Source organism: Acinetobacter sp. ACZLY 512, from assembly GCF_023614015.1.
Taxonomy (GTDB): domain Bacteria; phylum Pseudomonadota; class Gammaproteobacteria; order Pseudomonadales; family Moraxellaceae; genus Acinetobacter; species Acinetobacter soli.
This window is the reverse complement of sequence record NZ_JAKIVI010000002.1, coordinates 230,687-288,357: the sequence shown is the minus strand read 5'-3', so window position 1 is coordinate 288,357 and position 57,671 is coordinate 230,687. Positions and strand designations below refer to the sequence as shown.

Here is a 57,671-nt window from a genome sequence, read left to right as displayed (position 1 = left end):
CAAAAAGGTGGCGTCATACACCCCTAAATCGACAAACAAGGCCGCCGTTTCGAGGCTGTTGAATCGATCCAGAAAGATATCGTCGCCATACATTAAAAAGATATGATCATCTTCGGCACGCATGTCGACATTCAAGCGCTGGGCCAGCTTTTTAGGTGCTGTCTTGATAAAAAGTAGATCCGATAGTTCATCAAACTGCGACATATCCAGTGCCTCATGACCGTGTTTGACTCGTCCAAGCCATGCTTTAAACACCAAGACCGCACCGCCACGAAGTAACATGCTCCACATTTGATGGCGGATTTTTTCATCTAGCATGTTGCCTTCCGATTCAAGCTGTTGCAGCAGATCTTCTTCTTTTTGGGCAAGTTTTTCAAATAATCCGAGTCCTTGTGGGCGATACATGGCCGGTTCAAACACGTCGAGCTGTAACTCATCAAACACTTGCAAGGCCAGTGGCACAACACTGCGGTATATGGTATCGAGGGCCTGTTTGTGTTCTGCTTTGAGTTTACTGTGTGGAAACAAAACGTCCCAATCGATATCGGGTAACAGGGCATTGGCACTGTATTCACGATAAAATTGCTGTGAACTGTGTAGATCGAATGAAGCTGCATCATCTGAGGTAATCATGACGAATGTCCTTTCTTATATCTGCAAGAGATCAACCGATCGGGTTGATGTGGGCTGCTTTTCACTGTTATGAGTTTTTTGGAATGCAATAGATATTAGACTAAAGTTTTATAATGGCTATTTTCATGATAAAAGTTATATTTTTCAAATCATTATTGAATTGTAACTAACTATGGCAGTGTTCATTTACAAAAAGGTCAGACTTTGCCATAGTCACTCGTACTTTGCTGGATTTGATCAATCAATCGCCAAAAAAAAGCGCGCTATCTGAACACTTTTGCCAACGATTCGTCTATGTGGCATGGCTTCAGGCTATTTCTTGCAAAAAATGGCCTGAAGCGGGTAGGTAGAGCCAAGCGTTTTAGCGAGTTGGAGATGAAATTTTCAAGCCAGATAACCATGCCCGTAATCCGGCCGGTTTAAGTGGCTTTTTGAGTAACATCACATTGAGCTCTTTGAGTCGCTGTGGCAACTCCGGATCGGAGTCTGCGGTAATCAGTGCAACCGGAACTTGATCTTGTCGATGCTGTAAAATAAAGTCGAGGCCGAGTTGCTGATTATTCAGATGCTGATCGATCAACCAGACCTGAATATTATGCTGTTGAATCAAGGCGTAGGCCTGTTCGGGTTCTGTGGCTTTAAAGACTTCATACCCCCATTTCGACAACAGCGTACTCATCCCCTCCAAAATGGTTTCGTCATTGTCTAAACATAAAATCCGGTAAGCTTTGGTTTTTAGGGGAATCGCCTGTGCTTGCGGTGCCATCACTTTAGGTGCATCTACGGTAGGTACCTCAATGATAAAGCATGAGCCTTGACCAATTTGGGAGTACACCTCAACCGGATGATCGAGCAAACTGGTCATACGCTGTACAATCGCCAGACCCAATCCTAGGCCTTGTTCACCCCAAGGCGAAGTATGGCCGCAGCGTTCAAACTCTTGAAAAAGTTTGATGCGCTGTTCTTCTGCAATGCCAGGGCCTGTATCCCATACCCCTATACGGATATGCTGTGGTCGGGTGCTATGGCGTAAGACGCCCACCACCACACGGCCCTTGGCGGTGTAGCGTAAAGCATTACTGACAAAGTTTTGAATAATCCGACGAATCCACTGTGGATCGGTGTCGATCCAGAATTTGGCATCGTGGACATTCAGGCGAATATTACGCTGTGCTGCAATCGACTTAAATTGTAGTTCGAGATCGCTCAATAAATCATGCAGTGGGTAAGACTGTCGTTTGGGCTGCAATGAGCCGCCTTCAAGACGTGCAATATCGAGCAATGCCGACAACATGCTTTCGGCACCATGTAGCGCTCGATCAAGCTGTTGGAGCGTTTTACGATCGTCCTCACGAGACACACTTTGCTCTAATGCAGTACTAAACAAACGCGCCGCATGCATAGGCTGAAGCAGATCATGACTGGCTGCAGCAATAAAGCGGCTTTTCGACATATTGGCCTTGTCGGCCTGTTCACGTGCAAGCTGTTGCTCGGCCAAAGCGGTTTCAAGCTGTTGGGTACGATCACTGACCCGTGCTTCCAAAATCGCTTCATTTTCACGAAACGCCGTGATGTCGGCAAACGTTGTAACAAAGCCACCGCCTTCGATAGGATTACCGCGCATTTGAATGACACGGCCATCTTTACGAATCCGTTCAAATTCATGCGCGCTGCCCACTTTCATCCAGTGAATTCGCTTACGTACATGTTCTTCAATTGAGCCAGGTCCGCATTCACCGCGTTCGGCGTTATAACGAATCAGATCGGCAATTGGACAGCCGACGTACACCAGATCTTTCGGGTAATCAAACAGCTTTAAATATTGATTGTTCCATGCCACCAGACACATGTTTTCATCGACCACACTCACGCCTTGGGTCATATGATCGATCATGGTCATGAGCAAATTCTGGTTAAAGCGCTGCCACTGCGAGGCTTGGTCCAAAATATTGGCCACCTGACCCAAGGCCAGTCCATTATTGACCATGGCGGTGGTGAGTAATGTCCGTGCAGATGCCGCTCCAATCGTGCCCGCCAAATACTGCTCGGTGAAGCGCCACCACATGCCGTTGGCGACGCTGTTGGGATTAAGCAGCACATCATTTTGCTCACAAAACTGTTTGAAGGCCTGTTGTGTCGGCCCTTCACCGGTAATGCGTTTGGCCAGCGTAATCAAATCACCCACTTTAAGCCGAGCCGCATCGTGATGCAGATAGCTCATATCTGTTGAGGTGTGATGCGATGGTAAAGGCTTGGTTTCGTAGTAAAAGAAACTTTCCGCCTGAATCTGCTCTGCCACACTGGGGCGATAAATCTTGGAAATCCAGACATACAAAATGGTGTTGAGGCCCAATGACCAGATCACCCCGTGAGTCAATGGCGCAAAAGATTCGAAGCCAAGCAAAGCCTCAGGGCGCAAGAGGTTTAAGTGAAAAGGACCAAATACCAGCACCTGATGCGCGAAGGCTTGATAGGCGTCTGGAAGGCTTCTTAAAATTGTCGGGAACAGCAGGGTATAGGTCCACATAAAAAAACCGACAATGAGTCCGGCATATACGCCTTGACGGCTTCCACCGCGCCAGTACAAACCTCCAATAAGTGAGGGCGCAAATTGTGCTACTGCACTAAAGGCCAGTAAACCAAAGACTGAAAGCTGATCGATATCATTAAAAAAGTGGAAAAATAAAAAACCGAGTAGCATCACAGCCAAAATACAAATACGTCGGGTGAGCTTTAAAAATTGTGGTAAGCGTTTATCGTGTCTGGATAATAAATTTAGGCGCCAGAGTGCTGGCATGATCAGATCGTTACTGAGCATGATCGACAAAGCCACTGACGATACCAGAAGCATGCCGGTTGATGCCGAAAAACCTCCCAAAAATGCCAGTAAGCTGAGCCAATCCTGATTAAAACTTAATGGCAGTGATAGTACTGCCACATCTGGAATAGTTAAAAAATTAGGTGATGCATGCAGTGCCCAACTGGCAATCGGAATAATTGCCACGGTGGTTAAAATTAAATACACCGCAAACCAGCGGCGCGCACCGCGAATATGTTTTTCGTCACGTAACTCGACCACCGCCACATGAAACTGCCGCGGTAAACAAATAATGGCCAGTCCGGCAAGTAGCGTTTGAATCCAGAAGGTTTCCGGTACACCAAACATCTGTACATTGTGAAAGGTTTTGGCGACATCTTCACTGACTTGTCGCATATTGGCGGGTGATTCAATCAGAAAAAAAACCGCCACGCACAGCAGGGCAAACAGCTTGACAAATGACTCAAAGGCGACTGCCAGCATGAGACCGCCATGTTGTTCGGTATTGGCAATTTGCCGTGTACCAAACATCATGGCCAGCAAGGCCAATATGCCGGTCAGGAGCAATACGCTATTGGTGGCCGTAGTCAAATGATCGGTGGCCTGATCTAAAATCACCGCAGTACTCAATGCCACGGCACGCAATTGCAACGCTAGATACGGAATAATCGCAATCACCGCCAAAATGGTCACCAGTGAAGCCAAGGTTCCGCTTTTACCGTAACGTGCGGCAATAAAGTCGGCAATCGATGAGACAGCATGGTGCTGACGAACACGGCCTAAGCGTCGCCAAATATCGTAGCCAAACCAGATAAAAATCAGGGGACCCAGATAAATGGGCAGGAAAATAATACCGTCTCGCACAGCGGCACCCGTGGCGCCGTAAAAGGTCCAAGATGAACAATATACGCCCAGTGTCAGGCTAAACAGCAGCATTCGTCCGCGAGGCCCTAAACGGCTGGCATGCCGCTCACCAAAAAAAGCGCAGAGAAATAAGACTAAAATATAGAGGGCGAGTCCGCCGATAATAAGCCAGCTGTTCATGCGATCGAATCTATGAAAACACAGGCCTATCATACCTTAAGCCACTTTAAAGCCCTGCATGTTGATTAAAATTTAGCGACCAAAGTCTAAGTTACGAACCTCATACAACATTGCTAACGTTATAGCGTGAAAAAAAAGGATTACAAAAAGCGTCCGACGATGGCCGCGGTAAAAGGAGCAGATTATGGATGACGTTCAGGTAGAAAGAATTCTACAGAATCCAAAATTTAAAAAAATGGTCAGCAAAAAAGCCACACTCAGTTGGACTCTTACCATCATTATGCTGGTGGTCTATGTGGGCTTTATGTTGTTGGTTGGATACAACAAAGAGTTTCTAATGAGCTCTTTTAGTGGCGGTGTCACCACCTGGGGTATCCCGCTTGGTCTTGGCATTATTGTTCTGTCATTTGTTTTGTGCGGTGTGTATTCGTATATCGCCAACAACAGCCTTGACCATCTCAATGAAGCTGCATTGAGAGAAGTTGAGAACATCACTCATGAGAAAGGACTGCACTAAGATGAAATGGACTTCATTTAAAGCGCCAGCACTGATGGCAATCAGCTTGCTGATGTCAACCCTCGCAGTTGCGGGGCCTGATTTGGGCGAAGCACAGCAACAGGCCACCAACTGGCACGCAATTATCATGTTTGTGATATTTGTCGGTGCAACTTTGTTCATTACCAAATGGGCAGCCAAACAAACCACCAATACCAAGGATTTCTATACGGCAGGTGGCGGAATCTCAGGTTTTCAAAACGGTTTGGCGATTGCCGGTGACTACATGTCTGCGGCATCGTTCTTGGGAATTTCCGCTTTAGTCTTTAGCTCAGGCTTCGATGGCTTGCTTTATTCACTGGGTTTCATGGTGGGTTGGCCAATCGTATTGTTCTTGATCGCAGAGCGTTTGCGTAATTTGGGTAAATACAATTTATCTGATGTGGTGTCATTTCGTTTGGAAGAAAAACCAGTACGTACCTTGGCAGCTTTTAGCTCGCTTGTGGTAGTGGCGTTTTATCTGATTGCGCAAATGGTGGGTGCAGGACAGCTCATTAAACTACTTTTCGGTTTGAACTATAACATTGCGGTTGTAATTGTGGGTTTACTCATGATGGCCTACGTGATGTTTGGCGGCATGTTGGCGACCACATGGGTACAAATCATCAAAGCGGTACTGTTGCTGTCTGGTGCAACCTTCATGGCGTTTATGGTGATGAAAGCGGTTGGATTTAGCTTCAGTAACATGTTTACCCAAGCCATCGATGTTTATGCCAATGTGCGTAATATCAGCATGGAAGACGCAGCAAAAATTATGGGACCAGGGAAACTGGCCGCCAACCCAATTGATGCGATTTCTCTTGGCTTAGCGCTCATGTTTGGTACAGCGGGTCTGCCACATATTTTGATGCGATTTTTTACGGTAAAAGATGCTAAAGAAGCGCGTAAATCTGTAGTGGTGGCGACTGGCTTTATTGGCTACTTCTACTTGCTAACGTTTATTATTGGTTTCGGTGCGATTCTGTTTGTTTCGAACAATCCGCAATTCCTTGATGTTGCCAAAGCAGCAGTAACAGGTAAGCTTGAATTGGTCGGCGGAAACAACATGGCAGCGGTTCACTTGAGTGATGCACTCGGTGGCGATCTGTTCATGGGCTTTATCTCTGCTGTTGCCTTTGCAACCATTTTGGCTGTAGTGGCAGGTTTGACCTTGTCGGGTGCATCTGCAATTTCACATGACTTGTATGCCAACGTATTCAAAAAAGGTCAAACCACACCAGAATCTGAATTGCGTATGTCAAAAATCGCAACATTAGGCTTGGCAATCTTCGCCATGATTCTGGGTATCTTGTTTGAAAAACAAAACGTTGCGTTCATGGTTGGCTTGGCCTTCTCTGTGGCGTGCTGTGCGAACTTCCCGGTGCTTGTATTGTCAATGTTCTGGAAAGGTTTAACCACACGTGGCGCCGTGATTGGTGGCGTGGTTGGTTTGACGACGGCGGTAGTCCTGATTATTCTGTCTAAAGCCGTGTGGGTAGACACACTTAAAATCTCAGATACACCGATCAATCCATTTAATGGCCCAGCAATTTTTGCAATGCCGTTGTCGTTCATTTGCTGCTGGTTGTTCTCGGTGACTGATAATTCGGCCCGTGCCAAAGCAGAACGTAAAGCATTTGATGCGCAGTATGTGCGTTCAATGACCGGTATTGGAATTTCGGGTGCTTCAGATCACTAAGGTGCATCTGTCAGACACATGAAAAAAGCGCCGGTGGCGCTTTTTTTATTGCTTGGTGTATACATCGCCGTTGAGCTGCATGTGCCATTTTTGATTCATCTGATACGGCGCGCGATCAATTTTGAACACCTGACTAAATTCGCCTTGACCGATCTGAAACTGCTGTGCATTAAAGTCGCTGATACTGGCTTTTAAGTCTGACTTGGCAGCATATTTCAAATCGTGATCTGGCGTTTTTTGTTCTTGAGTCACGTTCTGCCGATAATCCACTTGCCCGGTTTTTTCAATCACCAAACTACTGTGACTACTTTTCCACTGACCGATATATTCTGGATGCTGCTCCAGCATCGGATTGGTTTTGCTGCATCCGACAAACAGCAGCGAGGCCATGCAGCAGCCCATGAGTGTTGTTTTGATATGCATATAAAGCCCTCTTCGCTTCATTGATACTTTTGAGTATGCACCGATTATTTCGGGTCAAATAGTGCAGTTTGATAATGTTATGTCATAAAACGTGATCTATTTCCGCTTTCATCTATAAAATCACTTGACGACTTGCTTAAGCACACGACAAGATTCAGACATTCGCTCAAATGAAAACAACAAGAACGGAACGCCTCTTTTTATGTCGATTGCTCAAGATTTCAAACAACATTTCCGTTTACTGCCTTCGGCTTGGCTACTGGTGGTGCAACTGTTCATTTTGATTTTGTCTTTTTTTACTTATGATCATGGTGCCTATCGTGTACTGACTTGGATTTTGGGGGTACTGGCACTTTTATTGATTGGTCGAGTCATTCGTGAAACCAGTGTATTTACTCTCACGGGCTTATTTTTTGTGTTGGGCGCTCTCTTTTTTTCAGTCTTGATTTTACTGGGATTTAATCAGGTTTCAATTCAGATTCTGACGCATGGATTTGAGGCATGTGCTTATTTCTATGCCGCCTATGGCTTATTGCGCTATATGTTTGCAGACCGATATCTGACCAAAGATGAGCTATTTGCAGCAGGGGCAGTGTTTACACTCATTGCATGGGGGTTTGCCTTTTTATACAACATTTGCCAGTTGTTGGTGCCGATGAGTTTTAGTAAACCCGATCATCAGGGCTTACAAAGCTGGTTAGACCTATTATTTTTGAGTTTTAGTTTACAATCGGCTACCGGACTTTCCGATATTTTTCCGATCAGCCCTGCGGCACGGGTAATTTCAATTCTTCAAATGTTTATGGGCGTGATGTTCTTGGCCGTGGTGGTGTCACGTCTGGTGGCATTGCAATATATTTCGCATTTGCCAGAAAAAAATCATCACGACGATACATAGCTTGTTACAGCTCTGTAACTTCTTTATTTTTCAGCAGGCTATACAATAATAACGCGTTTAATGCGCCTTTTTGCTTTTCACGACAGTGAATTTTTCTGACACATCGTTGTCGTTGGTTTTTATCAAAAAAAATATGGGGGATGTATGCCTTCCAAAACCTCATCTAGGTTTGCAAATATTAATCCAAATGTATTTGTCAGTACGATCATCATTATTGCGATCTTTCTGGCGATTGTCTTATTAATGCCAGATTCATTTGAGTTTCTGACCCAGCAGCTCAAAAACTGGATCACAGAATCCTTTAGTTGGTTCTATGTGTTGTCCGTGGCTTTATTTCTGATCATCTTGGCGTTTATTGCCTGCTCATCGAGCGGTAAGATCAAACTCGGGCCCGATCATAGCCAACCCGACTACAGTAATCGTTCATGGTTTGCCATGCTGTTTACAGCGGGGATGGGGATTGGCCTGATGTTTTTCGGTATTGCCGAGCCGATCATGCATTATGTGAGCCCGCCTTCGGGACAGCCTGAAACGGTACTAGCAGCACAGCAGGCCATGCGGGTGACCTTTTTCCACTGGGGGCTACATGCATGGGGTATTTATGCCATCGTCGCTCTTTCGCTGGCTTACTTTGCCTATCGGCATGATTTACCCTTAAAAATACGCTCGTCTTTATATCCGATGATTGGTAAAAAAATTTATGGCCCCATTGGTGATGCCGTGGATACCTTTGCCACAATCGGAACGATTTTTGGTGTGGCCACCACATTGGGCTTTGGTGTCACCCAAATTGGTTCAGGCTTAAATTATCTATTTGGCTTTGAATCAACAGCGTGGTCCAAAGTTATTTTGATTATTGTGGTCAGTGCCATGGCGGGTCTTTCTGTCGGATTTGGTCTCGATAAGGGCATCAAGCGTCTGGCCGAGCTGAATCTGATACTGGCTCTGGTTTTACTGGCATTTGTATTCTTTGCCAGCCAAAGTATTTATCTATTACAAACCACGGTTCAAAACACCGGACAATACATCTCTAATTTATTTGAAATGACCTTCAATCTGTATGCCTATCAACCCAATGGCTGGATTGGTGGGTGGACCATCATGTACTGGGCATGGTGGATTTCATGGTCACCTTTTGTCGGCATGTTTATTGCGCGGGTGTCTCGTGGACGAACCATTCGCGAATTTATTGTCGGTGTCATGCTGATTCCAACAGGTTTTACTCTGATTTGGATGGGCTTTATGGGCAACGCAGGACTCTACAGTATTTTGCATGAAGGCAATCAGATGCTGTTGGCGGCGGTGCAACGTGATTCATCCGTGGCTTTATTTGAGTTTCTAAATTCATTGCCATTTGCTGGACCGATGAGCTTATTGGCCACAGTGTTAATCATTTTATTTTTTGTGACCTCTGCCGATTCTGGGGCTTTGGTGGTGGATTATCTTACCGCCAAGACGGATGATTCACCGATGTGGCAACGTCTTTTCTGGATTGTGGTAATGGCGGGGCTGTCAATTGTGCTGCTACTCGCTGGCGGACTCAATGCCTTACAGTCTGCGATTATCATGAGCGCCTTACCATTTACGGTCATCATGCTATTTATTTGCTGGGGACTGATCAAGGCATTACGGATTGACTCCACCAAAATGCAGGCGATTCAGGAAGCAAGAACCACACCGCGGGCCATTCAGAATCCACGAAGCTGGCAGCAACGTCTTGGGCTGATCATGCATTATCCACACGCTAAAGCAGACGTGGATGCATTTATTCAAGGCCGCGTAAAAGATGCTTTTCATAACTTGCAGCGCGAATTTAAGCGCCGTCAGTTAATGGTACAGATTCATGAAACCGACGAAGGCTTGATGCTCAAAGTGGATCATCACAATGAAATTAATTTTATCTATCATGTGGTTTCACGTGAAACAGTTCCACCAAGTTTCATGCTGCAATCCGAGCAGGAAACTACCGATAAATATTTTCAGGCTGAAGTGTTTTTACGTGAGGGCGGCCAAAACTATGATGTGATGGACTGGACTGAAGAAGATTTGATTCAGGATATTATCGATCAGTATGAACGCCACCTGTATTTCTTAAATGTGATGCGCAGCCAAACCATCAACTAATTGAAGCAATAAAAAAAGGACTCAAATGAGTCCTTTTTTTATGCGTAGTTCAGTTTCGATTAGAAACGAGCTTTTGCATTTAAACCGATTGTTTGCGTATCAAATGCAGAACCTTTAGCATCTGCTTTGATGTACGATGCACCAACAGAGATTGCTGGAGTAACGAAGTAGTTTACGTTACCACCCCATGCTTGACGGAATTCACCAAGGTCTTGACCTTTGATGTTTGCTTCGCCATCGTTACCGATGAAGGTTGCACCAACGCTCAACTTAGGTGTGAGGTAAAGGTCAGTTTTTAAACCGTATTGGTTTTCTTGACCAAATGCACCAGCAGCTTCAAAGCCGATTGCCATGTTAGTACCATCGATTGGACCAACATATTTTGCACGAGCTGTTACTGCGTCTTGATCGTTTTGGATCGCAGCAGTTTGGTTCACAGCAGAATAAATACCGTTGTTTACGATACCAAAGTTATCTAATGCAAACTGGTTTGCAACGCTGGTGTAACCTACGCTCATCAAGAAATTAGGAAGCAACATTGCACCCACTTCTAATGCATAACGGTCACCGTTGTCATCACGAGAAATCGCATTTTTACCATCAACGTCAGTATGGTTATAAGTTGCGCTTGCGTATACTGGTAGGTATGGCGTAGGGATGTATGTTTCGCCCTTCACGCCGTAAGTACCTACGTGGTAGTTAAGACCGTTGTTTTGGTCATATTGCTGGTAGCTATAACCAAGCGATACGCTAGATGCTTGGTTCAAGAACGCGGCTTCGGCTAAAGGCCCTTTAGACGCATCAACATCTTTCAAATAGAAAGTACCAGCAACGTCACCAGTGAAGTTTTTGTCGTTTGCAGTCGTATCTACATATTCAGATTGACCTTGAACTTCAACTTGATACGCTTGAGCGCCGGTCATGGCGAGTAATAAAGCAGTGGCTAAACCGAGTTTTTTCATAAGAGTTTCCAGCATTAACAAGAGATTAAGCTGTGGTCATTCTATTGTAACAATTTATTTAGTCAATGTGTCTTCAGCCCAGCATCTGTTGCTCAAAAAAACACTTAAAAATATTGAACAAAAAAAATACAGTTAAATTGAATCGTGTCAACCTGAAAAATAGTCTGTATAACAATCGACTAGATGGAAAATGAAACAATAAATATTACATTTTGGTTAAATATACATCGTTTTTTCGATTGTAAAAATAGATGGTTATTATTTAAATTATCGGTAAAAACTTATTTTAAAACTGATTTTAATGTGATTTGTGTCACATATTTCTACCAAAGTGAAGCTTATTTAAAGTTAAATCTTAATTTTACCTATTTTTACATTGTTACATATTGGTAACTGAATATGAATATCTGACTGAAATTAAATAGATTTTAATGTGATTTAAATCTCAATCTATTTTAAATATGTTGATTGTTTATCATTATGATGGTAGCTTGATTGGGTAGTACTTGTTTTTGCTGATAATACACGTCGAATGCAATGGATGATCCCTCTATCGTTCTGTAACGCTGTCGATTGTATTATTCAACTCACCCGGTTTTCCCTAAAACTGGGTATTTTTTTGCTTTTGAATGTGTCAATTGTGTGGAACGTGACAATTATTCGGACAAAAAAAAGCCTAGTGCTCAAGAGGGGTCACTAGGCGAAAAGGATGTTATTTGATTGGGAGAACATCCTTAGAGGAAGCTAAAAACATCATGATTTAATCCTTAAGTGTATGATGCGGAATTTTTCATCATTTGCAAAATTGTTTATTTTTATAATTATGATTGAGAAACACGATGATTTCAAAGCTTCAGTGCTCGTATCGTTTCACTATGACAAGTTCTTGACAAATTTTAAGCAACTTCAGTTAAACTATGGTGACATAATCAGCAAAAAATAAATGTAGTGAAGTCAAAAAAAATAGATCCTCAGCGTCAAATTGTTTTTACTTCTACTAAAGCCAAAGGAAAGAATCGGGTGGAAGCAGCGCTTTCATAATGATCATTTAGCTATAAAAAAAGGGTGAATAAGTCGACCTTATTCACTCTTTATAGAAACGAAATGGTGGCTTAACTTAACTCAACATCGGCTTTAAGAAACGCCCCGTATGCGAAATCTCCACTTCGGCCACTTGTTCTGGTGTACCTTCGGCAATAATCTGACCGCCACCCGCACCACCTTCTGGCCCAAGATCAATCACCCAGTCTGCGGTTTTAATCACATCCAGATTATGCTCAATCACCACAATGGTATTTCCTTTGTTGCGAAGCTCATGCAAGATGTCGAGCAGCTTGGCAATATCATGAAAATGTAGGCCAGTCGTCGGTTCATCTAGCACATACAGGGTTTTGCCCGTATCGCGTTTGGCCAGCTCACGTGCCAGTTTCACACGCTGCGCTTCACCACCAGAGAGTGTGGTGGCTGCTTGGCCTAAACGGATATAGCCCAGCCCCACTTGGGTGAGGGTTTCCAAACGACGGTGAATCACCGGAATGGCACTAAAGAATTCGGCACCATCTTCTACCGTCATCTCCAGTACGTCAGAAATGTTTTTACCTTTGTAGGTCACTTCCAGTGTTTCACGGTTATAACGTTTGCCATGACAGGCATCGCACGGTACATACATATCGGGTAAAAAGTGCATTGCCACTTTGATCATGCCGTCACCTTCACAGACCTCACAGCGACCGCCTTTAACATTAAATGAAAAGCGACCAGCCGCGTAGCCACGTGCCTTGGCTTCTGGCGTCTGTGCAAATAACTCACGAATAGGGGTGAACAGTCCGGTATAGGTGGCCGGGTTTGAACGTGGGGTACGGCCAATCGGACTCTGATCGATATCCACCACCTTGTCCAAATGCTGTAAGCCATTAATCGAATCAAATTTTTCTGCGGTAAGCGTGGTGGCCCCATTTAACTGAGTGGCAGCCAATGGCAGCAAGGTCCGGTTAATGAGGGTCGACTTGCCCGAACCCGATACACCCGTCACACAGGTCATGATGCCTAGTGGAATTGTTAAATCCACATTTTTAAGGTTATGTCCGGCTGCACCGCACAGTTTAATGGTCTGATCTGGTGTAGGCGAACTCAAACGCTGCGCCGGCACGGCGATTTTAAGCGCGCCTGAGAGGTATTGCCCAGTGAGAGAGTCCTGATGCTTTTTCAGTTCATCGGCTGTCCCTTCGGCAATAATTTCACCGCCATGCACCCCAGCACCCGGCCCGATATCAATAATATGATCGGCCGCACGGATTGCGTCTTCGTCGTGCTCGACCACCAGCACGGTATTGCCCAAATCACGTAAACGAATCAGGGTTTGTAGCAGACGGTCATTGTCACGCTGATGCAAACCAATTGAAGGTTCATCCAGCACATACATGACACCCATCAGGCCAGCACCAATTTGTGAGGCCAGTCGAATACGCTGTGCTTCACCGCCCGACAAGGTTTCGGCTGAACGAGCCAAACTCAAATAGTTCAAACCGACACTCACCAGAAAGTGCAGACGTTCACGAATTTCTTTAAAAATTTTATCGGCAATTTCGCCTTTAGCACCCTCAAGATTCAAATCTTGATAATACTGTTCGGCATCACCAATCGACATCTGGGTAATATGTGCAATGGTTTTGTCTTTCACTTTCACATTTCTGGAAATTTCATTCAGACGAGATCCACCACAAGCATCACATGCAGCATTTGACAAATACTGTGCCAGATCGTCACGCACATAATTACTCTCGGTTTCACGGTAACGGCGTTCGAGATGCGTTAAAATGCCTTCAAATGGCATGACGCGGTTATGTCGACGGCCACGTTCATCGATATAACTTAAATCGATTTTTTCTTTACCGGTACCGTATAAGAATTTCTTTTGTACCTCTTTTTCAAGCGTATTCCACGGTGTATCGAGCGAGTACTCAAAATGCTCCGCCACTTTTTGCAGCATCGAATAATAATACGGGCGCTGACGATCCCAACCGCGTACCGCACCTTGACTCAGTGACAAGCTCGGATCTGGAATCAGCTTTTCTGCACTAAAATGGCTGCGCGTGCCCAAGCCATCGCAGACCGGACAAGCACCAAACGGATTATTAAAAGAAAACATCCGTGGTTCTAGCTCTGCCACAGCACGATCACATTCCGGACAGGAGTGTTTGGCCGAAAATACACGATCGGGCTGTTCGGCGTTCATCCACGATAAAATAGCCAAGTCGCCACCGAGGCGCAGTGCAGTTTCAAACGATTCTGCAATCCGGTTGCCCAAGTCATCGCGTACTTTAAAACGATCCACGACCACTTCAATGGTATGTTTCTTCTTTTTATCTAATTCAGGTGCCGCATCGATATCGACAATTTCACCATCGACACGAGCCCGCACAAAGCCTTGACCTTGTAGTTGTTCAAAGAGCTGTGAATATTCACCTTTACGCTCACGTACCACAGGTGCCAGCAGCATCAGTGCTGTACCTTCTTCTAAAGCTTTGACTGCATCGACCATTTCGGAAACGGTTTGTGCCACCATCGGCAAATCGTGTTCTGGACAATAGGGCGTTCCGACGCGTGCATAGAGCAAACGTAAATAGTCATAAATTTCGGTAATGGTTCCCACAGTCGAACGCGGGTTATGGCTTGTCGATTTTTGCTCAATGGCAATTGCAGGACTGAGGCCTTCAATTGCATCGACATCAGGTTTTTCCATTTGCGATAAAAACTGACGCGCATAAGCCGATAACGATTCCACATAACGGCGTTGGCCTTCGGCATAAAGCGTATCAAATGCAAGAGATGACTTGCCAGAGCCTGAGAGTCCCGTAATCACCACAAATTTATCACGTGGGATATCGAGAGACACATTTTTTAGGTTATGGGTACGTGCACCTCGAATACGGATATGGCTTTGGCTCATAAATCGATCCTAAAATGAATTTTTAAAAGAGGTATATGATAGCGCATGAAAAATGTTCAAGCCCAAACTTTTCATTTTTGTGCGACATTTTGTGTCGGAGTGTCTGATTGGCAGGAGAAACCATCATACTGATATCCGTCATGGCACGGCGCACCGTACCATGAGGCAAACTTAGATTATTTAATTAGCGGCGATATGCAGTTGCACCGAAACGACCTGCAAAAATCGTAACCAGCATTCCAATAAACAATCCAATGAACGACCACAACGCAGTTTTGGCAGCCGCTTTGGCAGCAGCAGCGGCCTGCTCACGGACTTGCTCTTTCAACTGTTCGTATTTTTTCTCTGAATTATTGATGTTGACGGTCAAATCGTTAAAGAAGGTTTGAACTTTAACCGTGGCTTGAGTACGTGCCTGCATAAAGTTTTCTGCGGCTTGATCAGCTTCAGCAGCGGTAAATGATGGATTGTTGGCCATAATGGCTTTTTTCACATCGTCTTTACTGATGGCAGCATTGATGGTTTGTACGCGCTGCTCGATAGTGGTTAACAGATTTTTAGTGATTTCTTTATACTGACTCGGATTCAGCGCCACTTGTTTCACGGCTTCTTCCGTCTGTTTTTTCGCCCAGTCAACTTGTGAACTTAAGTAATTCGGTTGCAGCTCCGGCACTTTACTTTTTTCAAGCGCTTGAGCAATTTTAGAATCAGTGCCATCGGTCAGGTCAGAGATAGAGGGAATGACGTTGTCTAAAATATTGTTTTCTTTAATCAGTTCGACCGAGCCTTTGCCAATACCAGAGGCGAGTGTTCCGGTCACACTGGCAATTGAGCCGACTGTATTGGCTGTTGTTTTAACTGCACTGTTTAAAGTCATGATACTTAAGATCAGACCAATAAGCAGTGATAATGCCCAGACCAAAAATCCATGCATGCCACCATCTAAACCTGCGAACTTACCCGCCAGATAAGCACCAATGCCAAGGCTGACCAGTAACGAGATGAGCGTCCAAATGGTCACCACTGTGCCAGAGCCATTGGAAATGTCATCGTGCGACATCGGGTCGAGTAAAGAAAATCCAAGCGCAGCGCCGAGTAATGAAAGCAAAAAGGAGATTGCAAGTACAGCGAGTACACCTGCAAAGATACTGGCCCAAGAAATTGTTTTAACAAATGTGCGATTGATAGTGTTATCCATTATTGTGTCCTTATTGAGTAAATAGTTGTTGGATTTCTCACGTGTTTTTGAAGCAAACACGTCAATAAGCTGTATTTATATTAATCACTTAAATCGTGTTTGACTGTTTAAAAAAAGAATTTTTTGTGATTTTTTACACAATTTGTAACGTATTCATGTAACTTTTTGTGTCGGCGTCATCTGGTATTTATTTTCAGTCAGCTAGAGCTTTCATAAGTATCAAAACGGTCAGGTTCACAATTTATTCTGTTCAGCAATCATCTAATATGGCTATAGTGAGCGTTATCACATTGAATACAATAAACAAGAAGGGACACTATGCTTGCACTGATTTTGATTGCGCTGATTGCACTGCTGCATGTTTATATTCTGGTGGTCGAAATGTTTTTGTGGGATCGGCCTTATGGCTTAAAAGCCTTTGGAAATACGCCTGAAAAAGCCCGAATCACCAAAGTGATGGCACAAAATCAGGGCTTATATAATGGTTTTTTAGCAGCCGGGCTTTTTTGGGCATTGTGCGCGCCCGAAGCGTTATTTGTTCCACTGGCGAGCTTTTTTCTGGGTTGCGTATTGGTGGCTGGCCTCTATGGCGGCATGACCGCCAATAAAAAAATCTTTTTTATTCAGGCATTACCTGCATTTTTAGCACTGTTAAGTGTTTATTTACTATAGTGTGTAGCGATAGGCTTCATTTTGGCGTTTAATCTGCATATGTTGTTTCAACTCAGCAAATAATGTGACGTATTGGCATGCTTGGTTTGTTTTTTAAATGCACCCTAGGTGCAGCAGTTGTGCTGCTCATTTCTATTTTATCAAAAAGCAAGACCTTTTATATTGCGGGCTTGGTGCCGCTTTTTCCGACCTTTGCTTTGATTGCGCATATCATTGTATTTGGTCAGCAAGGTGCTGAGGCACTGCGTAAAACGGCGCTATTTGGTTTATGGTCACTGATTCCCTATGCAATCTATCTGGGGATGGTGTATTTTCTGGCTGAACGGGTCTCGATTGGGTGGTGCTTAAGTCTGGCGACACTGGCGTGGGTACTGGCTGCAGGTCTTCTGTTATTGGGCTGGAATAGCGTTTTCAGTTAAGCGTGGCATGAGGTGACTGAACTGTACCCAACTCAAAATGATTTGAATATTGCATATTTAAAAAATAAAAGGCCAGCACCTCACTGACCTTTTAGCAATGCTTTTATTGGCTTAGACCCAACCACTGACGCTGATGGTAGGCGCTGTCCCAAAACAGCCATTCTAGCTTGGCACCCATGGTATAAGCCGCATGCATTTTTTCTAACGTATCGGCGTCGCAGCGCGCTGCAACCTTATCGACGGTTGCAATCACATTACGCACGGCAGTGTGAAATTCTTCACCCGCATAGGTATCAATCCATGCCTGATACGGATTATTCGGCACCGACTGACTGACAATGGCACGGCCCACTTCGGCATAAATCCAGAAACAGGGCAGGAGCGCTGCCAATACCACAGGATAACTTTCAGACCACGCCGTCGCAGTCAAAAATGACGTGTAATGATGACAAGCCAAGGTTAGGGGTGTCGACTCAAAGGTTTCTTTACTCACATCAAATGCCGTCATAAAGTCATTGTGCAGACTACGCTCAACCACAATCGCGATTTTAGCAGCTTCAGAAAACTGCATCACGTCGTCTGCATCGTAAGCTTTGGCGGCTGCCACTGCCAAGGCACGACCATAGGCCAACAAATAATGCGCATCCTGAATCACATAATGACAAAATGCCTCAGGCGCCAATGTGCCAGCAGCCAGCTCCTGATTAAACGGTAGATTGAGGATCTGCTCATATAACGCGGTATTTTTTTGCCAAAGTAATTGAGTAAAGCTCATAAGTCGTCTGCTCTAAATCCGATTTTTTGCGTGCCAAGAACTATAACAAAAATCGATCGGCGTGAGCGTTGTAAACCACTTTATTAATTTAGACTTAATATTTTGCGTAAAAGTGATAAATGTCATCTGCTTTCAGCTAAAAAACGCGCATAATACATCCCGAAATTCTAATACTTGATCTTATTTTGATTTAGGGCATTCATGAAGCATTTTCGTTTTTCCATTTTCTTTACCGTCATCTGTCTGGCGTTATCGGCGTATTGGGGCTATACCCATGGTCCGGAAGCAGGCATTTCGACCATGTTTAAAGCACTCACCATTACCGCTATTCTGGCGGTGATGGAAGTGTCGCTGTCGTTTGATAATGCAGTCGTCAATGCGTCTGTTTTGCGTGGTTGGGATCATTTTTGGAAAATGCTTTTTCTCACTGTCGGCATCTTAATTGCCGTATTTGGTATGCGTTTGATTTTTCCGGTGGCCATCGTGGCGGTCACCGCCGACATGGGCATGATTGAAGTGGCCCAAATGGCACTGAATGATCCAAAAACCTATTCTGCACGTCTGATGGAACATCATGCTGAAATTGCAGCATTTGGTGGAACGTTCCTGCTCATGGTGTTTTTAAACTTCTTTTTCGACGACGGCAAAGACACTCACTGGTTCAAATGGATTGAAGCCAAGCTGGCCAATCTGGCGAATGTGCCGGCAATGTCGGTCTTTATTGCCTTGGTTGCGCTGCTGATCATGGCAACCTATGTGGCCGACGACAAACGCCTTGTGGTGACCATGGCGGGTATCTGGGGGCTGGTGGTCTATATCGGTGTTCAGGTGTTGAGTCACTTACTCGGCGGCGAGCCTGAAATTGATGAAAATGGCAATGCAGTATCGCATGATGCTTCTGGGGCATCTAAAGGTGTGATTAAAGCGGGTTTTGGTGGTTTCTTATATCTTGAAGTGCTCGATGCATCGTTCAGTTTCGACGGTGTGATTGGTGCTTTTGCCATTACCAGCGATGTGGTGATTATTATGCTCGGTCTGGCCATTGGTGCCATTTTTGTGCGCTCGATGACCGTTTATCTGGTCGAAAAGGGCACTCTCGATGCATACATTTACCTCGAGCACGGTGCGCATTATGCCATTGGTGCCTTGGCCTTTATCATGCTGGCAAGTGGGACTGGTGTACACGTACCTGAAGTGGTTACAGGGTTGATTGGTGTTGCGTTTATTGTATGGGCTGTCTTGGCTTCGATTCGATACAGCAAGCATCACGCGCAAACCGATTAAGCTGGCTTTCAGTTAGCTTGCGTAGTCTAAAAAGGGTGCTTCGGCACCCTTTTTTATCAGGTATCAGAATTTCGTCAATTTAGGCGAAGTTTAATCTTGAATCCTCTATAATTTGATTAAGTTTAGATAAGCGTGTCGATATGATGAATGCGTTGGAGCGTCGCTCAACCTTTGCATTAAGCAGTATTTTTGCCTTGCGTATGTTGGGTCTGTTCATGATTATTCCTGTATTTTCAATTGCAGGGCAGTCCTATCAATACGCAACGCCCGCCTTAATTGGTCTTGCAGTCGGTATTTATGGTTTGAGTCAGGCCATTTTGCAAATTCCGTTTAGCCTGATAGCCGACCGCTTTAGCCGTAAACCGCTCGTGGTGCTGGGTTTGTTGCTGTTTGCTTTGGGCGGCGCGGTCGCGGCCATGTCGGACACCATTTATGGCGTGATCATCGGGCGTGCCATTGCTGGCGCCGGGGCTGTATCGGCGGTCGTTATGGCCTTGCTGGCCGATGTAACACGTGAAGAGCAGCGTACCAAAGCCATGGCCGCAATGGGCATGAGTATTGGTTTATCTTTTGTGGTGGCGTTTAGCCTAGGGCCTTGGCTCACCAGTCTGGTAGGCATTTCCGGACTATTCTGGGTCACCACCCTGATGGGACTGGTGGCAATTTCGATGCTGCTATTGGTGCCTAAAGTTACGCGTCATCATAAAAGTTATCAGCAGGGTTATCTGGCTCAGCTTAAACAAGTTATCAAGATGGGCGATTTAAACCGCTTGCATGTGTCGGTATTTTCACTGCATTTATTACTTACCGCGATGTTTATTTATGTGCCTTCTCAACTGATTGAGTTTGCCGATATTCCACTTTCCAAACATGGCTTAGTGTATTTACCGCTGCTTGTAGTAAGTTTGTTTTTTGCTTTTCCAAGTATCATTGTGGCAGAAAAATATCGCAAAATGCGCGGCATCTTCCTGACCGCCATTGCCGGTATTATTGCAGGTTTGCTCATTCTGATTTTTGGTTATGAGTCGAAGTATGTACTCTTAACAGGCTTGGGTATTTTCTTTATTGCATTTAACGTGATGGAAGCGCTGTTACCATCTTGGTTATCGAAATCTGCCCCGATTCAATCTAAAGCCACTGCTATGGGCATCAATGCCAGTAGCCAGTTTTTGGGTGCCTTTTTTGGTGGTACGCTGGGTGGACAATTGCTGATGCTGCACAACACTTCACTGGGTTGGAGTATCTTGGCCGCGATTGCTATACTGTGGTTGCTGGTGAGCTTCGGGTTGGCGCAGCCGCGCTATTTGTCGTCGATTGTATTGCCTTTACCTGAGGTAACTCACACAGCCGAGTGGACGTCTAAACTGCTGGCGATCCGCGGAATTGAAGAAGTCGTGGTAATGACCGAACAGCGTGTAGCGTATATAAAAGTGGATAAACGCGTCATCGATGATGCTGCGCGACAACATTTAACGCAGTTGTTAGGGTCAGAGGTAGCCATTTAATCATAACTCTTATAAAGTAAAAGACAGAAATAGATAGGAAGATTAAAGCTCATGCGTGGTGTGAATAAAGTAATTTTAGTTGGGACCTTGGGCCGTGACCCGGAAACCAAAACGTTTCCAAATGGCGGGTCATTGACTCAATTTTCGATTGCAACCAGCGAATCGTGGACAGATAAAAGTACGGGTGAGCGTAAAGAGCAAACCGAATGGCATCGTATTGTGTTGAATAACCGTTTAGGTGAAATTGCACAGCAATACCTGCGTAAAGGTTCAAAAGTGTACATTGAGGGTTCATTGCGTACCCGCCAGTGGACAGATCAAAACGGTCAAGAGCGCTATACCACCGAAATTCGTGGCGACCAGATGCAAATGCTTGATACACGTAGCCAAGGCGAGCAGCCTATGGGTGGTGGTCAGGACTACAATCAGCCACGCTTTAACAACAATGCACCGCAAAACACTGGCTATAACAACCAAGGCGGTGGTTATAACAACAAAAACAACGCTGGTGCCAACCAAGGTGGCGGTTATGGCAACAATGCTGCGGGCAATCAAGGTGGTTATGCACCTAAAGCGCCACAGCAACCTGCTCCAGCAGATCTAGACGACGACTTACCGTTTTAAAATACATGACTTAAAAACCTCACCTTGCGTGAGGTTTTTTTATCTCTAAATTTTTATATTTTTTAAAAATATGATGATCTGAGCGATATCGTACACACTATTTTTTACTTAAATTGAAGAAAATATCGAAGCGCGATAAGTAAAAATAATAAATCAAAACATCCAATTAACCCGAGCGCGTTTAGGAGCGCACTGATCCGAATCATTTTTTAGCACTATTTTGGTGCAAAAAAACAAGATTGGCCCCCAATTACCATAGACAAATGGCTCTCGTTTATTGGCCACCAAAAAGACACATTAGATTCATTAGAAGTATGCATACGGAAACGTTCGATTGGGCCTTATACAGGCAGTTAAAACCGGCATGGCCCAGTCAACAACAAGTTAAAAGGAGAGGCGCACTGCAAAGGCGATGTTGCAGGCCTCTGCTTTTGAGGTATTAAGGAAAATAGTTATGGCAGCGCTCAAAACAGCGACTGAATCAGGCCAAGCCGAAGGGCTTAAAAGTGGCTTGAAGTCGCGTCACCTCACCATGATTTCAATTGCCGGCGTGATTGGCGGCGCTTTATTTGTGGGCTCGGGCAGTGTGATTTATTCTGCGGGCCCCGCAGCGATTTTAGCTTATGCCATTGGGGGATTGCTGGTTTTACTGATTATGCGAATGCTCGGTGAAATGGCAGTCATGAATCCAGACAGCGGATCATTTTCTACTTATGCCGATCGTGCGATTGGTCGTTGGGCTGGTTTTACCATTGGCTGGCTGTATTGGTGTTTCTGGACTTTACTCATGGGTTGGGAAGCCTATGTGGCCGGTAAGATTCTCAACAGCTGGTTCCCGTTTATCCCCATTTGGGGCTATATGCTGATGGTGATTATTGGCTTGGTCTGGGTCAATCTGCAAGACGTGAAAAACTACGGTGAATTTGAATTCTGGTTTGCCTTGATCAAAGTTATTGCAATTGTATTGTTCTTGGTTGTGGGAAGCTTGGCTATTATGCATTTATGGCCATGGGGTGAACCTGCTGTATCAGGCATGACCAACTTAACTGCACAAGGCTTTATGCCCGGGGGCTTTTCATCGGTAGTCACGGCTTTACTTGGGGTCATGTTTGCCTATATGGGCGCCGAGATTGTGACCGTTGCAGCCGCAGAATCAAAAAATCCGGCACGTGAAATCCGTAAAGCCTCAAATTCGATTGTGTGGCGGATTATCCTGTTTTATGTCGGCTCGATGTTTATCACTGTGTGCTTGATTCCACACAACAATCCATTGTTAAAAGACCCAACATGGGGAACCTATAGCGTCACGCTGTCTGCGCTTGGTATTCCAGAAGCGCGTCATATTGTGAACTTTGTAGTGCTAACTTCGGTATGTAGCTGCTTTAACTCGGCACTTTATACCTGCTCACGCATGATGTTTTCATTGTCTAAGCGTGGCGATGCACCAAAAGCGTTTTCAAAAACCAACCGTAACAGCAGTCCATGGGTTGGGGTCATTTTCTCAAGTATTTTCTCTATCGTGGCGGTGTACCTCACAGCCAGTGAAAGCATGAATGTATACGATGTTCTTATGCTGGCAACCGGCACGGTGGCATTGTATGTGTACCTTGCCGTGGCATTTTCTCAGCTACGCATGCGTAAGAAAATCGAAGCTGAAGGTAAAGCCATCGACTTTAAAATGTGGTTATTTCCATGGTTAACCTATCTGGTCATTTTCATCATCATTGGTGCGATTGTGACCATGTTGATTGAAGGAACATATTTTAAAGAGGTGATTTACACCACAGGACTGGCGCTGGTGATTGTGGCGCTGGGCGTACTGACCCACAAATTTAACTGGGGAAAGGAAGCTCGCCAACACATGCTGCAAGAAAATAAAAACTCAGTCAGCTAAATCATCTGGCTTAAAAAAAGAACCTCTTCAAGAGGTTCTTTTTTTATCTGTCAATTCTGCTGGCTTGCCGTTATGAGCGGGTTGGAATATTGGCTTCGCGCAAACACTGTAGCAACACCCCAAAGGCCATGACCATGTCTTTTTCACTCACACAGGCAAAGCCCATCAGTAGGCCACGTTCGGCATGGGCATGCGCGTGCATATAATATTGCGACAATGCCCGAACCTTAATGCCCCGCTCGAGTGCAGCCGAGGCAACCGCAACGTCATCGCAATTATCGGGCAATTTAAGCACCAAATGCAAACCAGAATCGTCGTTGTATTCATGCAAAAATTCTGGGCCTAAATAACGCTTAATCAGATCGACCAGATAAGCACGCCGTTTGCCGTACAACAGCCGCATACGGCGAATGTGTGCTTCGTAGTGGCCTTCCCGAATAAACTCGGCCAATGCCTTTTGCTCAAGCAAATGCCCGCCGCGATAAAGCTCGGCAGCCAATATCCGTAAAGATGAAAACAGTGGCTTTGGCACCACCAAATAGCCAATGCGTAAGGCAGGGTAAATGGTTTTACTAAAGGTACCCATATAGATTACGGGCGCATCGCTTTCAAGGCCCTGTAAAGACGGGTAAGGCTGCCCAGAAAAACGAAATTCACTGTCGTAGTCGTCTTCTACAATCCAGCTACCGTAGCGCTTGGCCAAATTGAGCAAAGATTTGCGGCGCTCAAGACTCAAATGCGACCCCAGCGGATACTGATGCGACGGCGTCACAAAAATCAGTTTGGGGGGCTCTTCGGGATACTGCTTGGGAACAATACCATCGGCATCGACCGGCATGGGTTGAATATTCAGCCCATTGATGCGCAATGTATTGCGCATGCCCCAATAGGCCGGATCTTCAATCCAGACCGGATCGCCAATATCGCTCAGCGCACGCGACACCAGATCAATCGCCTGATGAATACCTTCGGTAATAATAATCTGATCGGGATCACACTGTACCGAGCGCGCCACGCGCAGATAATCGGCCAAGGCGCTACGCAGTTCGGTGCATCCCCCCGCATTACTGTAAATCAGGTGATGAATATCTGGCTCGCGACTTAACCGCGCCTGAATACGGCTAAAAATATGATGTGGGAATTCGGTCACATCTGGCGCACCCGGCACAAATGCACCCCATTGGTAAGGCGAGGCACCAGCATAACCAATCAGTTGGCTACCGCGCTGCGACAATTGATACGAGCGCGGCGGATTCCGCAGCCCCACGCGCTGTTTGCCGTTGGGCGTGTTTAAAAAGGCTTCGGGTAACTGCTCGGCCACCCATGTGCCATGTCCGGTTTTTGCTTCCAAATAGCCTTCAGCCTGAAGCTGTTCGTAGGCCGATAACACTGTATTTCGTGAAACATGAATTTCTTTGGCGAGGTCACGTGAAGCCGGCAAACGCGTTTTTGGGGGTATAACACCTTCAACAATCGCGCCTTGCAAACAGCGAAATAAACGTTGATGAAGTTTTCCGTCTACATCTTGTTGTAAACGTTGTAATAAATGATCGCCCAGCAAACTACGCAATTGGCTCTCTCCCTGAGTTGATAAATGGCTCTCGTCAGTCGACGCAAGACGCGCGAAATTACAGTGGTAGACAGCTATTGTAAAGCATCCTGTAAAAGATGGCGGGAATGTGTGACCAAAGCTGTAATGAATAACACTAGAGGATAGATAGATGGACACTAAACATTCTGCACTTAATCAGCGTAAACAGCAAGCAACTCCACGTGGTGTGGGTGTGATGTGCCAGTGGTATGCAGACAAGGCTGAAAACGCCACAATCTGGGATGCACAAGGCAATGCCTTTACCGATTTTGCAGGCGGTATTGCGGTGTTAAATACGGGTCATCGTCATCCGAAAGTGATTGCTGCCGTTCAAGCACAGCTTGAAAAATTCACACATACTGCTTATCAGGTTACACCATACGAAAGCTATGTATCGCTTGCAGAGCGTATCAATGCACTTGCACCGATTGCAGGCCCTGCCAAAACCGCATTTTTCACTACAGGTGCAGAAGCGGTTGAAAATGCAGTTAAAATCGCACGCTCATACACGGGTCGCCAAGGCATCATTACCTTTGGTAATGCGTTTCACGGCCGTTCATTCATGACCATGGCCATGACCGGTAAAACAGCACCTTACAAACGTGATTTCGGTTTAATGCCGGGCGGTGTGTTCCATGCGCGCTATCCAGTTGCATCACGTGGTATCAGTGTCGATGCCGCAATGGAAAGTATCGACAACATTTTCAGTGAAGACGTTGCACCGCACGACGTTGCAGCGATTGTACTTGAGCCAGTACAGGGCGAAGGCGGCTTTAATATTGTACCGGCCGATTTCTTAAAACGCGTGCGCGCACTTTGCGACAAACACGGTATTTTACTGATTGCCGATGAAGTACAAAGTGGTTTTGCCCGTACAGGTAAAGTTTATGCGATGGATCATTACGAAACCAAAGCAGATCTCATCACCATGGCCAAGAGCTTGGGCGGTGGTTTCCCGATTTCAGGCGTCGTTGGCCGTGCAGAAGTGATGGATGCACCAAACCCGGGTGGTTTGGGCGGAACCTATGCAGGTAACCCAATTGCGGTTGCAGCAGCACACGCGGTGATTGATGCCATCGAAGAAGAACAACTATGCGAACGTGCCAATGTACTCGGTGCAGAGCTGGTGAGCGTACTTGAGCAGCTTCAGCAAGCAACCGATCAGGCGATTATCGATATTCGTGCTTTAGGCTCAATGGTTGCCGCAGAATTTGAAACAGCGGAACAGGCCAAAGCCGTACAAACCTATGCCATGGAGCATGGCTTGTTATTACTTACCTGTGGTAAGTATGCCAACGTCATCCGTTTCTTGTATCCATTGACGATTCCGACTGAACAGTTCCGTTCTGGTCTTGAAATCTTGAAACAAGGTGTTTTAGCGTTGAATGCAGAAACCCACAGCACAGCAGTTGGACAAACAGCATGATTCAAGAAAATTTACAGTATTTACTCGCACATCCGGATATCTCGTTTACTGCACCTGCAACAGGCACAGCAATTGAGGTCAAAGATGCCGCGACAGGTGCATCACTGGCTTGGGTAAAAACCAGTGACCGCGCCGCTGTAGAAGCCGCAATTCAACGTTCGGAAAAAGCGCAAGCGGCGTGGAAAACCCAAACCGCCTTGCAGCGCGCCGATATCTTGTGGGCGTGGCACCACCTTATGCTTGAGCATAAGGAAGATCTGGCACAGATTTTAACTGCCGAGCAAGGTAAGCCACTGGCAGAAGCGCGTGGCGAAATTGGTTATGCTGCTTCGTTTATTCGCTGGTTTGCAGAGCAGGCGCGCCGCATTGATGGCGAAATTTTACCGCCAACCGTTGCGCATCAGCGTTTACTGGTGATCAAGCAGGGCATTGGTGTTACGGCGGCCATCACACCGTGGAACTTCCCGGCGGCCATGATCACCCGTAAAGCAGCGCCGGCCATTGCTGCCGGATGCTCAATGCTGGTGAAGCCGGCAGACCTGACACCACTGACAGCCTATGCGCTCGAAGTACTGGCTTTAAAAGCAGGCTTGCCACAAGATGTATTGCTCAACATTAGCGGTGATGCAGTGGAAGTGGGCAAAACCCTGTGTGAAAGCGATGTGGTCAGAAAGCTCAGCTTTACAGGCTCTACGCCAGTGGGCCGTATCTTGATGCAGCAGTGCGCACCAAGCATCAAGAAACTCTCGCTTGAGCTGGGCGGTAATGCGCCGGTGATCATTTTTGACGATGCCAACCTAGAGCAGGCGGTTGCAGGCATTATGGCCAGCAAATTCCGTAACAGCGGTCAAACCTGTGTCTGTGCCAACCGTATTTACGTTCAAGCGGGTATCTATGACCAGTTGACCGAACGTCTGACTCAAGTTGTGGCAGGCTTACGTGTGGGCGATGGCCGTGAAGATGGCGTGACGCAAGGGCCACTGATCGACGAGCGTGCGGTAGCCAAAGTGCAGTCGCATATCGATGATGCCACCCAAAAGGGTGCTAAGGTCGAAATCGGTGGCAAACTCGCGCCGCAGGGCGGCACCTTCTTTGAACCGACGGTACTCAGTGGTGTTACCCAAGACATGCGTGTTGCTAAAGAAGAAACCTTTGGCCCGCTGGCTGCGTTATTCCGCTTTGAAACCGAAGCGCAAGCCATTGAAATGGCCAACGATACCGAGTTTGGTCTGGCTGCGTATGTGTTTACCCAAAATGCAGCGCGTCAGTGGCGCGTGGGCGAAGCACTTGAGTATGGAATGGTTGGGGTCAATACCGGCGCTATTTCCAATGAAGTGGCACCATTTGGTGGGGTGAAACAGTCCGGTTTAGGTCGTGAAGGTTCCCAGCACGGAATTGAAGAATATTTGGAAATGAAATACCTGTGTATCGATGTTTCTGAGTAGGTTTCATAGCTGATCCTTTAAAACCCGTTATGCCCATTCATAACGGGTTTTTTTATTGTTCGACAAAACCCAAAGGCAGGAGCAGCCTGATCAGTTTGGTCAACGCCAAATGCTCGTCATTCACCGTGCTGTATTCAGGACGTTAAAGCAGAGCCAAAGAAAAAGCCCTTTATCAATTTTGATAAAGGGCCGTACGCTGTTGTTTCATTATTTTCATGCACTGATTGTTTGGAACCCTCATTTAATTAATGTGATGTGGTTCTCATTTTTGAAGCATGATAGCTCAAAATTTAAGATGATGAAAGTGCTGTTACAAAAAAATTGGTTAATTTATCTTACTTTTTTTTATCAGCTTTTTAAATAAAGCAGAGTTTTGAGAGCCATTTTTATATCTGTAATACTTTATTAATGAATTGTTTCAATATGTATATGAAAAACCTCAAAAGATTGCCAGAGGCGCGCCGCACAAAACCCTTAAATCTGGTAGTTTTTAATACCGCATTTTAAGATTTTGTGGGTCATAATCAAAAGAAATATTCTCACGAATGGAACATCATTTTGGATATCGCAATTATAGGTAGCGGCATGGCAGGCCTTGCGACCGCAAGAATTTTAAAAGATGCAGGACATGCAATCACGATATTTGAAGCCCTTCCTGGTCGAGGAATGGATAGCCATAGTATTGAATTTGAGGGTGGAAACATCGATGCGCCACTGCGTGTGATGAATCCGTATTTATGGAAAAATACCTTAAGTTTGGCCACGCACCTGGGTATGACCATGTTTCCGGTACGTACCTACATGGCGTGTAGCTGGTTGTTTGAAGACAAAACCGAAACATGGCTGACCACAACGCGTAGCCGCATTGGAAATTTTCCAATCATTAACAACCGTAAGGGCATCAAGCAGTATGGCTGGCGACTGGTCAAAGGCATGTTGCAGCTAAAAACCGCGATTAACCAATTTTTTAAATCTAAAAATCAAGATATTACCCTTGCCGAGTTTATTAACCAAAACGATATCGAAGAAGTGTTTTGGCACGGCGCCGTGATGCCGGTGCTGTATACCATCTGTACCTGTAACCCAAAAACCATTGGCGACTGGCCTGCAAAACCACTTTTGACCTTTTTACGTCAGTTGACCGATGGCGATGCCTTGCTGCGTATGCAAGGTGGCACGCCGGCATTTGTCGACCGTTTGATTCAAGGTATCGACATCCGTAGTGGCTCTGCGATTGTGAAAGTTGAACAGCAAGGCGAAAAAGTACTGGTCGAAAATGATCAGGGCGAACAGCAGTTTTTTGATCGTGTGGTGGTGGCCACACCAACCGATAAAATTGATGTGTTTTTAAATACTACACAGTTTGCAGACGATTTGGCGCTGTTAAAGCAATTCCGTTTTGAGCAGGGTGATCTGGTGATTCATACCGATAGCACCGTAATGCCGCCAAAGCGTAAGGACTGGTCAGTACTGAGCTACATGATGGACCGCAAGTTTACCCGTCAACAGTTTACTGTATGGATGAACGCCGTCGAGCCAAGTTTAGTGGGTAAATCTCCCGTATTTCAAACGTGGCGCCCGGTTACTCCAATCGATCCGAAAAAAGTGATTTCGTCGGTGAAGCTGACACGTGCCGTGGTCGATTCGCAAACTGTAGCGCTTAACCAAGAGCTGCAACAGCGCCACAAAGACCCAGAGCGTAAAGTGTTTTACTGTGGTTCGTGGTCGTGTGATGGCTTACCGATTTTAGAATCGGCAGTGACCTCTGCCATGAATATTGCAGAAATTTTTGGTGCGCCGCTGCCATTTGTCGGGGTTAAACCTAAAGTAGAAGTGGCACCGCAACTGGGCTATTAAGTCTGGTCATTACGTGAGTAAACCATGAAGCTACCGCACGCCCTGACACGTCGCTTACCGCATAAATATGCCATCAATGCGGCGGCGCTGGGCGATGCGCGCGCACTGGCATGGAGTAATCTGGGGTACTGGAAAGAGACCGCCGACTACCCAACGGCCTGTGCACAACTGGCCGATCAGCTGGCCGCTGCGGTCAGCTTAAAGCCGCATGACCGCCTGCTCGATCTGGGCTGTGGTCAGGGCGCCAGCTTACAGCACTGGCTCAGCGTGCATCATGTTCAGCATGTCACGGGCGTGGAACTACAGCCGGCACAGGTAAAGCGGATGCAAAGCCAACTGGCCGCAGTCGATCAGGTATTACAAGGGTCTTTTCTGGCGCTCGATCCGGCTGTTTTTTCGCAGCCCTTCGATGTGGCTTTATGTATCGATGCGGCCTATCACAGCCCTTTGGCGGCATTTTTAACGTCTACCAAACGCGTACTTGCCACACACGGACGACTGGGCTTTCATACCCTGATGCTTTCAGCGCAGTGGTATAAATTATCGATGTGGCAAAAACAGAAATATTATTATCTGCTTCGGGCGGCCGATGTCGATTTAAGACAATTACACGACCAGCAGCGCCTTGAGCAAAGCATTGAGCAGCAAGGCTTTAAATTGTTATCACTGCGTGATATCAGTACGCCAGTTTTAAACGGATTTGCAGATTACATTACACAGCGGCAGGGTACACCAGATCACACACTCGACCTGCTTAAAATACAGATGACCGCGAAGCTATGTCGATATTTATATGACGATGGCGTGATTCGTTACGTCGAAATTGCCGCAGAAAAGCAATAAGCGAAGAAAATAAAATAGAGAAAGAGAAGAACAACAGAAGGGAAGATGGTGCCGGCACACGGATTCGAACTGTGGACCTACTGATTACAAGTACGAACAAGTACCTATATTTTTAATAATAAAAACGATGGATTGAGCGTATGGGTTGATAAGAAATTCAATAAAAACAATGAGACTGTGATATTGTTGTTAAGGTGTTGAAAGTTAAGAAAGTAGATGAATAAGAACCAAAATTTCTTGAAAAAAGATAATGGCTAAGTAGAAGAAAAATAACAGGCATAATTAAAGATAGACCATCACTAGGCCATATCTTTCATGCATTGGAGTTGATGGACCGTAATCAGAAAATTGAAGAAAGCTAACACTTTTTACAGAGTACCACATTGGACCTTGATCAAAGCGTAGAGCTATTGAGGAAAATGAGTTAGTACCGTCAAGTTTTGTTTTTGCCTTCAAATAGAAATACAGTGAGTTCAACTTGATTAAATTTTTATGGATAGGGATGAGTAAGAGGGGGAGCATGGGATTTATTTTTTCTTTTATATAAATTTCTCCCCCTAAAATTTACTATTTTTTCATAATTTTCAGAGAGATTTTGAGATTTACAATGTGGAAAGTATTTTCCGCATTTGTATTCTCTGCTCTCCTAGAGATTGGTGAGAGAAGTCTCTATGACCAGAGAATACAAATGAAAATATCTGCAAAAATAGACTATTAAAAGAAAATAATTATTTTTCTTAGTCTAGTGCTAGAGGGGCAGTGTTGAGAGTTTCTTGTTTAGTGTTATTAATTCTTGAAGATTATAAATATCTGAGCAAAGGTTATTTCCTAAAATAGTTACATGGATACTTTTGTTGAACATAGATCCTTGATCAATCATACTGTGTCCATAGTAGCCTTTAGAGGCAATTCCTACTGCTTTTTTTTAAGAGTTAATAATTGGTCCTCCACTATTACCTCCAATAATTGGAGTATTAATTGAGAAAAAACTATGATCAAACATTTGTGTTTTAAACATAAGTTCACAATTTGAAGAATGAGGCTTATGCTGTTTTGTTTGAAATGAAGGAAAGCCTAATAAAGTTAATTTATTATCAGAAGTATTGCTTAGTTCAAAAAAAGAAGTGTCTTTAAAATCTTCTTAAATTTCACAAAGGGCTACATCTGCATCATAATTAAATTCAAGGACTCTTAAATTATATTCAACTTCCTGATTAAAGCTTTTACATATAGTGATACTGTCCACTTCCCCGTCATTGCAGACACGAATCACATGGGCAATGGATTGAATTTGGGGATGGGGAACTAAATCAAGAATGTCAGAAACAATATCGAGTTCGTGAAAGTATTTCTTCATGGTCACTCCTTTCTTATAGACCATGTAGATAATATCTATATAAATTCAGGTCAAATACAGAAGTAGTTATCTCTGTCCATAGAAGCCAAGTGATTTTTAACTCTTAAAAAGAGTGGTTATTTTAACGAAATTCCCTCATAAGCATTAGGCCTCTCCTAGATATCCTGTTTGAAACAGGATATACAAGTAACCTTGAAAACGCCCCTAACACCTTAAGTTTTTCATGCGTCATGCTGCTATGCAGCGATAGCAACTATGAAAAATTGGTCTATTGAAATCTTAATACGCAAGGAAAGCTAAAAAGCTATGAAAATAAGGAAAAGAATATCCAAATTTTAATAGAATGATAAAAAACTTTTTTCAGGAATCTTGTAATAATCCTATAGTTTTTGCTGCTTCTAAAGCTATCCAAAACCGCGTAATACCTAAGCTTGTTGTAGGCTTTATACCAGTTAATTCTTCTATAACTTTCAATCTATAGACTAGTGTCTGCCGATGAATATCTAATTTACAAGCAGTTACCTTCCAATTGCCATCATATTTTAAAAATACGCCTAAGGTTTTGAGCAATGGGAGAGAGTTAGTTTGTTCATATTCTAAAATACGGCCAAAATAATGACCAACAACAGCTCTCGCTTCTGCAACAGTCTTAGGACCTAAGGCTAATTCTAGATCTAGATGGTTGTAGTGAATTAAATCAGTTTGGCTTTCTTTGATTCTTCCTAAAGCTAAACATGACTGGAAAATACTTTCTTTGAAACCAAGCATTGCAGTAATTGGACTACTTATGCCTATTTTTGTTCCTTTTCCAAAATAATTAATAAGGGCATTTAATAAATTACTATCGTCAGGAAGTACCGCAAATATTCTATTTTCATCACGAGAAAATAATGGATAAATTTTATAAAATTCAGGTATGTGGTGAATGTCTATGTATTGGCGAGATCCTTTGTTTGAGGGATCAATGGCTATAGTGACTAATTTACCTAGTAAGCCACGTCTTTCTAACATAATTTTTGCAGCGCCAAATTCAATTTCCCCATTTAACAAGTCATCGAATAAAGCCTCACCTTCTTCTCGAATTCCGTCACGGTCTATCATTTCACGTTCTAGCTCAATACTAAGTAAGCCAGCTAATATGCGGGGTAAAAATGTCTCATCAAAAAAACGTGACTCTTTATTAATAATATTTAAAGTAGTTTGGGTTCTACCCGGTATTTTCACACTATAGGGAACATTATCTTTTTGTACCGGAGTACTAAAATTAAAAATAGGAGTGAGTGTTTCATTATCTAAGATTTGTAAATTTAAAGATAACTTTTGCCCGATAATCTGTAATCGTTCATCTAATTGTGAACTCTCCCATAACGCATCAGTATAGACTTGAAATAGCTTATTTCCTGCATCAAAACGGTCTCTTTGAGCTTGCAAAACGCTCTCAATTACCAAACGGGCTAACCTTAAAAACTCTAAATCAAAACTAGCCCCTAATATTGGAAATCCTAAATCAGTTGCTTCATCTAACATCTCTTGAGTAATAGAAGGTGTAAAATCCCTAGGGGCAATAACAAGGGCACTAGCTTGAGCTTTAGCAAGCTGGCGTAACCATTCAATCTGTTCAATCTGTTCTGTTGGTAAACCGCCACCAGTAGTCATTACGAGGGTACCAGGTGATATCCAATGCCAAGGATCTGGTAAATCTACAGCATGGGCCCATTTAACTATACGTTTGCCACCTGATCTACCAGATTTAAAAGTTAGGCCTAAATTATTGTTTTTCACCAATTCATCAACGGTAATCATAAGCATCCCGCTTTTTTCATCATACATTTGTATAAAAGATAGCAGTTTTTATGCTTATCTTACCAATAGAATCGTGTTTGACATGGGCTTAACATCCTCAATCAATATTAAAAATGTTTGAGGAATAATAAATGAATGAAGCACTTAGGGATGAGCTCATCAAATTACCAAATATTCCATATTGGTATGAAAAAACTGATGAAAGACCATCGTTAAATACTGAGATTGATGCTGATGTAGTCATTATCGGAGCTGGTTACACAGGCTTGTGGACTGCGTATTACTTACTTAAAACATCACCTTCTCTTAGAGTTGTGATTCTAGAGCGTGAATATGCTGGATTTGGAGCATCAGGTCGTAATGGAGGTTGGGCTTCTGCCATATTTCCAATTTCATTATCTAAAGTAGCAAAAAATTCATCTCATCAAAGTGCGCTGTTTTTACAGCAAGTGATGAATGAGACAGTAGATGAAATTGGTCAAGTTCTTCAATTGGAAGATATTGATGCAAATTATTCTAAAGACGGCTTTTTATCAATAGCTCGAACACAGGCACAACTACAGCGTGCAAAATCTTCAGTTAAGGCTTCGAAAGATTTTGGCTTATCTGACCAATGGTATTTCCTTGATGCTAAAGCAACTAAATCAAAGATCAATATTTCTAATGCATTAGGGGCAATTTATACACCACATTGCGCTGTAATTCATCCCGGTAAGCTTGTTAGAGGTTTGGCTAAAACCGTAGAAAAATTAGGAGCCAAAATTTATGAGAAAAGTGCCGTAACACATATAAATTCTGGGCAAGTTACGACTCTAACAGGCAAAGTTAAAGCACCTATTATTGTAAAAGCTACAGAAAGTTATTCATGCCAACTAGATGGATATAAACGATCAATTATTCCTTTGTATTCATTAGTACTGGCCACAGAACCAATTCCTGCATCTGTAAGAAATGATCTGAAGTTAAACCATAGGTTAGCTTTTAATGATATGAGGCATTTACGTGTATATGCACAAATGGCTGCTGATGGACGATTGATTTTTGGTGGACGTGGCGCTCCTTATCATTATGGGTCAACAATTTCACCTGAATTTGATCTTGTTGATAACGTTCATGAAAGCATCCGTAGCACTATTAATGATTTTTTCCCAACGTTAAGCAGTTTAAAAATAACTCATCGATGGGGTGGAGCCCTTGGAGTTGCCCGTGATTGGTCACCATCTGTAGGTTTTGATCCGAATACTGGCATTGCTTGGGGGGGCATTATGTAGGTGATGGTGTCGCGATGAGTAACCTTTCGGGACGAATTCTCAAAAATTTAATTCTAAATATTCAAGAACCAATTAATAAGCTACCAATCGTAAATCATGCTTCTCCTTTATGGGAACCTGAACCTTTACGGTGGGTGGGAATTAATTTTGGTTTATCTGCAACGGCGTTCGCTGATAAAGAAGAAAACATGACTAATCATCCTTCTACTGTTGCATCTGCACTAGAAGCATTGACTGGCGCTCATTAATTTTAAAGGAGTAAATGCATGACAACTATGACTATTGTTAAGCGCGATGAAATCGAAAACGGCAATTTACCTGCTGCAGGTTTGCGTGCTGGCGCTGATAGTGGAAAGCCTCAGTTAGGAATTCAAACTCTTGCACCTAATGCTCAAGGGAATTTAGGGATTTGGGAGTGTCAACCGGGAGGATGGCCTGTTATAGATAGAAAGGATACTGAGTTTTGCTACATCATATCTGGTAAAGCAACTCTAACTGATGACAATACAGGTGAGGTCATTTCTGTAAGTGAAGGCGATTTGATAATTTTGCCTATTGGCTGGACAGGTCGTTGGGATGTAACTGAAACAGTTAGAAAAATATTCACAATTTATTAATTCAATCATTTCCTTAAGGAAAAGTAAGGAATATATCTAAAGTTAAGGAGAATCAAATGAGCCAGATCGTTGGACATTTTATCAATGGCGAAGTAGTTGTAGATGAAAGTAATACTCAACCAGTATTCAATCCATCAACAGGTGAGATCAGTAAGCAAGTAAGTTTAGGTGGAGCTAAAACAATTGATGAAGCGGTCGCTTCAGCTAAAGCCGCGTTTCCATCTTGGAGTAAAACACCTCCACTAAAACGTGCTCGTATCATGTTTAAATTTAAAGAGTTATTAGAGCAAAATACTGCTGAAATTTGCCGTTTAATTGGTGAAGAGCATGGAAAAATTATTCATGATGCAGCAGGCGAGTTACAACGTGGTATTGAGAATGTCGAATATGCATGTGGCGCACCTGAGTTATTGAAAGGTGAGCATAGTCGTAATGTCGGCCCTAATATTGATTCTTGGAGTGAGTTTCATCCACTAGGTGTGGTTGCTGGAATTACACCATTCAACTTTCCTGTAATGGTGCCATTATGGATGTTCCCAATGGCAATTGTATGTGGAAATACTTTTGTCCTAAAACCTTCTGAACGGGATCCTAGTGCGACTTTATATATTGCTCAGTTGTTAAAAGAAGCTGGTTTACCTGATGGTGTACTTAATGTAGTAAATGGTGGTAAAGAAGCTGTAGATGCTATTTTGGTTAATAAAGACATTCAAGCAGTAAGTTTTGTAGGTTCTACTCCAATTGCTGAATATATCTACAGAACTGCTACAGCCAATGGTAAGCGTTGCCAAGCGCTTGGTGGTGCGAAGAACCACGCAATTGTTCTACCTGATGCTGATTTATGCAATGTAGTGAATTCCTTATTAGGAGCTGCTTTTGGTTCTTCTGGAGAGCGATGTATGGCTCTATCAGTCGCAGTTGCTGTGGGTGATGAAATTGCTGACAAAATGATTGCAGCTTTAAAAGATGCGATGGCAAATTTAAAAGTAGGTATTCATTCAGATAAACAAAATGATTTTGGGCCGGTAATTACCGCAGAACATAAAACTAAAGTTATTGGACATATTAAAAGTGCTGAACAGCAAGGAGCTACTATTTGTGTAGATGGTTCAGATCTCGTCCATGCATATTATGAAAATGGTTTTTATGTTGGGGCTACATTGATCGATGGTGTTACCAAAGACATGAGTAGTTATCAGGCAGAGATTTTTGGTCCTGTACTTCAGGTTATGCGTGTTAAGACAATGCAGGAAGCAATGGAACTAATCAATGAACATGAGTATGGGAATGGTACCTGTATTTATACTAGAGATGGAGAAGCTGCTCGTTATTTTGCAGATAACATTCAAGTTGGTATGGTTGGTATTAACATTCCACTGCCAGTACCAGTAGCTTATCAAAGTTTCGGTGGTTGGAAGCGATCATTATTTGGTGATTTATTTATGTATGGTCCAGATGGTGTGCGCTTCTTCACTCGCCGTAAGACTATCACTCAGCGTTGGCCAACTGCACAAATCCGAGAGGGTGCACAATTTTCAATGCCGACCTTATAGTTTTAGCAAAAATAAAAGATAGCTTAATGGCTTAAATTTCAAGGGGTTTAAGCCATTTTTCTTAAATTAAATAAACATTTTTTACTTTCCCATTATTGAGAGAGTTCCAAACTAGAGCTTTCTAGCTCTTTCCTGTAAACGGTAGTAGATAAATTATTTTAATTCTTATGTGGTCGTTGCTTATTATGCAAACGCTATAACAAAACTAGTCCTCTAATCTATGGTCAGTTTTTCAAATAAATAAGTATTGAAAAACTACTTCCTGAATGAACTATTGAATCATTCAATAAAAGCATTTTTTGTAGCTTATTTGATTATATGTACTACTTCTTTTTATCTTGTCACAACTCTAGCAATTTGGCCTAGTTCAACTCAGGATTATTATCAACACGAAGCTACCTTGGAAAGGTCATATTACAGCTTAAGTAGCTCTAGTCCTTAACTACACGTTCAACCAGCAAAAATATGTCTATTTTCGAGTTTAGTATTCGTGAGTACTTTTATCGATAATATTCAGAGTACAGAAGCAATTATCACAATATTGACTGTCATCCATAGCATCTAAAACCTACTGATAGTTTTCCAATACAGCTACTTGTACCAGTCGCTTTGATAATTTTCACTTCTAAAGGTTAAGCAAATTTAAGCTTATCAGACATTATACCCGATTATGGTTCTAGCAATAAATTTGACAACGTATACGATTAAAGCTCAATAAAATTCAGATTTAGGAAATTGTTTAAGCACCTATCAATGGCTTAGTTTAGGAGAAGTGGAAGTGGGGCTTAAAAATTTTATATCTAAGTATATTTTTATTTATTGATTTATATAATTAAAATCTCAGTATTGGTATACCGAGATTGTTAAGTCAAAAATAGGAAATGATTTTAGTTATTTAGTGTTTCTTAAAGGATTAACATGTGGAGCATGCGATGCCTTATTAGTGCTAACAGTTTTCATAGCTCCGTATGCAATAACAATAACAAAGATTGCAATTAGGGATTGTAATAAGCTTAGTCGCGTGGCTGGATTTATTCCCATACTAACTAAGACAGCTATGATGCATAGTGTTACGAATAATGGTAACCAAGGATGCAACCACACTTTAAATGTTAGTGTTCCTTCCTGTACCCATTTTTTTCGTAACTTTAACTGTGATAAACAAATCATCAAGTAGATAAATAAGAATAGAGCACCAGACGAATCAAGTAAAAACTGGAATGCAGTGTCTGGCCACAATGCCGCAATTACGACACATCCGTATCCCACTAATGTAGAAGTGAGTACACCCCAAACTGGTACACCACGCTTATTTTTTCTAGCTAACCAACTTGGAGCTTCATTATTTGAACTTAATACATGCAATAAACGAGATGCGGTATATAAACCTGCGTTAAGTACAGATAATACAGCAACAAGAATTACTACTGTCAGCATTGTACCTGCACCAGGAATACCAATTTTTTCAAGTGTTGCTACAAAAGGTGATTTACCTGGAATTATATTAGTCCAAGGTTGCGCAACAACAATGAACAGTGTAGATAAAACGAAAAAGACCAAGATCCGCGCCATTACAGTATTTACGGCACGACGGATGTTTTGTGACGGATTATCGGATTCTGCAGCAGCGATAGTTGCAACTTCTACTCCACTCATTGAGAAAATTACTGAAACTACACCAGAGAATAGAGCTAATGTGCCGTGGGGCAAGAACCCGCCATGCTGAGTTAAATTAGCAAAAGAAGCTGTTGAATTTGGCCATACTTTAAATACATATGCTCCGACAATAACCAAGAATACAACAATAGCTGCTACTTTAATTCCAGCAAACCAATATTCTGCTTCGCCAAAAGAACTTACTGATAATAAGTTGAGAGAGGTCATCAGAATTAGTAAGCCAAGTGAGATAATCCAAACAGGAATATCTGGTAACCACTGATTAATAATTTGTCCACCAACAACTGCCTCAAAACCAACGACAACTACCCAGAAATACCAATAAAGCCATCCAGTTGAAAACCCTGCGAGATTACCAAAGGCTAATCTAGAAAAATCTACAAATGAACCATTGGTAGGACGAGCTGCCGCCATTTCTCCTAACATTCTCATGATTAAACCTACCATGATTCCTGTAATGGCGTAGCAGATAAAGGCGGCTGGACCTGCAGCAGCTATTACTGAGCTAGAACCGACAAACAAGCCAGCTCCAATTACTCCACCAAGGGCTAACATGCTGATGTGGCGGGTTTTGAGTGTAGATTTCAGACGTGGATCATGTTCCGTATGAATAGGCATCTTTTACTTCCTCTATGATTATAGTTTTAACCCATTTGAGGGAATATAAGCATTCCGATAAGAGATTGCATATATGTAAAAAAGATGAATTTACATGGCCCTTTTGTATAAATGTATGAATGAAAACTAAACAGGATATAAGTTAGAAAAAAATAGAAATTCAAATATAAATTTCAGTTAATTCCCTTTGGAAGATCAAATTTAATTAATTTATAAAAGCTTATATAACTGACTCATATTATTGTATACATATTGCTTATGGACCAACAGACTATCGATCAAATGGACCGTTAAATAGTGCGTTGGACTAGCACTGTACAAAACCTACAGGCAACAAAAAAACCTCATAAATCAAATATTCATGAGGTTTAATGATGGTGCCGGCACACGGATTCGAACTGTGGACCTACTGATTACAAGTCAGTTGCTCTACCAACTGAGCTATGCCGGCATCTTTGAATAGGCTGAATTTTACAGGAAGCTTAGCAAAGGTCAAGTATTGCGCGGTGTTATGTGCATAAACTGTGTGCAATTGCAGCACATACTGGCTTACATAGAAAAAAATTGTGCTTTTGAATTCATGCATTTCGCCCTATAGTCAAACCAAGAAACATAAAAAAGAGAAAAACAGCATGAGCGAGGAAGCGCATTCGATTGGTCTGTTGGCGCCTGTGGTGTTGCTGGCGGCGGCCGTTATTGCGGTGCCGATATTTAAGCGGCTTGGTCTTGGCTCGGTACTGGGATATCTGATTGCGGGGTTGGTGATCGGGCCATTTGGGCTGGCTTTTTTTCAAGATCCAGCTTCTATTTTACACATTGCCGAACTGGGTATTGTGATGTACCTGTTTATTATCGGGCTTGAAATGCAGCCTTCGCATTTGTGGGGGCTGCGCCGTCAGATTTTTGGTTTGGGCACCTTGCAAATTGTGGCCTGTGCGCTGGCGTTGACCGGCACCGCCATGCTGTTTGGCCTGAAGTGGCAAATTGCCTTTATTGCAGCGGCAGGCTTTGTACTGACCTCTACAGCCATTGTGATGCAGCTTCTGGGCGACCGTGGCGATCTGAACCAGCCCAAAGGGCAAAAAATTGTCTCGATTTTGCTGTTTGAAGATTTACTGATTGTACCGCTATTGGCTTTGGTGGCCTTTATGGCGCCTACGCACGTGATCGAAACCACCAGCTCGCGCCTTGAAAGTATCGGCATTGGGTTACTTGCCATTGCTGGCCTGATTGCCGCAGGCTACTGGCTGCTCAATCCGCTGTTTCGTTTGCTGGCTGCCTCTAAAGCCCGTGAAGTGATGACCGCGGCCGCGCTGTTGGTGGTGCTGGGTGCAGCATTACTGATGCAGGTGAGTGGGCTTTCTATGGCAATGGGGGCATTTCTGGCGGGTGTGTTGCTGTCGGAATCGACATTTCGGCACCAGATTGAAGCCGATATCGAACCCTTTCGGGGAATTTTACTGGGGCTATTTTTTCTGGGTGTGGGCATGTCGCTCGACCTGACCGTTGTAAGGCAGAACTGGCCATTTATTTTGGCCGCAGTACTGGCTTTTATGGCGGTAAAAACCCTCATGATTTATATCGTGGCACGCATGACCCGCAGTTCGCACCATGAGGCGCTTGATCGTGGAGTATTGATGGCGCAAGGCGGTGAGTTTGCCTTTGTGCTGTTTGCAGCGGCGGCCAGCGCACAGGTGATTGATGCTACCACCAAAGCCAATCTGACTGCCATTGTGGTGCTCTCGATGGTATTTACACCGGTGCTCGGCATTTTGCTTAAGCGCTTTACCCAAGAGAAAAGCCAGCATTCACTGGATGAGGTTGAGGTGGCTAAAGATCTTTGCGGCAGTGTGCTCTTGATTGGTTTCGGGCGTTTTGGGCAGGTCACCAGTCAGCTTTTACTGGCACGCGGGGTAGATGTGACCATTATTGATACCGATATCGACATGATTAAAAACGCCGAGAGATTCGGTTTTAAAATTTACTATGGCGACGGCTCGCGGCTGGATATTTTACAGGCCTCCGGAGCGGCACATGCCGAAGCGATCTTGGTATGTGTGAATCAGAAAGAGATGACCAATCAAATTGTCGATCTGGTGCAGCATGAGTTTCCACTGGCCAAGTTGCTGGTTCGATCTTACGACCGTGAGCATTCGCTGTATTTGGTTAAGCAAAATGTCGATTATATTTTGCGCGAGACTTTTGAGTCTGCCATTGTGTTTGGCGGGGCCGTGCTGAAAGAGCTGGGCATCGATGAGCGCGAGATTCGGCAGATTACCCGCGAAATTCGTGAGCGCGATGAAGAGCGCTATGAAACCGAAATTGCAGCCGACGATATGTATGCCAGTGTGGGCATGCAGTACACCAATACCCACCCACGGCCTACTGCGCCCTTAATTGCACCCAAGCATTCGGCACAGTTTTTAAATGATGCAGAAACCCAAGACGAACCCGACCAAAATGCGCCAAAGTAAGCGCAGTGAAGGAAGTGATGCAACCCGCTCACTTCCTGAATGCCTTGCACTAAACACATTTTACTTTGAGGCTGGGCCATAGCGGTTGCTGTGCGTATCGCCTTCTTCAAGGGTAAAGAAAAAGATCACCATCACAATACCCACGATGGGCACCAAATTAATAAGTAATAGCCACCCCGTGCGGTTAATGTCATGCAGACGGCGCACACTCACCGCAAGTGCAGGTATGAGCATAGTGAGCATAACGCCCCAAAACAGGCTATTTGCCAAGTTGAATACATAGCAACATACCAGCAGGCTTAAGCCGAGCAGGGCATAGCACCCCATAAATGACCAGTACTCACGGCGGCGGGCACGGCCTTTAAAATCGAAGCTGTGCTTTATGCATTTTAGCACCCAGTCTAAGGTGCGGTAGCGGGCTTGTTTTTCTAAATTTTTTTGATGCTGCGCAGCGCGTGTATTGTAGACGTTGGCCTTGGCCAGAGCTGTATGTGAATGGTCTGTTAGCGCAATAGGTGGCTCGTCGGTGGGTACATCGATAAATACCTCGCTTACCTCGCCTTGCGCATCTAATTCAAAAGACACATGCATGCCCGGCATGGGGACAATCCACTCGCGCCACACAGCGCCTAAAAATGAATAATGCTTTTGGTCTTCGGTACGAATAATAACGGTATTGGTTTGAACGGAATAATCGAGTATTTTGCCTTTCATGTATTGTTATCCTTATTTTTTATGATGGAATGATTTTTTTGGCGCCAGAATTTTTTAGGGCAAGCGAACCTATGGAAAAGCATTCCAAATATTAAAAATTAAACGTAAACATGCCGTGATCTGAATTTAAAAAAAGATCATGAAGGTATGGGTGATCTGCGTTTGGATAAGCACAAAGGCAAAATAGAAAGATGTGATAAATTGTTAGACAAATGATTAACAATAGTCATGACTATGACTCCTTAGGTAATTAAGAAGTTCTACCGAATCACTGTCAATTGATTATGGTGGTAGAACGAAAGGGGGTTGACAGACTGAACCTAAGAATCAGCACACCCGAAGGTGTCCCCCTCCCGTTCTACCGCAGAGGGGAGCACGGGGGTGCACACCAAAAGAATTGATCTTTTAGTGCTCTTAGGAAACGGTCTGTCAAAACCGACTGGCAATGTAGGCCAGTAGGGGAATGATAATCTGTGGGGAAAAGGGAGTCAATTTGGATTGGGAATTCAAAGACTATTCAGTGTGAGTTATTCACTTTGAATGAAGTGTTTGTGTGGTTAGACTAATGAAAGACTAAAGTACTATGATTTGAGACTTTATGACTATTACTAAAATATAATGAGTGAAAATCTTACTGTGTATATTATTTTAAGAACTTAAAGGTAAAGATAATGTTATTGAGCTACAACTCATCATTACCCGAAAAAGGAATTTGGAGTAAAGAACAAACAATATTAGCCTTATATTTGTACTACCAGCTTCCATTCGGACGTATGCATGCTAAAAATCCATTAATTATAAAATGGGCGGAAATAATCAAACGTAACTCTAATGCTATTGCTATGAAGTTAGTAAATTTTGCAAGTCTTGACCCCATTATAATTGCAAGTGGTCGTAAGGGAATGGGAAATACATCCTCTTTAGATAGAGAAATTTGGGAGCTTTATAATAATAAGTTAAGTTTGTTAAATACTGAAGCTGAAAATATTTTAAAGAAAATAGTTGGAACTGATGAAAATTCACTTGATAACTTATTCTCACAACTTGAGCCAGCTGAAGTTCATCAAAGCTTTTATGGCGAAGAGTATCAGGTCACAGTAAGTCAACGTATTCGTCAAAGCTTTTTTCGTTCAACTATCCTTAACAATTTTGATGGGCAATGTTGTATTAGTGGATTAGCTGAGCCTCAATTACTGATTGCTAGCCATATAGTAAGTTGGAAAGAAGCTCCAGATAAGCGTCTCAGCCCTCATAATGGTTTGTGTTTATCTGCTTTATACGATCGAGCATTCGATCAACATTTACTTACACTTAATGATAAACTAGAAGTTATGATCTCTCCTAAACTTCTCAAGAGTAGCAAAACTACTAAATTTAAGATGGGTTTTTTTGAAATTGAAGGTCAACCTATTACTCCACCAATTAGATTTTCAATTGATATGGTATTGCTAGAACGTCATCGTGAAAAATTTATGAAATTAATATATTGACTAAAGTTTATAACTTAATATTTTTTTAAGTTAAATTTTATGTGATTATATTTTTAATTATTTATGTTATATATTTAAGAGGTATTTATTTATATTTTATTATATTAAAAATTATTATTAATAACTGGGATTATATTTCATTTATATTTTAAATTAATTTAAATCTAGTTAAAATAGATATTGTTATCCCTAAATGTTTATATTTTTACCATTTAAGATAGTTTTTTCTAACAGTAAGTGATAAATTTTGCTATAATGGGAAGATTTTTTTATAAATTAAAAATGGGTTAAGTTCTTGAAAGTAATAGATTTCTTTTCTGGTTGCGGTGGGGCAAGTGAAGGGCTACGTCAAGCTGGTTTAGATATCACTATTGGACTAGATTTTGATATAAGAGCGGCTGAAACATATCAAGCAAATTTTCCTGAAGCTTTATTTTTTAATGATGATATCCGCAAAGTAAATGAAAAAATATTAGCAAAAGCTTTTGAAGAGAAAAACAGAGAAAAAGAACCTCTTTTGTTTGTTGCATGTGCTCCATGCCAGCCATTTTCTACACAAAATAAATCAAAAACTGAAGATGATATTCGACGTACATTATTAGATGAAACACACCGTTTTATCAATGAATTAAAACCTGAGTATATTCTTGTAGAAAATGTTCCTGGTCTTCAAAGAATTGATAAAGAAAAAGATGGTCCTTACAAGCGGTTTATCACTTTTTTAAAATCTAAGGAATATAAGATTACAGAATTCATCGCAAAATCTGAAGAGTATGGTGTCCCACAAAAACGTAAGCGTTTTGTTCTATTAGCTTGTAAATCTGGAAAAGTCGAAATTCCAGCAAGAACACATGGTGATGGTCTAGAACCGATAAAAACCGTTCGAGATTTCATTGGAGATTTTCCAGCCATTCATGCTGGTCAAATACATCCAAACGATCCATGGCATAGATGTCCAATCTTGAATGAGCGTAATTTAGAGCGTATTCAAAATACTCCAGAAGGTGGGGATCGACGTGATTGGCCAGATTATTTGGTTAATGAATGCCATAAGACGCATTTAGGCCATATGGATGTTTACGGAAGAATGAGTTGGGATAAGCCAGCTCCTACTTTAACAACTCGATGCTATAGTTATTCTAATGGACGATTTGGGCATCCTGATACGAATCAATATCGTGCGATTAGTGTAAGGGAGGCTTCAAGATTACAGACATTTCCTAAAGACTTCGTGTTTAAAGGCAGTGTAGCTGAAGCTTCTCGACAGATTGGAAATGCAGTACCATGTGAAATGGCTAAACAATTTGGTTTAGCCATTCTAAAACATTACCAAAAATTAAATTCGATTGAATGACTAACTCTATATCACATATTTTTGTAGTCTACTCCGATACGTGCGCTGTGCTGAGAAGCTATTGATTGATAGCGTTCAGCATACCCAACTCGAAGTTGTGATTTAAGTTTGACTAAAATATCTTCCATTTCTATATGACCATCGTGATTTTTGAGTCTAGTTAGAGGCACATAAAATCTATTGAGTTGCGTAACATGATCTTTAATAGTCATATAATCAATCGATGGTAAGTTTGATGAATCATTTAAGATAGAAAAATATTTTCTTTCATCATTATCATAAACGTAAATATATTTTGAATGAGTTGCATTTTTGATTGCAATATCTTGATTGGTTGGAAAAAGCTTTAAAACACGAATAAAGCGATGATTCGGCATTAATCTTTCATTATATGGATCATTTGCTTGATTTGGGATCATATCACATGCTGCAGAAACACAAAGATACCAAGTATCGGGAGTATCAGTTGTATTGTACGGAGAAATAACTGTCTTAAATATTGTTCCAGTAGAAATATATTCATTTTGGTAATTCTTAGATGATAAATGCATATTCAATGCATGATACATATCTCTAGGTGTTTTATTTATATCAAAGGGTAATCCCAATATATCCGCACAGAATCTAACAGGATCAGTACTAGGTTTTACCATAAAATCTTCTTTATAATATTGAAAAGTTGATTCTATAAAAGTCCTTAATTCTTCATTTTTATTGAATTTTACCGAAAGTTCTTCCGATATATCAGAGTTAATACTTCTAATAAGTTGAGTATATTCTGCGGGGCTATTGGATTTTAGAATTTCTTGTAACCAAGCAGCCTGACCATGTTTGTCATTATCATGAACACTATTAAAAGCCATTGAATCAGATTCAATATGATTCTGAATTTCAGATTGAATTAATTGATAGTAAGAAGGCTTCCAATTAACTAATGAATCCCTTAAGGTCTTCCAGATGTTAGCTGGATCATGTTCAAAATTTTCTGAACTCTTTGGATAAATGCATACGAAAACATTTCCTGATTTGATCCAGGTTTTACCGGCTTCATCACCTTCTATGTTAGTCTTGATATTTTCTGAACATTTATATAGTTGATTTTCATTTAAAAAATAATCACATATAATATTTACAATTTCTTCTTTTTTTTCTTTGAAATGAATATTTTTCGATAATATTCCTTTGATTCTACCGCTATTTTTTTCTGATAGAATGTAATCAATAAGTTCACTCTCTGTCAGAGTATATTCGGTACCAGATTGTATACTAGGTAGGATCTCTTCCTCCCAAAAATCATCCAAATTATTGATTTTGTTAATTTCATCTATAATATTTTTAACTGGTTTGAAAGAAGAAGCAATTTGTTTCCACACAGTTTTAGGTTCTTCGCTAGTATAAACTACGGCTAGGTTAAAATGCTTAGAATTTTTTAAACCACATAAAACTTCTAAAGTTTTACTCGGATCATTATGTTCAAGATGGTAATCAATAATAAGTAAATCAGATTTTCTGATGCGTTCTACGTCTAGATTTTCAGTCGAACTATCGATATCACATAAAATTTTTTCCTTTTGAAAGAATTTTTCTAATAGAGCAGCTCTTTGGGAGGTAAGAATTTTGTCTGCATCAATTTCTCTACTATTTGATAATGAATCTATTAAATCAGGGTAAGGAATAAATTGATCGTCAATTAACATTACTGAGCGTATAGCATTTTTACAAAATGTCTTTTGAATTAAATCTTCGTATTGCATAGCTACAGACATAATTATTTCTCCAATCCATTAAATTTAATAATAAAGTTAGCGCCCTCTTCGAATATGAAAGGGTCGTCATTATATTGTTCGGCATACCAAATTTTGTGATGCGCTACAGCTAAGTTCTCACGACATAAGTACAGTCCCACACCACGCCCATTCGCTCGTTTCGTGTAGAAAAGATCAAACAGTCTTTGAACATCATCTTCATCAACTTTTGGCCCTGAATTTGCAATAACAACGAGATCATCAATTAAATCAATTTTAATTTTTCTGTCTTCAACCAGAGCAACCCAATACATCGCATTGTTAATCAAATTAATGAATACTGGGTAGATACGTGAGGGAAGGTCACTAATTTTTAACGATCTAAAGGCTTCAGTTACTTCAAAATTGATACGTTGTCTTTCAAAACGATCACCATAAAACTGAATAATATGGGCTTCGATATTTTTACCAGTAATTGTCTGACGGGCTTGATAGCCAGAAATTTTTAATGGGGAAAGGAAGCGAATTTGACTTGTGAGTGCTTTATGAGAGTTGTATGCTAATTTGAAACCAGGGTGTTGTTTTACATCACTTGGTAATGAATTTAACCCACGAGTGACTAATGAATCTATTTCTTCTAGCTCATGAGATAAAATTTCTACACTAACTCCAAGTTGTGCAACTGCATTAATTGTTCGCATTTTTTCTTCAATATCAGAACGTTCTTCTTCAGCTATGGAGAATGCTGAGTCAAGATTAATACCTTCAGAAACTTTCTCTAAGGTTTTCAAAATCGCATCGTATTTGAAGGTGTATGTTTCGATTAAATCTCTATAGATAATATCGAGATTATTAAGAGCACTTTCTAAGTGAGAAACATCTTCAACACTTTCAACAATGTGAATTGCTTGATTATGATACATACTTCTATCTTCACTGATATCCTTCTTCCAAATTGAATAAACTTCATTCATCTTAGTTTCAATGAGCGAAAGATGTTTATTTAGTTTTGAATTTAAAATAGCTTGATTCTTTTCAAATAATTTCTTAGCCGTTTGCTGTGGATCTAGCTTATTTAATTCTGACTCCATCTTATTAAAGAAAGTTTTTAATTGGATAACATAAGCTGAGAACTCATTATATTTATCTCGATATTCTCTATAGCGTTGTTCAGAGAGGCCTAATTTCGGAGGTTTGGTAGGAGTTTTAATTTCTATACGAGTTTGTTCAAGTTTTGATAATTTTTTCTCAAATTCTAATAATTCATCCAAATGCAATTTTACAGAATTATCAAGCATTATTTTGAGATTTTTAACTAAATATAATGCTTCTTCTAATTTAGGTGTTTGAAGTTTTAAGGCTTCTTTAAAGCTTTTTTGAGAAGATTTACGTGCTTTTGTATGTGCTTCTTTTCTTAATTCGCGTTCTTTTTTTACGATTTCTAATAGTTCTTGACGTTCTTCAGATTCATTACCAAAAAAAAGATCAGCAACTTTAATAAGGAGATCAGACACAAGAGTTTTTAATTCTCTAGATGCTTGGTTTCTGATAAATCCTTCACGTCCAGACTTATCTTTAAGTTCTTTATTTTTTTCATGGGTAATTCCTATATAGCCAAAAATTCTTCTGTTTGACCAGAAGTATTTACCAGCATGATTTGAACGACGTTCTTCAATTTCAAAAAAGTCATTATCTACACGACCATAAGGTAATACACGCAAATTGTCTCTGAATATTAATAATCCAGCATATTTTTTCGCTAAGATGTTTAATTTGTCGACAGCATTATCTTCAAGTGAACTCATATCTTTTGTTGATTCATACGTTCCAATATGAAATTGAAAACCACCGACACCAGATTTGGGATTGATACTGATATTAGGAGGAATGTTAATGTCACCTTTAAACTTACCAAATGCTTTAACTTTTCCTTTGAACCATCCTTTTTCATCAAAATTACCAACAACAGAATGTTCAAGATATTCAAATTCTTGTGCATTAAAAACCTCTGACTCTCTTAAAATATCTTTTGGTTCTGTATTATTATTTTTTATTGTATAGAGACTATAAGAAAAATTTTTATCCTTTTTTATATATGGATTGGTGAAAGCCCTTAACGTATCGACAAGATCCTTTTTAATTCCTTCGAGTTCTTGGTTCTCTCTAGCGAGATCACCTTGATTGGTTAGTAGTGTTAAATCACGCCGTAAATCTAATAGAAATAGAGCTGTACCATGTTGCCCACCATCTTTATCAGAAACTTTATCTAGTATTCCTTTCCAAGGAAAGATCGCTCTTTCATCCAACAAAGAGTTTTTACAAAAACTGAGAATTCTCTTTTGTGTTGTAAGAACGTTATTATATTTACTCTCTTCTATCTCGTCTGCAGAGAAGTTGTCCCATGCTCTTTTCTTAGTAGAATTTTTATCTTCAAATTCTACATTTTTAATCAGTTCTTCTTTTAATAAATCGAAAGCAATTGTGATTTCATCAATTGTATCGAATTCCAAGAAGGGAATACTAATGTCCTCAAAAGAGAGATAAGGATTTTCGAATAACCGCCAATCCACAAGAAGTGATGTAAAAGAGCCATTTAACTTTTTGGTTACAAGAAAGGTGACGTTTGCTAAAAATGCTGCTGAGAGACGCCCAATTCCTTTTTCGCCTTGTGTTTGACGAATTGCGAGACCAAAACGATCTTTTTCACTTAGAGCTTTTTTCTTACTTTTTGACTCTGTTCCAACAATTAGCCAGTTATCAATAATCTGCTCGGGTGACATACCACAACCATTATCGATTAATGCACCGCAAGGATAATCAGCATCTACAGTAAATAATGCAACATCTCTTGCATAAGCATCATAAGCATTTTTCCAAAGTTCACTAACAGCTGTCGGACAGTCTGCAATTTGTCCTTTACCTAAGTGCTCAATAGTACGAGCTCTAGCTCTAAAGTTAAAAGATTTTACAGTCATATAACCCTATATTTATTTTTCATGAAGAACTAATTGGTATTTTAAAATGCTTAAGAGCTAGTAAGTTTAACTGAATATTTTGATTGAAACCACATACTAATTAGATGTTAGATAGAAATATTATCATATTAATTATTGTATATTTCTTTAAAATATTAATAAAATTAAATATTCAATTATTTGTTTTTATGTAATTATCTATCTGTTTTTTATAGTTATATACTTTGTTTTTATATTTACATACTTAAAGTATATCTTTCAATTTGTGAGTGAATTAAACCTCTATCGTGTGGAAACATATCATGACTTTTGAAAAAGCGATATAAGTAAGCCTCGTAAGCTGTGACAAGTCATTTTACTGTTAAACACTGAGTACGAATTGAGCATATAAAAGTATTGCTATTGAATTATTTAGTTATCGCTTAAAAACAAAAAAAGCCCAATCTCTTCAAGATCAAGCTTTTTCATTACGGTGGCTACTTCGTATATTTTGGCGGTGAGAGAGGGATTCGAACCCTCGATACGCGTAAACGTATACACACTTTCCAGGCGTGCTCCTTCAGCCACTCGGACACCTCACCAAGGCGAGCGATAATAGCGAATATTTTGTATTCTGCCAAGTATGAAACAATTGATTTAGAGAAAAACTTAGAACTTAGTGATAATATTGCGAAAAAATACTGTTCCAAATCGAAGATATTATATGCAAAGTTCTGCAAAAAAAGTCGCGCTTCCAGCGATGACTTTAGCCGCCTTAGGGGTAGTGTTTGGGGATATCGGGACCAGTCCCTTGTATGCCTTTGCTCAGACGTTCACCAGTGCGCATGTGAATATCTCTGAAGCGACGGTCTTTGGCATCCTATCTTTAATCTTTTGGTGCATTACGCTCTCTATCAGTTTCAAATACGTCAGCATCGTCATGCGTGCCGATAACAACGGCGAAGGCGGCATTATGTCGCTACTGGCCTTGTTGCTGCGTATCAAACAGCTTGATCCCAACAAAAAAATCTACCTGATTGCGCTGGGCTTTATTGGTGCCTCGCTATTTTTTGGCGATGGTATTATCACGCCTGCCATTTCGGTGCTCTCGGCCATCGAGGGCTTAAGTATTGCCACGCCTGCATTTGATCAATGGCTTATGCCAATTGGGCTGGGCATTCTTACTGCACTGTTTGTAATTCAACGCCATGGTACGGCCACCATGGGCAAGTTTTTTGGCCCGATCACCATGCTCTGGTTTATTTCCATTGGCGCACTCGGGCTATGGAGTATTATTCAAACCCCGCATATTTTATGGTTTATCAATCCAATCTGGGCGTTTGAGTTTGCCATACATCAGCCGTTTGTGGCTTTTGTGGCCATGGGTTCTGTGGTACTCACCATGACAGGTGGCGAAGCCTTATATGCCGATATGGGCCATTTCGGGCGTATGCCAATCCGTCTGGCGTGGTTCATTGTGGTGTGTCCAAGCCTGATGCTGAACTATGCCGGTCAGGGCGCGCTGTTATTGCGCGATCCGCAAGCGGTGTCGAATCCGTTTTATTTGCTGGTACCCGAGTGGGCGCTTTTCCCCATGATCGGGCTGGCCACTGCGGCCGCCGTCATTGCCTCGCAAGCGGTGATTACCGGTGTATTTTCTATGGTTAATCAGGCCATTCAGCTGCGCTATTTACCGCGTTTAACCGTGATTCATACCTCCGATGTCGAGCAAGGCCAGATCTACGTGCCGTTTATCAACTGGGTGCTGTATATCTCGGTATTTATCCTGATTATCCTATTTGAAAAAAGCAGCAATTTGGCCAGTGCATACGGGGTAGCAGTCACCATGACCATGCTCTGTGTCACCATTTTGATTGCGGTACTTGCACATGGTGCCTGGGGGTGGCCGTGGTGGAAAGTGGCACTGTTTGCTATTCCGTTTTTTACCCTCGATGCAATTTTTGTGGCGTCGACCTCACTTAAGATTCTATCTGGTGGATGGGTGCCGTTTGTAATTGGGGTGGTGGTGTTTACCATCTTGATGACATGGAAACGTGGCCGTGAAATTGTGCATCATCGTTTGGAAACCGATGCCTTACCGATAGGGCTGTTTATTAAAAGTATCGGTTTAAGCTCGGAAACTCATTTTGTACCGGGCGATGCAATTTTTCTGACGGGGAATCAGAATATTGTGCCGCATGCCATGTTGCATAATATCAAGCACAACAAGGTGTTGCACAACCGCAATATCATGGTGACGGTGTTTACCAAGGATATTCCGTATGTAAGCGATGCCGATCGGATCGAGATTGAAAAAATGGACGATCATTTTTATCGTATCTCGATGAATTACGGCTTTAAAGATCAGCCCAACATTCCGCAAGCGTTACAGCAGGCTTATGAGGCATTGGGTCTCGAATTTGACATGATGCAAATCAGCTTCTTTATTTCTCGTGATCGTCTCATTCATACCGTAGGAGACGGCATGTCGCCTTGGCGTGAAAAGCTGTTTATTTCGATGCAACGTAATACCAGTCCGGTGAGTGATTTTTATCAGATCCCGCCTAACCGTGTGGTCGAAATGGGCAGTCAGATCGAAATCTGAGCATAAAAAAACCAAGGCAACTGCCTTGGTTTTTTTATGTCGGTTGGCTTATTCAGCTTGCATTGGCGCAGGCTGCTCAGGCATGGCGTTGGCATGTGGAGCCTGTGGCGCTGCTGCACCAGATGGTTGTGCAGTTGCTTCAGGTGCCGGCATCGCTGCATTTGCTGGCGCCTGCATAGGTGCTTCGGCACCACCTGCCATTTCAGGAGCGGGCGCTGGTTGCATCGCTGGTGCGCTAGGCTGAGCACCTGCAATCACTTGCACTTTACCGCTGTTAACCAAATCTGCAATTGAACCTGGCTGACCATTCACTGTGGTCGATACTTTCACTTGCGATAAGCTTTCAAGCGTTTCGCCTGCTTGTACAGGCGCTTCGGCAAATGCGGTCATGCTAAGCGTACCTGTAATCAACGCGACTGAACACAATAACTGGGCTTTCATATGTAATACCTATTTTTCATCTTATCGTTTACAGGGGTCTACCTTGTCATAACCCTGACGGCTGTTTCAATCAAAGATACGAAACACAAGCACTTTGAAAGCGAACAATAAAATTAAAACGACAAATCGTTACGCGTATAGATTATTTATTGATCAATTTGTGTTGATGCTTTGATCGATTGGGGTGTGCCTTGATGTACAGGCAAATCCGGGCTTGTTAAGCTTTTGTTTTGGTTTAGATATCGAATCGCGCGTGGCACGAAAAAAGAATCAGTACATGGGAAAACTCCTGTTGGGCGTAGTGGCCGTGGGCAGTTTTGCGGTCGCTTTTGGCGAAGGCAAAATCAGCCAGTGGATATCACCGCTCAAACATAACACGGGCTGTTTAAATCAGTTTTACCGTGACGTTCCACCTGTGCTGATGAAGCAAAGCCTGCAAAACAATAGTTATGCGCTGTGCTTTAACGGCTTTAATGTGATGTATTCCGGGGTTTCCAAAACACCATTGTGGTCGGCCGAATATCTCAATCCAGCGCGCCTGAGTGTGAAGCTCAAGCGTGAAGACAGTTTTCATGAAGAAACCCGTGTAGGCAATGCAGCACATCGCGCATTATTGAGCGATTATCGTGGCTCGGGCTACGACCGCGGGCATATGGCACCCAACGGTGACATGGGCGATTTAAAAGCCCAGCATGACAGTTTCTCACTGGCAAACATGGTGCCACAGGCACCTAAAAATAATCAGCATATCTGGCGTGAGCTTGAAGAGGCCACCCGTGCGATTGTGGTCAAGCAAAAGCAAGATGTCTACGTGGTCACCGGGCCATTATTTGAAGGGCAACGCCTAAAAACCATTGGCCGTGGCGTGATTGTACCGACTGCGGTGTATAAGGCGGTGTATATCCCGAAAACAGGTGCCATTGGCGCGTACTATGCACCCAACAACAACTCGTTGCAGGTCAATGTGGTCAGTGTGTGTTATTTAGAGGAAAAACTCGGAATCAACCTGTTTCCGCAGCTGACCGAAGAGCAAAAACGCAATGTCTATCAGCTACCTAAAACCGCTGCGCAGGTTAAGCCAAACCAACCACTGGCCTATGCACACTGGGATGGCGAGAGCCAATGTGCCGAAGAGGCATCTTCTGACACCATTGCAGCCACAAGCAAACAGTTTATCCAGCAAAGCATCGGATCGACGCCACCGTCGTCTTCGGGCGGAATCGACGACGACACCAAGCAGGCTTTAATCAAGCAGCTGGTCGATGCCTTACTGCACTATTTCTTGCAGATTTTACGCTAACAGCACACAGCGATTTGCCCGTTGCAATCACGCGCAAATCGCTGCAAGCTAAAACACTCATACAATCATAAGAAAAGGCCGAGCATGTTTACACCTTATGTCAATGGCACCGAGTCCATGGCAATTGACGATCTTACCATCGAAAACCAGACCGACTGCGTGAGCGTTTATGGCAATCTACAACTGACCAAAGATCAGCAAGGCCTAGCATTTGCCAAAGCCTTACAAAGTGTTATCAATGCTGTGGTGACCGAGCTTGAGGCATCACCTTTGCCCGAGCGTTTAGAGCGCCCCGATCCCGACGAAATCGATAATCCATTTGCCTAACGGCGTGATTGCTGTCGCCACTGCTGCGGTGTTTGCCCCGACCAGTGTTTAAAGGCTCGTTGAAAAGCACTTTGTTCTGAATAACACAGTAACAAGGCGATGTCTTGCAGGCTGAGGTGCGGGTCGCTCAGATATTCGGTGGCCAGCATGTAGCGCACTTGCTGTACCCGTTGCTGATAGCTACTGTGTTGCTGCTGTAAATGGCGCTGTAACTGGCGTACCGAAATACCCAGCTGCTGTGCAATGACTTCAATCTGGTACTGGTTTTGCTGTAAGCCTTTTAAAATCATTTGCTGCAAGCGCTGGTCGAGTTGGGTCGAGTGTGGCAAGCGATCGAGCAGGGCGTGTGCTTGCTGCATCAGCAATTGCTGTAAGGTGTGATCGGCATTGCCCACGACCTTGCTGGCTTCACTGAGCGGAATCAAAAGCTGGGTTTTCGGCTGTGAAAACCGTACCGGACACTGAAAATAACGGTTATAGACTGGCGCATCTTTGGGAAGTGGATTGATAAAATGCACTTCATGCAGCTCGATACGGGTTTTGCACATAAATTGCTGTAAAAATTGCAGCATCAGTGCCATGGCAATTTCATCGGTAAGCTGGGTCGGGTGGGGTTCGGGCTCTTCCCAGCGAATAGAAAAATAAGCACCGTGCTGCTCGACCTTCAGCGGGCTACCATCGTAAACCAGTCGATAAAAATCTTGATAGCGCTTGAGTGCATCGCCCAAACTTTCACACGACAGCGCAATATAAGCCAAAATGCCCAAATGTTTAGGTTGTACGTGACTCGCAATTTTTAAGCCCAGCCCCGCTATAGGGCGCAACTGATACAACTCATCTAATAGCTCACGCCACAGTACATAGTCAAAGCGCTCAAGCCGTTGAATCGCCTGTAAACGGTCGGGTACTGGCAGCTGTTCGGCCTCGCAATAGCACATCAGGAGTTGCCCAAGTCCGCCATAAACCGAGCCTGCATAATTTTTCACTGTGAGCATAGCGACTTTCCATGTTGTCGTGTTTTGTCAATATTGCGTGGTTTTTCGTCAATACATAGCACAGAAAAATTCATATATTCAAGTCAGGATTGAGGAGAACACTATGATTAAAGGATTTATTGCCGGGTTAATTGTGGCCAACGGCTTTGAATGGGTGGCGCATAAATATATTCTGCATGGCGTACACCGTATAGGACAGCCGCGCTATAGCCCGGTTCCTCGAAGTATGGCGTCACACTGGGCACATCATCGTGAAGTAAAAACACAGCATTTTCATGATGACTGTTATGTCGAGGGGCTAGCCAGCTGGCGTACACGTAATGAACTGCTGTCACTTGGCGTGGTCGCAGCGACCTCTATGGCCATATTTGCACCGCTTTCCAAAGGCATGGCCATTGCGGCGGCCTACAGTGCAATCAATTATTTTTATGTACATCGAAAAGCGCATTTACAGCCCGATTGGGCCAAGCGCCGTATTCCATGGCATGTCGATCATCATATGAATGCCAATCAGGATGCCAACTGGTGCGTAACCAAACCGTGGTTTGATTATCTGCTTGGAACACGTGTGGTGTCTTCACCCGATTTAAAAGAGGCTAATCCGCTGGGTATTTGGTTGCCTCCGGCTGTTTCACAGCAATTCACCCATGCGGTTGAACGCTTACGCCCTGTAAAGTGGACACCCACTGCGCTGACTGCTACCGATTACGGCCATCAACAAAACAGGCCACGCAAGGTGGCCTGATGATGTGCTGCCAATTAAAGACGCATTTCAATGCCTTGCGCTGCCAAAAACTGTTTGGCTTCTGGAATGGTGTGCTGACCAAAATGGAAAATACTGGCTGCAAGCACGGCATCGGCACCGCCCTGTAAAATACCATCGGCCAAATGCTGCAAATTCCCTACGCCACCAGAGGCAATGGTCGGAATTGAAACGCGGTTGTTAATTTCGCGCATCAGAGAGATATCATAACCGGCTTTGGTGCCATCGGCATCCATACTGGTTACCAGCAATTCGCCGGCACCGTATTCGGCCATTTTGACTGACCATTCCAGCGCATCAATGCCGGTGGGTTTGCGTCCGCCGTGGGTAAAGATTTCCCATTTGTTTTCGCCGGTTTTTTTGGCATCGATGGCCACCACAATGCACTGTGCGCCAAAGCGTTGTGAGGCTTCTTGTACAAACTCCGGATTAAACACTGCGGCAGAGTTAATACTGACCTTGTCTGCACCGGCATTGAGCAATAAACGGATGTCTTCAACTTTACGTACGCCACCGCCTACGGTAAGCGGAACAAAAACGCTTTCTGCCATGCGTTCGACTGTACGGTAGGTGGTGTCACGTCCATGATGCGTTGCTGTAATATCCAGAAAAGTGATTTCGTCTGCACCTTGTTCGTTGTAGCGGCGTGCGACTTCCACAGGGTCACCTGCATCACGGATATCTAAAAATTGTACGCCCTTTACGACACGGCCATTGTCGACATCAAGGCAGGGAATAATACGTTTTGCAAGCATTGTGACATCCAACAGTATGAGTCTAAATAAATAAATTTTCCGAGATCATCAAGAATCTTGGTAAACTGTGTGGCTATTCTATCAAACTTATATTTGTTTCACGCAGGTTTTCTATGTCGGTTTATACCCCGTTGAGTTTACAGGACGTTCAAGCATTCGCATCGCCTTACGGATTAGAGGTGATTGACTTGATTCCAATTCAGGGAGGTATTGAAAACACCAACTACTTTATAGTCGACA

Annotated in this window: 41 protein-coding genes, 2 tRNA genes and 1 pseudogene (2 of these 44 running past the window's edge); 25 read left to right on the top strand and 19 right to left on the bottom strand. The window is 42.8% G+C overall.

What is annotated here, in order from left to right; translation table 11 throughout:
• Positions 1 to 633 carry the 5' portion of a hypothetical protein gene (locus L2096_RS03765; protein ID WP_004944834.1) on the bottom strand. The gene continues 138 nt to the left of window position 1, outside the view, so 633 of the gene's 771 nt are visible here — the first part of the coding sequence; its start codon is at positions 631 to 633; its stop codon lies off the left edge, out of view.
• A gap of 361 nt (positions 634 to 994) precedes the next feature.
• Positions 995 to 4,495 carry a hybrid sensor histidine kinase/response regulator gene (locus tag L2096_RS03760; RefSeq protein WP_004944835.1) on the bottom strand — a complete coding sequence of 1,167 codons (3,501 nt, stop codon included), beginning with the start codon at positions 4,493 to 4,495 and terminating at the stop codon, positions 995 to 997.
• Between the two features lie 184 nt (positions 4,496 to 4,679).
• Between L2096_RS03760 and L2096_RS03755 the strand changes: the two genes are divergently transcribed.
• Together L2096_RS03755 and L2096_RS03750 are read left to right on the top strand one after the other, a co-directional pair.
• Positions 4,680 to 5,012 carry a DUF485 domain-containing protein gene (locus L2096_RS03755; protein WP_004934001.1) on the top strand — a complete coding sequence of 111 codons (333 nt, stop codon included), beginning with the start codon at positions 4,680 to 4,682 and terminating at the stop codon, positions 5,010 to 5,012.
• A gap of 1 nt (position 5,013) precedes the next feature.
• Entirely contained in the window at positions 5,014 to 6,729 is a 1,716-nt protein-coding gene (locus tag L2096_RS03750; protein WP_119025571.1) for a cation acetate symporter, read from the top strand.
• A gap of 45 nt (positions 6,730 to 6,774) precedes the next feature.
• Here the strand turns inward: L2096_RS03750 and L2096_RS03745 are convergent, their stop codons facing one another.
• Positions 6,775 to 7,152 (bottom strand): hypothetical protein, encoded by a 378-nt coding sequence (locus L2096_RS03745; protein WP_048765294.1) that lies wholly within the window; start codon positions 7,150 to 7,152, stop codon positions 6,775 to 6,777.
• Positions 7,153 to 7,354: 202 nt separating this feature from the next.
• Between L2096_RS03745 and L2096_RS03740 the strand changes: the two genes are divergently transcribed.
• Positions 7,355 to 8,050: an ion channel gene (locus L2096_RS03740; RefSeq protein WP_004934007.1), complete on the top strand. Its 696-nt coding sequence runs from the start codon at positions 7,355 to 7,357 to the stop codon at positions 8,048 to 8,050.
• A gap of 144 nt (positions 8,051 to 8,194) precedes the next feature.
• A complete protein-coding gene (locus L2096_RS03735) occupies positions 8,195 to 10,174 on the top strand; it encodes a glycine betaine transporter (protein ID WP_151839808.1) in 1,980 nt (659 codons plus the stop codon).
• Positions 10,175 to 10,233: 59 nt separating this feature from the next.
• Here the strand turns inward: L2096_RS03735 and omp33-36 are convergent, their stop codons facing one another.
• The 3 genes from omp33-36 to L2096_RS03720 all read right to left on the bottom strand — a co-directional run bounded on the left by omp33-36 (position 10,234) and on the right by L2096_RS03720 (position 16,283).
• Complete coding sequence (gene omp33-36, locus L2096_RS03730; protein ID WP_004934013.1) at positions 10,234 to 11,136, bottom strand: porin Omp33-36; 903 nt, start codon at positions 11,134 to 11,136, stop codon at positions 10,234 to 10,236.
• A 1,117-nt stretch (positions 11,137 to 12,253) separates the two neighbouring features.
• The gene (gene uvrA / locus L2096_RS03725; protein WP_004934020.1) at positions 12,254 to 15,085 is read right to left on the bottom strand and encodes an excinuclease ABC subunit UvrA; all 2,832 of its coding nucleotides are present in this window, start codon (positions 15,083 to 15,085) and stop codon (positions 12,254 to 12,256) included.
• 184 nt (positions 15,086 to 15,269) lie between these two features.
• Entirely contained in the window at positions 15,270 to 16,283 is a 1,014-nt protein-coding gene (locus tag L2096_RS03720) for a hypothetical protein (protein ID WP_004934022.1), read from the bottom strand.
• A gap of 318 nt (positions 16,284 to 16,601) precedes the next feature.
• Here L2096_RS03720 and L2096_RS03715 point away from each other — a divergent pair, with 318 nt between their 5' ends.
• Complete coding sequence (locus L2096_RS03715) at positions 16,602 to 16,955, top strand: DUF1304 domain-containing protein (RefSeq protein ID WP_004944844.1); 354 nt, start codon at positions 16,602 to 16,604, stop codon at positions 16,953 to 16,955.
• A gap of 77 nt (positions 16,956 to 17,032) precedes the next feature.
• Entirely contained in the window at positions 17,033 to 17,374 is a 342-nt protein-coding gene (locus L2096_RS03710) for a GlpM family protein (RefSeq protein ID WP_055415506.1), read from the top strand.
• Positions 17,375 to 17,477: 103 nt separating this feature from the next.
• Here L2096_RS03710 and tenA read toward each other — a convergent pair whose 3' ends face one another.
• On the bottom strand, positions 17,478 to 18,149 hold the full coding sequence (gene tenA, locus L2096_RS03705; protein WP_250364896.1) for a thiaminase II: 672 nt from the start codon (positions 18,147 to 18,149) through the stop codon (positions 17,478 to 17,480).
• Between the two features lie 201 nt (positions 18,150 to 18,350).
• On the opposite strand from tenA, the gene L2096_RS03700 reads away from it, so the two are divergent.
• From L2096_RS03700 to L2096_RS03685, 4 genes are all read left to right on the top strand, one after another.
• Positions 18,351 to 19,433, top strand: coding sequence for a DUF475 domain-containing protein (locus L2096_RS03700; RefSeq protein WP_004934038.1), 1,083 nt, complete (start codon positions 18,351 to 18,353; stop codon positions 19,431 to 19,433).
• Positions 19,434 to 19,573: 140 nt separating this feature from the next.
• Complete coding sequence (locus L2096_RS03695) at positions 19,574 to 20,938, top strand: MFS transporter (RefSeq protein WP_235471556.1); 1,365 nt, start codon at positions 19,574 to 19,576, stop codon at positions 20,936 to 20,938.
• Positions 20,939 to 20,989: 51 nt separating this feature from the next.
• Positions 20,990 to 21,562 carry a single-stranded DNA-binding protein gene (ssb, locus tag L2096_RS03690; protein ID WP_076033164.1) on the top strand — a complete coding sequence of 191 codons (573 nt, stop codon included), beginning with the start codon at positions 20,990 to 20,992 and terminating at the stop codon, positions 21,560 to 21,562.
• Between the two features lie 454 nt (positions 21,563 to 22,016).
• Positions 22,017 to 23,456 carry an amino acid permease gene (locus tag L2096_RS03685; protein ID WP_250364895.1) on the top strand — a complete coding sequence of 480 codons (1,440 nt, stop codon included), beginning with the start codon at positions 22,017 to 22,019 and terminating at the stop codon, positions 23,454 to 23,456.
• 70 nt (positions 23,457 to 23,526) lie between these two features.
• Here L2096_RS03685 and pdxR read toward each other — a convergent pair whose 3' ends face one another.
• Positions 23,527 to 25,026, bottom strand: coding sequence for a MocR-like pyridoxine biosynthesis transcription factor PdxR (gene pdxR, locus L2096_RS03680; RefSeq protein ID WP_004934051.1), 1,500 nt, complete (start codon positions 25,024 to 25,026; stop codon positions 23,527 to 23,529).
• A gap of 151 nt (positions 25,027 to 25,177) precedes the next feature.
• Here pdxR and gabT point away from each other — a divergent pair, with 151 nt between their 5' ends.
• From gabT to L2096_RS03660, 4 genes are all read left to right on the top strand, one after another.
• Positions 25,178 to 26,473, top strand: coding sequence for a 4-aminobutyrate--2-oxoglutarate transaminase (gabT, locus tag L2096_RS03675; protein ID WP_004944850.1), 1,296 nt, complete (start codon positions 25,178 to 25,180; stop codon positions 26,471 to 26,473).
• Positions 26,470 to 27,918 carry an NAD-dependent succinate-semialdehyde dehydrogenase gene (locus tag L2096_RS03670; RefSeq protein ID WP_025095564.1) on the top strand — a complete coding sequence of 483 codons (1,449 nt, stop codon included), beginning with the start codon at positions 26,470 to 26,472 and terminating at the stop codon, positions 27,916 to 27,918. Before gabT ends, L2096_RS03670 begins: the two co-directional genes overlap by 4 nt.
• Before the next feature lie 558 nt (positions 27,919 to 28,476).
• Entirely contained in the window at positions 28,477 to 29,775 is a 1,299-nt protein-coding gene (locus L2096_RS03665) for an FAD-dependent oxidoreductase (RefSeq protein WP_104123961.1), read from the top strand.
• Positions 29,776 to 29,799: 24 nt separating this feature from the next.
• Positions 29,800 to 30,618 carry a methyltransferase domain-containing protein gene (locus L2096_RS03660; protein ID WP_250364894.1) on the top strand — a complete coding sequence of 273 codons (819 nt, stop codon included), beginning with the start codon at positions 29,800 to 29,802 and terminating at the stop codon, positions 30,616 to 30,618.
• A 1,141-nt stretch (positions 30,619 to 31,759) separates the two neighbouring features.
• Here L2096_RS03660 and L2096_RS03655 read toward each other — a convergent pair.
• Together L2096_RS03655 and L2096_RS03650 are read right to left on the bottom strand one after the other, a co-directional pair.
• The gene (locus tag L2096_RS03655; RefSeq protein ID WP_250364955.1) at positions 31,760 to 31,975 is read right to left on the bottom strand and encodes a hypothetical protein; all 216 of its coding nucleotides are present in this window, start codon (positions 31,973 to 31,975) and stop codon (positions 31,760 to 31,762) included.
• A 360-nt stretch (positions 31,976 to 32,335) separates the two neighbouring features.
• Positions 32,336 to 33,778: a PucR family transcriptional regulator gene (locus L2096_RS03650; RefSeq protein ID WP_250364893.1), complete on the bottom strand. Its 1,443-nt coding sequence runs from the start codon at positions 33,776 to 33,778 to the stop codon at positions 32,336 to 32,338.
• Positions 33,779 to 33,909: 131 nt separating this feature from the next.
• On the opposite strand from L2096_RS03650, the pseudogene L2096_RS03645 reads away from it, so the two are divergent.
• The 3 genes and pseudogenes from L2096_RS03645 to L2096_RS03635 all read left to right on the top strand — a co-directional run bounded on the left by L2096_RS03645 (position 33,910) and on the right by L2096_RS03635 (position 37,219).
• Positions 33,910 to 35,297: pseudogene (locus L2096_RS03645) on the top strand (NAD(P)/FAD-dependent oxidoreductase).
• An 18-nt stretch (positions 35,298 to 35,315) separates the two neighbouring features.
• Positions 35,316 to 35,666 (top strand): cupin domain-containing protein, encoded by a 351-nt coding sequence (locus L2096_RS03640; RefSeq protein ID WP_250364892.1) that lies wholly within the window; start codon positions 35,316 to 35,318, stop codon positions 35,664 to 35,666.
• A gap of 56 nt (positions 35,667 to 35,722) precedes the next feature.
• Entirely contained in the window at positions 35,723 to 37,219 is a 1,497-nt protein-coding gene (locus tag L2096_RS03635; RefSeq protein WP_250364891.1) for a CoA-acylating methylmalonate-semialdehyde dehydrogenase, read from the top strand.
• An 891-nt stretch (positions 37,220 to 38,110) separates the two neighbouring features.
• Here L2096_RS03635 and L2096_RS03630 read toward each other — a convergent pair.
• Both L2096_RS03630 and L2096_RS03625 read right to left on the bottom strand, forming a co-directional pair.
• On the bottom strand, positions 38,111 to 39,514 hold the full coding sequence (locus L2096_RS03630) for an amino acid permease (protein ID WP_250364890.1): 1,404 nt from the start codon (positions 39,512 to 39,514) through the stop codon (positions 38,111 to 38,113).
• A gap of 375 nt (positions 39,515 to 39,889) precedes the next feature.
• Positions 39,890 to 39,965 (bottom strand) — tRNA-Thr (locus L2096_RS03625).
• 181 nt (positions 39,966 to 40,146) lie between these two features.
• On the opposite strand from L2096_RS03625, the gene L2096_RS03620 reads away from it, so the two are divergent.
• Complete coding sequence (locus tag L2096_RS03620; RefSeq protein ID WP_048765319.1) at positions 40,147 to 41,988, top strand: monovalent cation:proton antiporter-2 (CPA2) family protein; 1,842 nt, start codon at positions 40,147 to 40,149, stop codon at positions 41,986 to 41,988.
• 60 nt (positions 41,989 to 42,048) lie between these two features.
• On the opposite strand, the gene L2096_RS03615 is transcribed toward L2096_RS03620, so the two are convergent.
• Positions 42,049 to 42,702: a DUF805 domain-containing protein gene (locus L2096_RS03615; RefSeq protein ID WP_250364889.1), complete on the bottom strand. Its 654-nt coding sequence runs from the start codon at positions 42,700 to 42,702 to the stop codon at positions 42,049 to 42,051.
• Between the two features lie 671 nt (positions 42,703 to 43,373).
• Here L2096_RS03615 and L2096_RS03610 point away from each other — a divergent pair.
• Positions 43,374 to 44,192, top strand: a complete 819-nt coding sequence (locus L2096_RS03610) for an HNH endonuclease (RefSeq protein WP_250364888.1) — start codon at positions 43,374 to 43,376, stop codon at positions 44,190 to 44,192.
• A 295-nt stretch (positions 44,193 to 44,487) separates the two neighbouring features.
• The gene (locus L2096_RS03605; RefSeq protein WP_250364887.1) at positions 44,488 to 45,546 is read left to right on the top strand and encodes a DNA cytosine methyltransferase; all 1,059 of its coding nucleotides are present in this window, start codon (positions 44,488 to 44,490) and stop codon (positions 45,544 to 45,546) included.
• Positions 45,547 to 45,557: 11 nt separating this feature from the next.
• On the opposite strand, the gene L2096_RS03600 is transcribed toward L2096_RS03605, so the two are convergent.
• The 3 genes from L2096_RS03600 to L2096_RS03590 form a co-directional block, all read right to left on the bottom strand.
• Positions 45,558 to 47,312: a response regulator receiver domain gene (locus L2096_RS03600; RefSeq protein ID WP_250364886.1), complete on the bottom strand. Its 1,755-nt coding sequence runs from the start codon at positions 47,310 to 47,312 to the stop codon at positions 45,558 to 45,560.
• A gap of 2 nt (positions 47,313 to 47,314) precedes the next feature.
• The gene (locus L2096_RS03595; RefSeq protein WP_250364885.1) at positions 47,315 to 50,266 is read right to left on the bottom strand and encodes an ATP-binding protein; all 2,952 of its coding nucleotides are present in this window, start codon (positions 50,264 to 50,266) and stop codon (positions 47,315 to 47,317) included.
• Between the two features lie 491 nt (positions 50,267 to 50,757).
• Positions 50,758 to 50,847: transfer RNA gene (locus L2096_RS03590), tRNA-Ser, on the bottom strand.
• Between the two features lie 122 nt (positions 50,848 to 50,969).
• On the opposite strand from L2096_RS03590, the gene L2096_RS03585 reads away from it, so the two are divergent.
• Positions 50,970 to 52,850 (top strand): potassium transporter Kup, encoded by a 1,881-nt coding sequence (locus L2096_RS03585; RefSeq protein WP_004934101.1) that lies wholly within the window; start codon positions 50,970 to 50,972, stop codon positions 52,848 to 52,850.
• Positions 52,851 to 52,898: 48 nt separating this feature from the next.
• On the opposite strand, the gene L2096_RS03580 is transcribed toward L2096_RS03585, so the two are convergent.
• Complete coding sequence (locus L2096_RS03580; RefSeq protein WP_250364884.1) at positions 52,899 to 53,291, bottom strand: hypothetical protein; 393 nt, start codon at positions 53,289 to 53,291, stop codon at positions 52,899 to 52,901.
• Positions 53,292 to 53,568: 277 nt separating this feature from the next.
• Between L2096_RS03580 and L2096_RS03575 the strand changes: the two genes are divergently transcribed.
• Positions 53,569 to 54,591 (top strand): DNA/RNA non-specific endonuclease, encoded by a 1,023-nt coding sequence (locus tag L2096_RS03575; protein WP_250364883.1) that lies wholly within the window; start codon positions 53,569 to 53,571, stop codon positions 54,589 to 54,591.
• Positions 54,592 to 54,675: 84 nt separating this feature from the next.
• Complete coding sequence (locus tag L2096_RS03570; RefSeq protein WP_004934110.1) at positions 54,676 to 54,918, top strand: hypothetical protein; 243 nt, start codon at positions 54,676 to 54,678, stop codon at positions 54,916 to 54,918.
• Here the strand turns inward: L2096_RS03570 and L2096_RS03565 are convergent.
• Complete coding sequence (locus L2096_RS03565) at positions 54,915 to 55,913, bottom strand: AraC family transcriptional regulator (RefSeq protein WP_055414649.1); 999 nt, start codon at positions 55,911 to 55,913, stop codon at positions 54,915 to 54,917. The genes L2096_RS03570 and L2096_RS03565 overlap by 4 nt on opposite strands.
• 103 nt (positions 55,914 to 56,016) lie before the next feature.
• Here L2096_RS03565 and L2096_RS03560 point away from each other — a divergent pair, with 103 nt between their 5' ends.
• On the top strand, positions 56,017 to 56,658 hold the full coding sequence (locus L2096_RS03560) for a sterol desaturase family protein (protein WP_250364882.1): 642 nt from the start codon (positions 56,017 to 56,019) through the stop codon (positions 56,656 to 56,658).
• A gap of 14 nt (positions 56,659 to 56,672) precedes the next feature.
• Here L2096_RS03560 and hisF read toward each other — a convergent pair whose 3' ends face one another.
• On the bottom strand, positions 56,673 to 57,431 hold the full coding sequence (gene hisF / locus L2096_RS03555; protein WP_250364881.1) for an imidazole glycerol phosphate synthase subunit HisF: 759 nt from the start codon (positions 57,429 to 57,431) through the stop codon (positions 56,673 to 56,675).
• A 113-nt stretch (positions 57,432 to 57,544) separates the two neighbouring features.
• Between hisF and L2096_RS03550 the strand changes: the two genes are divergently transcribed.
• On the top strand, positions 57,545 to 57,671 hold the start of the coding sequence (locus tag L2096_RS03550; protein ID WP_004944910.1) for a homoserine kinase. It continues 824 nt past the right edge of the window; the window shows 127 of its 951 coding nt (coding positions 1-127); its start codon is at positions 57,545 to 57,547; its stop codon lies off the right edge, out of view.

Excerpts from the sequence above, each read along its gene's own strand:
- omp33-36 (WP_004934013.1), bottom strand. The coding sequence starts at position 11,136 with ATGAAAAAACTCGGTTTAGCCACTGCTTTATTACTCGCCATGACCGGC.
- L2096_RS03585 (WP_004934101.1), top strand. The coding sequence starts at position 50,970 with ATGCAAAGTTCTGCAAAAAAAGTCGCGCTTCCAGCGATGACTTTAGCC.
- L2096_RS03620 (WP_048765319.1), top strand. The coding sequence starts at position 40,147 with ATGAGCGAGGAAGCGCATTCGATTGGTCTGTTGGCGCCTGTGGTGTTG.
- L2096_RS03615 (WP_250364889.1), bottom strand. The coding sequence starts at position 42,702 with ATGAAAGGCAAAATACTCGATTATTCCGTTCAAACCAATACCGTTATT.
- L2096_RS03635 (WP_250364891.1), top strand. The coding sequence starts at position 35,723 with ATGAGCCAGATCGTTGGACATTTTATCAATGGCGAAGTAGTTGTAGAT.
- L2096_RS03750 (WP_119025571.1), top strand. The coding sequence starts at position 5,014 with ATGAAATGGACTTCATTTAAAGCGCCAGCACTGATGGCAATCAGCTTG.
- L2096_RS03755 (WP_004934001.1), top strand. The coding sequence starts at position 4,680 with ATGGATGACGTTCAGGTAGAAAGAATTCTACAGAATCCAAAATTTAAA.
- tenA (WP_250364896.1), bottom strand. The coding sequence starts at position 18,149 with ATGAGCTTTACTCAATTACTTTGGCAAAAAAATACCGCGTTATATGAG.
- gabT (WP_004944850.1), top strand. The coding sequence starts at position 25,178 with ATGGACACTAAACATTCTGCACTTAATCAGCGTAAACAGCAAGCAACT.
- L2096_RS03595 (WP_250364885.1), bottom strand. The coding sequence starts at position 50,266 with ATGACTGTAAAATCTTTTAACTTTAGAGCTAGAGCTCGTACTATTGAG.
- L2096_RS03630 (WP_250364890.1), bottom strand. The coding sequence starts at position 39,514 with ATGCCTATTCATACGGAACATGATCCACGTCTGAAATCTACACTCAAA.
- L2096_RS03565 (WP_055414649.1), bottom strand. The coding sequence starts at position 55,913 with ATGCTCACAGTGAAAAATTATGCAGGCTCGGTTTATGGCGGACTTGGG.
- L2096_RS03570 (WP_004934110.1), top strand. The coding sequence starts at position 54,676 with ATGTTTACACCTTATGTCAATGGCACCGAGTCCATGGCAATTGACGAT.
- L2096_RS03710 (WP_055415506.1), top strand. The coding sequence starts at position 17,033 with ATGCTTGGTTTGTTTTTTAAATGCACCCTAGGTGCAGCAGTTGTGCTG.
- L2096_RS03650 (WP_250364893.1), bottom strand. The coding sequence starts at position 33,778 with ATGATTACCGTTGATGAATTGGTGAAAAACAATAATTTAGGCCTAACT.
- L2096_RS03660 (WP_250364894.1), top strand. The coding sequence starts at position 29,800 with ATGAAGCTACCGCACGCCCTGACACGTCGCTTACCGCATAAATATGCC.
- L2096_RS03760 (WP_004944835.1), bottom strand. The coding sequence starts at position 4,495 with ATGAACAGCTGGCTTATTATCGGCGGACTCGCCCTCTATATTTTAGTC.
- L2096_RS03745 (WP_048765294.1), bottom strand. The coding sequence starts at position 7,152 with ATGCATATCAAAACAACACTCATGGGCTGCTGCATGGCCTCGCTGCTG.
- uvrA (WP_004934020.1), bottom strand. The coding sequence starts at position 15,085 with ATGAGCCAAAGCCATATCCGTATTCGAGGTGCACGTACCCATAACCTA.
- L2096_RS03695 (WP_235471556.1), top strand. The coding sequence starts at position 19,574 with ATGATGAATGCGTTGGAGCGTCGCTCAACCTTTGCATTAAGCAGTATT.
- L2096_RS03580 (WP_250364884.1), bottom strand. The coding sequence starts at position 53,291 with ATGAAAGCCCAGTTATTGTGTTCAGTCGCGTTGATTACAGGTACGCTT.
- L2096_RS03685 (WP_250364895.1), top strand. The coding sequence starts at position 22,017 with ATGGCAGCGCTCAAAACAGCGACTGAATCAGGCCAAGCCGAAGGGCTT.
- L2096_RS03655 (WP_250364955.1), bottom strand. The coding sequence starts at position 31,975 with ATGAAGAAATACTTTCACGAACTCGATATTGTTTCTGACATTCTTGAT.
- L2096_RS03715 (WP_004944844.1), top strand. The coding sequence starts at position 16,602 with ATGCTTGCACTGATTTTGATTGCGCTGATTGCACTGCTGCATGTTTAT.
- L2096_RS03560 (WP_250364882.1), top strand. The coding sequence starts at position 56,017 with ATGATTAAAGGATTTATTGCCGGGTTAATTGTGGCCAACGGCTTTGAA.
- L2096_RS03575 (WP_250364883.1), top strand. The coding sequence starts at position 53,569 with ATGGGAAAACTCCTGTTGGGCGTAGTGGCCGTGGGCAGTTTTGCGGTC.
- L2096_RS03735 (WP_151839808.1), top strand. The coding sequence starts at position 8,195 with ATGCCTTCCAAAACCTCATCTAGGTTTGCAAATATTAATCCAAATGTA.
- ssb (WP_076033164.1), top strand. The coding sequence starts at position 20,990 with ATGCGTGGTGTGAATAAAGTAATTTTAGTTGGGACCTTGGGCCGTGAC.
- L2096_RS03600 (WP_250364886.1), bottom strand. The coding sequence starts at position 47,312 with ATGTCTGTAGCTATGCAATACGAAGATTTAATTCAAAAGACATTTTGT.
- L2096_RS03740 (WP_004934007.1), top strand. The coding sequence starts at position 7,355 with ATGTCGATTGCTCAAGATTTCAAACAACATTTCCGTTTACTGCCTTCG.
- hisF (WP_250364881.1), bottom strand. The coding sequence starts at position 57,431 with ATGCTTGCAAAACGTATTATTCCCTGCCTTGATGTCGACAATGGCCGT.
- L2096_RS03610 (WP_250364888.1), top strand. The coding sequence starts at position 43,374 with ATGTTATTGAGCTACAACTCATCATTACCCGAAAAAGGAATTTGGAGT.
- L2096_RS03720 (WP_004934022.1), bottom strand. The coding sequence starts at position 16,283 with ATGGATAACACTATCAATCGCACATTTGTTAAAACAATTTCTTGGGCC.
- L2096_RS03670 (WP_025095564.1), top strand. The coding sequence starts at position 26,470 with ATGATTCAAGAAAATTTACAGTATTTACTCGCACATCCGGATATCTCG.
- L2096_RS03640 (WP_250364892.1), top strand. The coding sequence starts at position 35,316 with ATGACAACTATGACTATTGTTAAGCGCGATGAAATCGAAAACGGCAAT.
- L2096_RS03700 (WP_004934038.1), top strand. The coding sequence starts at position 18,351 with ATGAAGCATTTTCGTTTTTCCATTTTCTTTACCGTCATCTGTCTGGCG.